This is a genomic window from Faecalispora jeddahensis (genome assembly GCF_000577335.1).
Classification (GTDB): domain Bacteria; phylum Bacillota; class Clostridia; order Oscillospirales; family Acutalibacteraceae; genus Faecalispora; species Faecalispora jeddahensis.
The window spans coordinates 1-57334 of record NZ_CBYL010000011.1 but is presented as its reverse complement, the minus strand read 5'-3'; the positions used below and the strand labels follow the sequence as shown (position 1 = coordinate 57334).

Genomic DNA, 57334 nt, shown 5'->3' with positions numbered 1-57334 from the left:
TTCTACTTCGCATTCGGCGATTCTGGTTTCCAGCGCCGCAATGTCGTCCTCTATGGTTTCAAATTCCCGCTGCTCGTTGAAAGAGAATTTCAGCTTTTGCGCCCTTTTGGGCATCTCTTTGGGGGCGGGAGAATCTTTTTTAGCGGCAGGCTGCTGTATTTCTTTCCGCTTTTCGTCATAGTCGGTGTAATTCCCCGGGTACCGCAGAATGCTGCCGCCGTCGTTGACCTCGAAAATCATATCTGCAATTTTGTCCAGAAAATAGCGGTCATGCGATACCGCGAGTACAGGGCCGGAGAAGGATTCCAGATAATCCTCCAGAATGGTCAGGGTTTCAATATCCAGATCATTGGTAGGCTCGTCCAACAGCAGAATGTTCGGGGCCTCCATCAAAATGCTTAAAAGATACAGGCGCCTGCGCTCGCCGCCGCTCAGTCTGCCGATCAGGGAATACTGCAGGTCGGGTGAAAACAAAAAGCGCTCCAGCATCTGCGATGCGGTAAAAGTGCCCTCCGAGGTTTTGATCTCACCCGCAACCTCGCAGATAAAGTCGTATACCCTCTGCTTCGGGTCAAGCTCTCGGGATTCCTGTGAAAAATATCCGATTTTCACGGTGGGTCCGACGTCTACAGTGCCCTCATCCGGCAGAAGCTGCCCCGCGATCAGATTTAAGAGCGTGGATTTTCCGGCGCCGTTTTTGCCGACGATGCCGATCCGGTCCTCCCGTTCCATCAGGTAAGAAAAATCCTGGATCACCGTACGGCCATCGAAGGCTTTGGTGATGTGTGACAGCTCAATGATCTTTTTTCCCAGTCGGCTCGATAAATGGGACAGCTGAACCGTATCGTCCGTTTCCGGCGCGGTTTGGTCCCTGAGCGCTTCGTAGCGGTCGATCCGGCTGCGGCTTTTCGTGCTGCGGGCCCTTGCGCCCCGCATGATCCATTGGTACTCCTTGCGCAAAAGCGCCTGCCGCTTGCGTTCGCTGGCTGCTTCCATTTCAACTCGCTGGGCTTTGAGCTCCAGGTATTTTGAGTAATTCGCCTCAAATGTGTAGAGCTTGCTGTGAGACAGCTCGACAATGTGGTTGACGACTCTCTCCAGAAAATACCTGTCATGGGTGACCATGATGAGCCCGCCGTTAAAGCGGACGAGTCTTTGCTCCAGCCATGCAACCATTTCGCTGTCCAGATGGTTGGTCGGCTCGTCCAGAATCAGAATATCCGCGGGGTGGATCAGCGCGGTAGCCAGAGCCACGCGTTTTCTCTGCCCGCCGGATAACGTGCCCATTTTCGCATCAAAGTCCGTGATGCCAAGACGCGTCAGCATGGATTTTGCCTCATATTCCTTCAGCTCGCGGAACTGTGCGGGGAACTCTGCAAACACCTGCTCCAACACGGTGTAGTCATCCTGAAAGGGCGGATTCTGCGGGAGATAAGACAACTGTATGTTGGGGTTCATGGCGATGGAGCCTTCATCCGGCGGCTCGACACCGGCCAGAATTTTCAGCAGGGTGCTTTTCCCGGTACCGTTGATCCCGATGATTCCGACCCGGTTCCCCTCGTTCAGGTACAGCGAAACATCCTGCAGCAGCTGCTTCATCCCATAATTTTTTGAAATTTTCTCTGCGGACAGTAGCATGGATTGCTCCTTTTTCATTGACTATTCTATTGATAACAGCAAGATGATAACCCGGAATGATCTTTCTCAGCGGGCATCCCGGAACGGGTTCATCATGCTTTCCTATTTTTCAATATTATAACAGGATGGAATCTCAAAGCCATTGTTATTGCAAAATGGTTGAAGCTACACGAGGCTTATCCTGTTTCAATGCTCTCTCAGGTATCGAAAGCTCTGCTTTCGCTTATGCCGTGAAGTTATTATAACATCAAACTGGAAGACATGAAAAAGAGGATATACTCCAAGCTGTTTTTTTCTTCAGACTGATGTTTCAATGCTCTCTCAGGCATCGAAAGCTCTGCTTTCGCTTATGCCGTGAGGTTATTATAACATCAAACTAGCAGACGTAAAAAGAGAGTACTGCTAAGCGTTTTTTCTTTAGGCTGATGTTTCAATGCTCTCTCAGGCATCGAAAGCTTTGCTTTCGCTTATGCCGTGAGGTTATTATAGCACAGATTCGAACGCGTATCTACCGTGCACCGATCGCCGGTTTTCAATCATCAACAGATGGTTGGAGCAGCAGCTGTCCTGTTCTGCTCCTCTTAGCGATAAAAAGACTGCAATAAAAAAAGAGCGCGAAAGCGCTCTCCTGTTCATACAGTTCAATCTGTTGGGGCGTAAAAAAATGTGTTGTTGTCCACAATCCGGCACCATTTTTGGTGTTCCAACACATGGATGATATCACTGCGCTTTGCACCCTTGCCAATCGCTTTGGTGATATCCGAAATGCGGATCAGCTGATTTGCATTTTGCTGAAAAACAACGAGCAGTCGGTCTCTTAAATCTTCCATAGAGGAAGCCGTTTTGGCTTTTACCTGCTTTACGCCGGCAAGACACTCCGGGTGTTTCTTCATATAAAGAACATACACGGCTTTGATACGGCTGAGCAATGCGGGGGAAATATGGATTAACTCCGGCAGTTCTTCAAACCGACAGTTCACAAGGTCGCGCATCCATTTATAGCTGTGAAGATCGCAATAGCGAAGAAAATCAGAATAACTATCGCTAAAATAAATTTGCTTGATTTCGTCCATTACGTTCATCCTTCCGTTTTTATGACACAAAAAATAATTATACTCGGTATTTTTATCAGATACAAGGCTTGACTTTTCCAGGAGATGAATGATTGCGAAACACTCTCCTGGAAAAAGTAAGAAAATAAATGGTGTTTTCCTTCAACTGATCGCGTTTGGAAGCAGTATCAAAATAAAAATCCACCGGCGCAAGCGGTGGATTTTTATTTTTTGCATGAGATTTTTTCCTTGCAAAAAATGCCTGATACGAACAGCGATAAACCGCATGTTTTGACCGCATACTAACAGAAAACAGAGGATGTAGGGGGTATCTCTTTTGGACAGAGATTTATTAATTCAGCAAGTAAAAAGTGAATACGCTCGCTTGGCGCAGTTGGAAAACCGCGAATATGTTACAAATCAGTCTTACAGCGGCGTTTCACCGGAAGCGTATTATGAAAAAACGTTGGAAAAAGCGATTCGCGATATTTCTGCAGGAAAGTATGACGACTGCATTTCCGGTCAGCAGGTAGTGGAACGGATTGCAAACCGCAGTACAAAAGCCCGGCGGATTCAGAACACCATCGAATCCACACTGCACAATATGGAAATTGCCGAAGAAATCATGGCATTAAAATCGGACGACAAAAATACACAGGACTTGAAGGAGAAAAACGAGCGACGAGCCGAGGCAATTCCTCAGATGATCCGCGAAATGAAAGAGGAACTGGCCCGGGAGGAGCTGGATGCCGAAAGTCCTAATGTGATAGGAGGCGGCGGGAATGGATAACGATCCCGGTACCATCAAAGAAATGCACGAGGAAGAGGGACGCGAAAAGATCAAGAAGCTTCAGAAGAAGATCGACATCACCAAATATAATATGGAGGTATCTTCAGAGATTCTCTCCGAAACGCCCTCGGACACACAGAAAGAAAAACTGATAGAAAAAAATAGACGGCGCCAGCACGGAATCGCGGGCCTGGAAAAGGAAATTCGCGACATTGAAGAGGTGCTGGAAAAATAAGAACAGAGAAAGCGGAGTCACGTTGGTGCCTCCGCTTTTCTGTGGCTATTTGTCATTGCCCGGCTTGTGTCTGTTGGCGGACTGCTTTTTGTGGTTGCGTCCCTCTCCGTCATTGGCGCTCTGAGCCATTGTCTGGCCGCCTTTCGCTTTTTGCTCACGGATTTCTTTGGGGTCGATTTGACTGTCTTTCGCCATGATATCACCTCTTCCATAGAATTCGCTGTGGATAGCGCATTATTCCGGGTCGAAAACAAATACTAAATTCGGGGTGATGATTTGGCAAGAGGCAGCACATTTTTTGAAGAAATAGAGCAGCATCTGCTTTTGGATGAAAAGCCGTCCCGCTTCTTATCAGAACTTACCGATTTCCACGCCCTCAGCGAGTATCCGTTCAACCTGCTTGAGCAGCTGCAGAACACGCCGCAATCCCCCGAGTACCACCCGGAGGGCAGCGCATGGAACCATACTTTGTTGGTAGTGGACGAGGCTGCAAAGGTCAAAGCGAAAAGCAGCGATCCCCGCGCTTTCATGTGGGCCGCGCTGCTGCACGATATCGGCAAGCCCTCTACTACCGCGCGCAGAAAAAGTAAAATCACATCCTATGACCACGACAAAGTGGGCGCGAAGCTCTCAAAGGAGTTCCTCAGCTTTTTCACAGCGGACACGGAATTCATTGAGCGGGTGACTCAGCTGGTTCGGTATCACATGCAGATCCTGTTTGTGGTGAAGAGTTTGCCCTTTGCTGATGTGGAGGGAATGAAGCGGAATACGGACATCCGGGAGATCGCCCTGCTGGGCCTTTGTGACAGACTGGGAAGAAAAGGGGCCGATCGGCGCCGTGAAGAGGAAAATATCCGTACTTTTTTGAAAAAAGCAAATTGTATTCAGGAGGGAAACCATATGAAACCGAATCCAGACAATCGCGCGGATAATGTGGAGAAAATCCAGCATAACATTGATATGACCATCGAAAATATCCACCGCGCCAACGAAATGATAGAGAAAACATCCGACGAGAAAATGAAGAAGGATCTGAAAGCCAAAAATGAACGCCGGGTAGAGGCTCTCGGCGACATGCGGCATGAGATCAAGGATGAAGCAAATGCTGCGAAAAACGACAGGCTCCAGTAAGTCTGATATATTTGTAAAGAACAGCAGCGGGCGACAACAAAAATCGCTTGGGAAATCATCTAAAAAGCAACGCAGGGCTGCGAAAAATGCAGCCCAAAGCCAACGCTGATGTTGGAATTGATGATGGATGCAAAATTAGTGTTCATGAAAACCGGCATGAAAAATCCGATTAGTATACCATAATAGAAACAATAGAAACCAGCGAAAAAGCCGCCTTTCGGGCTGTCCTTCGTAAAACAGTATTATCTTGGAAGTGTGGCGTAGCGTAAAAGCTACGCCATTTCTTCCTGTATCGGGTTATTCAGTTCTGGCAGAATCCCACTAAATCATAGCTGATGTGAATATTCTGCCTGCGTTTCCTATCCGATTTATCCGGTGATTCCACAAAGACTTTGCTCACCAAATCATTCACTATAGCAGGCGTTAGCTCCGTAGTGAAAAGTGCCTAATCGTAACGTCAGAGTGCCGGTAAACAGATTGCTGCGCCTATCCGACCAGTCAAGGGCCGGGTAATATTTTCCCGCAAAGAACAGCAGGAAAATCTCCACCCTTAACCCCATTGACAGGCCGGATTTTTGCCGTACCATTTCGCCGCCGAAAACGAGGAGCAGGAACAAATTCCCGCCCCTCGTTTCTGTCTGCTTCATTCTGCGGCAAAACCGGCTTCGCTATGTTGGTGTTATCCATCAGTTGTTGCGGGGCCAGCCCCGTACCCCGGCTTCTTTCAGAGAGAAGAAAGGGCAAAAGGCGTTGTCAATGGAAATATGGAATAGCGGACGGAACTGAGCATAAGGCGCAAAAGCCCATTGTCATAAGTCGTGCCCCACACTAACCCGGCGAATTGCCGTTGCTTTGAATGGCAACCCCTGCCACACGGTGAGTGGGAGGAGTGCAAGAGGAGGAACACCCTCTTGATGCCTTGCACCACTTCAGGTCAATTTCCGGGCTGTTGACAAAGTAGCATAATTTCAATAACTTATCGTACTCCTATCAACTTCTCTACTTCCCATTTATGTTGAAGCAAAGTACAGCCGCCTTGCTTATTTTCTGCCTCATGTTTTCCTATTAGCCGTATTTTTTCAAAGAAAGGTGACTGCAACACTTCAATAATTGAAGTAGTCTTTAGATTCAATTCTGAATATGGGGAGAATGGGCAAGGCTCCGCATTGCCCAACGGGTTAATATGAAAAAATCCCCGGCCGGCGGCCAAACATCCACCCATATATTTTTCATCACCGGGAAAAGAAATGAAGCTCATATTTTTAAGGTCACATTTCAACTTATGTATATTTTCATCTAACATAACAGCGTCATTCTTGGACAGAACAAGATTTTCAGTGCCTTTTTCTACCGGTGCATACTCCACATAAAACAGAATGCCACAGCCCTTTTGCTGTAAGGTGGAAACATACTCCCTGCTTATAACGGTATCTAAATTGTTCTTTGTGACTGTTATAGATGTACCAAAAAGAATATTCCTCTGTCTTAGTTCTTCCATGACTTTCTCAATCTTCGTGGAAATACCGAGTCCGCGCCGTAAATCCGTTTCTTTGGAGTTGCCCTCACTGCTTAAAATAGGGATTATGTTTCTCCGTTGGTCAAATAGATTGATGTATTCTGCGTCAATTAAAGTTCCGTTTGTAAAAACAGGAAATGCAATGTTTGTAAAATTTGAGGCCATTTCTACAATCTCTCGGCGTAACAATGGTTCGCCGCCAGCAAGCAGAATAAAAGAAATACCTAAATCGGCCGCTTCACAAAAAATCCTGTTCCAATCCTCGGTGTTCATTTCCATTTTGGCCATTGTAGTGTCGCATATACCGCCAGCCCTCGCGTAACATCCTGTACAATACAGGTTGCATTGTGAAGCGACGCTTGCAATGAGAAAGGGCGGGATATGAACCCCTGCTTGCTCATAGTCATTCCTTATCTTTGTGCTTGCTTGCATGGTGGGAATAAACTTTGTTATGAAGCGCCGCCCATTTTTATCTTTTAAATAAAATCGAGCCGCCGTTTGTAAAATTGTTGCAATACCTCGTTCCATGTGAACATTTATATCCATAATCACACATCCTTTCTGTTCATCAATGACACTTCGGGCCTACTTGGCCCGAAGTGTCATTGATGAACAGACTATTGCACTTGCTAACTATTCTAGTATCGACCTTGTAAACTGTTCGGCTTTTTTAATATCCTCAGCATTAGGGTGGCCTGTACGCAAAATCATATAGTGGCCTGGACAATGATACTCCTTATCTGATACATGAAGTCCTTGGTCTTGAAGATATTTTTTTGTCTTTTCATAAGCAGACTGAACAATAGCCGCTGTGCTAAATACTACAACCATTTTGATATTCGCCGGATTTAGGGTCGAGATATATCCCTTTAGTTCCGGGTCAATGTCAAAAGCATATATGCCTGTTCCTAAAAATAATAGATCGACTTCGCCTTGTATTGGCTCATGGATTGACTTTGCGGATACCCCTGCTTGTTTAGCGATAGCATTTGCAATTTTCTTTGTATTGCCTGATTTTGAATAATAACGCACTTCAATATTCATAAAACGCCCTCTTTTCAGCTGTTTATTTAACGATCAATGGTGCGAACCTGCCAATAATCGACTTTATGACAATGCAGCCGGCAACTACGAAAAGCGCAATTTGGGGGTCATAAAGGATGGGGATTTTCCATTTGAATATTTGTGTTGCTGTTGTAAGTAATGCGATTGTCCCAAAGAGGTGCCCCATGATGGTGAGAGGGTGAGCAGGCGCATTGCTGATAAATTTGCCGATTGTCGGCATAATCATGCACATTGCAAATCCGATTGTGCCCAAAGTAATAACAGCCGATCTTGGCCCATGGATGAATAATATTTGCTTGCCAGATAGTCCTGCATAAACAATCAGGCCGGTTATAAACCACTCTGCTGCCAATACCCCAATTCCTTTCATTGTTTATCGCTCCTTAAATAGATTTTATTGAACATCGTAATATGTCTTTCTAGAAAAGATAAAGCTTCTTCATATTTTTCGGGCTGATTGTCGTATTTTGATAACAACAAATACAAAGGTGAATAAAACTGCAAGGCCATTACCATTGGATCAGCATCAACATAAACCCCATCATTTATTAAATGAGTGAACACGCCTGATATATAATCTAAGCCTTTGTCTATTATCAATTCCCTAAAAAACTTGCCTGCCTCCGAAGTTCTATACTGTTCCATTGTCAACATTCTACGCAATTGCGAACCATACTCTGTTTTGAGATAGAACTGAAACATTGTAACGCTAATACGGAATAATTCCTCTCTTACATCACTTTCTTCTGAGAGAATATTGGCCATGCTTTCAGGGGGGATAAAAGTAGAAACTTCCTCTTGATAACGGCGCTCAATGTCTTTGAGAATGGAGTCAAAAATGTCTTGCTTTCCGCTATAATGCTTGTAAAGGGCGCTCTCCCGTATTCCGATTTCTTTTGATATGTCACGGATACCAACCCCATCATAACCTCTTTCGGAAAACAATTTTAGTGCAACTGTCAAAATAACTTCCTTTGTATCCCGTATTTCGTTTTTTGGCATAATAACCTCCATCAATAAACGTGGTGATCAGTTGTTCACTATAATTATAGTGAACAACTGATCACTTGTCAAGAAGAGAACTAATTTATATTCTCACGCTGTTATTTATGAGCATTTCAAGCCTTTCTGTTAACCAGCAAGCAGGGCAAGTGTACACACCTGCACATTTTGAGGATTTTCCCGCAAGGGAAAATCCTCAAAACTGCTTGTTGGGGAGCTTCCCAAAACCCGGCTATGTTGCGTCATTTTGCTGTCGCTCATTCCTCATAGAACTTCGGGACAACTTGGCCCGAAGTTCTAAAGTGCAACCAGTTTTGCAAGATGTTCCAAGAGCCTTGCATGCTGCTTCCATAGTTCGTCATAGCCTTTTTGCAGTTCTTCAATTTCAGATGGATAGGCAGTATGAACTTATGACGAACTACCTTCAGGCGGCTTTTTCTTTTGTACAAATAGGGAAAATAGTTTTATATGTTTTCTGTGTGTAAGAGTCGCTTTAAAATATCAAATATCTAGCCCAAAATCAGTTATACCGGCACCTGTCGAGATGTTTTCCTAGCCTGATCGACTGCGCCTAAACCATAGCCGTAACAAAAAAGACTCACAAAGCAATGAAGCTTTGTGAGTCTTTTGGTGCCGGTGATCGGACTTGAACCGATACCCTGTCGCCAGGACTGGATTTTGAGTCCAGCGCGTCTGCCAATTTCACCACACCGGCAAGAACAACGTGGCTTATTATAAACTATTTTCGACTAAAAATCAAGCGCCTACACAAAAAATGTTTTGCAGGGGCCGCTGCTCCATAAAAAACGGCGGCCCCGCTTAAAAAACCGATTTTTAGTTTTACTTTTCCTGCTTGTGAATGCCGCTGTATACGATTCCGCGCATAGCATCTACTGTTACGGTGGTTCCGCTTTTCAGCAGCTGCGTGGCGTTTTCCGCATTGACGATCACCGGCTTGTTCAGGGCCATCCCGGCAATCGCCGCGTGGGAATTGAGCCCGTCCTGCTCGGTGACGATCGCAGCACTCAGGCGGATCAGCTCCATCAGCTTGTTTGTCGTGTGGGGCAGCACCAGAACATCGCCGGGCTTAAAGCGCTGCCAGGCTTCTTCCTCCGTCTGGCAAACACACAGGTTGCCGCAGGCATAGCTCTGGTTGACGCCGCGCCCCGAAACGAGGATGTCTCCCACCATCTGCACCTTCAGCAGATTGGTGGTGCCCGAAAAGCCCACGGGTACGCCGGCCGTAATGACGACCACGTCGCCGTCTTTGACCAGGCCGCGGTCTCTCGAAACCTTTACCACGTGGTCAAACAGCTTGTCGGTGTTTACCTGTTCCTCTACCATAATCGGGATAACGCCCCAGGAGAGGTTCATCTGGCGGCGCACCGTTTCGCTGGTGGTACCGGAAATAATGGGGCAGGCCGGGCGGTATTTCGAAACCATCCGGGCGGTTCTGCCGGATTTCGAAACCGTGATGATCGCCACAGCGCCCAGATCGTGCGCCGTGGTGCAGGTAGCGTGAGAAATCGCGGAGGTAACGTTCGGCGATTCCTTACCGACCAGCTGTGCAAAGCGGGATTTATAGTTGATATCGCGTTCGGTACGCTCAGCGATGATGGACATCGTCTTGAGGGACTCAATGGGGTATTTGCCGGCAGCCGTTTCGCCCGAAAGCATGATCGCGCTGGTGCCGTCGTAGATGGCGTTTGCCACGTCGGTGGCCTCCGCGCGGGTAGGGCGTGGATTCTTCATCATCGAATCCAGCATCTGGGTGGCGGTGATGACCTGCATGCCGCCGCTGTAGCCCTTCTTGATCAGACGCTTCTGCACGACGGGGATTTCCTCCAGAGGAATCTCTACGCCCAGATCGCCGCGGGCGATCATGATGCCGTCGGCCACACGGATGATCTCGTCAATATTGTCCACGCCCTCGCGGTTTTCAATTTTGGCGATGATGCGCATGCTGTGGCAGTTCAGCTTTTCCAGCTCGCTGCGCAGCTCGAGGATGTCGCGGGCGCTTCGTGTGAAGGATGCGGCAATAAAATCAAAATCCTCCTGCACGGCAAAGGCGATGTCGCTTTGATCCCGCTCGCTGATGAACGGCAGGGAAAGCTGTACGCCGGGCACGTTCACACCCTTGTTCGCGGAAAGGGTGCCGCCGTTTAATACGGTGCAGAGAATATCGGTATCAGTACAGGATTCCACTCTCAGCTCGATCAGTCCGTCGTCGATCAGAATGTGAGAACCGTGGTCTACGTCCTTCGGCAGATTGGCAAAGGTGACGCTGACGATTTCATCTGTTCCGTCAACCTCTCTTGTGGTCAAAGTGAATTTCTGGCCCTGCTTCAGCGTGACCTGCGGGGTCGAAAAGGCTCTGATGCGCACTTCGGGGCCTTTTGTATCAAGCAGCAGCGCGATGGGAAGATCCAGCTCCTGACGCAGCTTTTTCACCATATCGGAGCGAACCTTCTGCTCTGCATGGGATTGGTGGGAAAAGTTCAGACGGGCCACATCCATGCCGGACAGCATCAGCTGACGAAGAACAGCTTCTTTATCGGTTGATGGGCCAAGCGTACAGATGATTTTCGTTTTTCTCACGGTAATTCCTCCATTCGAACGGGCGGGTTTTATGGTTGAGCGCACAGCGCAAATCCTGATTTTCTTCACGCTAATACTACATCATATTTCGTGAAAAATCAAACAAATATTAATGAGGTAAAAGAAAATAGGTACCTTCTCTGGATTACAAACAGATATTGAAAAATTTTATGATAACATATACAATAAGAAAAGAGAAAATGAAACGGCATTCGGCCGCGATCATGCGGTGCGGTGCCATAAAGGGAGGAGTGCGCAGCGTGGGGCTGTGGAAAAGGAACGGCCGGTCCGGCCGTCGCGGGGAAAGAGTACTCAAAAGCCAGCCCGGCTGGCGCGGTGTAAATCAGGTAAGGCGGCTGCGGATTCTGATGACGGTGATCGCGGTGGTCATTCTGATTTCGGTAACGGCGGGTCTGCTGCTTGTTTGGTATCAGCTGCATCCGTCTTTGGAGAAGGAGCTGTTCGCGTCCTCGGCGCCGGAATATTCCGAGCCGGTGCAGTCGTCGGCGGCCAGCAGTGCGCCGGATCTTCTGGTACTGGTCGGCAGCGGGCGGGGGCTCATGGAGGGCGTTGTGCCCGATCTGACGGAACAGGACGGAGTCCAGGTGGACAAGCGCCTGGCTGCGGCGTATGAAGAGATGAAGAAAGCCGCGGCAGATAGCGGCGTTGAGCTGAAGATCACGCGGGGCTATGTCACGGCGGAGCAGCAGGAAGTGCTGTACAAACAAAAGGTGCAGGAGCTGGTGGCGGCGGGCTACACACAGGTGCGCGCCGAGGATACGGCGCAGTCTCTGGTGGAACGCGGCGGCTACAGTGAATACCAGACCGGTCTCGCGGTGGATTTTGAGCTGACCGGCGGAACCGGCGGGGCGCAGTCGGAATGGCTTTTGGTCAACGGTCCTCAGTACGGCTTTGTGCTGCGGTATCCAGAGAACAAAGCGAGCGTCACCCAAAAAAATGCGGAGCCGCAGCATTTTCGCTACGTAGGGCAGGAAAATGCCCAGCGCATGCGCCAAATGGGCTTTTGTTTAGAGGAGTATGTCTCTTATCTTTCCAAACAATCGAAAAAATAAAGATTTTGCTGGAAATACTACTTGATTTTTGAATCGCATTGTGTTAAAATTCCTTTGTTATACTTATATTGATAAGTTGTACTTTCGTTGAAAGAGGTGACAGGAATGAAGGAAGCAATCCATCCGAAGTACCAGAAGACGACCATTAAATGCGCTTGCGGAAATGAGATCGAGACACGGTCTACCAAAGACAACATCCGCGTTGAAATATGCTCCAAGTGCCATCCGTTCTTCACCGGCAAGCAGAAGCTGATTGATACCAGCGGTCGCGTGGACACATTTAAAAAGCGTTACGGTCTTCAGGGCAAATAATCATCCTGAAGCATCCTGCGGAAGTTTTAGCTGGAATTATGGGGGGCGGCGCGATGCGCCGCCCGTCTTTTTATCCTTACTTGTGAAAAGGCGGGGCGGGCTTATGACAGAATACAAAACCATCAGTCAAAATGCCTGTGCGGAATTTACGGAGCGTCGTTCCCGGTTTATCGGCTATGCAAGGCCGGTTTCTACCGAGGAGGACGCGATTTCTTTCCTGAACGAAATCCGCCAGAAGCATTGGGATGCTTCCCATAACGTATACGCTTATTCGCTGCGCGGCGGCCAGCTGCGCCGGTACTCCGACGACGGCGAGCCGCAGGGCACGGCAGGGATGCCGGTGCTGGAGGTTCTGCAGAAACCAGGCATTGTCGATGCGGCCATTGTGGTGACTCGTTATTTCGGCGGTGTGCTGCTGGGCGCGGGCGGTCTTGTGCGCGCGTATTCCCATGCGGCCTCGCTCGGTATTCAGGCGGCAAAGCCCATTGTCATGCGCCTTTGCTGGCTGCTGGAGCTTTCGTGCGATTATTCGCAGTACGGGATTCTGGCGGCGCTGATTCCGGAGTGCGGCGGTGTGGTGGATGATTCGGATTTTACCGAAATCGTCACGCTGCGCTTCCATATGGCGCAGGATGACGTGCCTTTGTTCCGCAAACGGCTGGCGGATGCCACCGGCGGAACGGTGGAGGCAGAACAAGCAGGAGAAAAATATTTTGAGTGGAAGCAGGAGTTTTAGGCCATCTTTGCGTATATCCTTATGAGAGGATTGCGGGTGATCATTATGACCGTAAGAGAGAGAACTCAACTGCTCGAAGAGCAAATTTTGTCGCCTTATGCGACATTATCGAAAAAGACCCAGGGCCGGGACCGGCCTGAAGAGGAATGCGAGATGCGCACGCCGTTTCAGCGTGACCGCGACCGCATCATTCACTGCAAGGCGTTTCGCCGGTTAAAGCACAAAACGCAGGTGTTTTTGTCGCCCGAAGGCGACCACTACCGTACCCGGCTGACCCACACGCTCGAGGTTTCGCAAATCGCGCGAACCATCGCGCGCGGATTGCTGCTCAATGAAGATCTGACCGAAGCGATCTCGCTCGGGCACGATCTGGGACATACCCCGTTCGGCCACGCGGGCGAGCGGGTGCTGGGTGAGCTTTGCGAGCACGGCTTTCGGCATAATGAGCAGAGCGTGCGTGTGGTGGAGAAGCTCGAAAACGAGGGCCGGGGCCTGAACCTGACCAAAGAAGTGCGAGACGGGATTCTGTGCCATACCAGCGGAACCCAGGCGCAGACGCCGGAGGGACGCATCGTCCGCCTGGCGGATAAGATCGCTTACATCAATCATGATATTGACGACGCAGTGCGCGCGGGCGTTTTGTCCGAGCGGGATATCCCCGAGCACATCACGAGTGTGCTCGGCACCCGAAGATCAGTGCGTATCGGTACGCTCGTCAAATCCGTGATCCGCGCAAGCGACGGGGCAGAGATCCGCATGGAAGAGCACATCTTCCCGCTGTTTTTGGAGCTGCGCCAGTTTATGTTCGAAAAGGTCTATTTCAATCCTTATGCCAAAAAGGAGGAGGAAAAGGTTCCGTTCCTGATCAAAACGCTGTTTGAGTACGCGAAGAATCCCGCGCATTTGCCGCCGGATCTGCGCGAAACAGCGGAACTGGAGGGAACCGAACGGGCCGCCGCGGATTTTATTGCCGGTATGACCGACCGGTATGCCGTGGTGCTGTTTCAGGACATCAGCGTCCCAAGATCCTGGGACCATTGAGCACCGGGGATAGGAGGGGGATCAGTTGGCGCTGCCGGACGATTTTTTACAGGAGCTGAAAAGCCGAAGTGATATTGCCGACGTGGTTTCATCCTATATCAATCTGCGGCACAGCGGCAGAACCTTTTCCGGGCTCTGTCCGTTTCACAGTGAAAAGACGCCGTCGTTTCATGTGTACCCCGAAAACGGTTCATTTTACTGCTTCGGGTGCGGCGCGGGCGGCGATGTGATCACGTTTATCCGCCGGATTGAAAATCTGGATTATATGGAGGCCATCCGGCATCTGGCGCAGCGGGCCGGGATTTCCGTGCCGGAAAGCGACGCGGATCAGGGCCTTGCCAGAGCCAAGGGGCGCATCCTCGAAATCAACCGCGAAACCGCGCGGTTTTACCACACCCAGCTGATGAGCGAGCAGGGCACGCCGGGGCGGGAGTACCTGTTGGGCCGCAGTTTGACCCCGCAGACGATCCGCCATTTCGGGCTGGGTTACGCGCCCGATTCGCGCTTTACGCTCGTCAATTTCCTCAGTAGCAAGGGCTATACGCCCGAAGAGCTGCTGCAGGCCAATGTCGCGGTCCGGGCTTCTACCGGCCGGGTGATGGATCGTTTCTTCGCCCGCGTAATGTACCCGATCATCGACCTGCGCGGGAATGTGATCGCGTTCGGCGGGCGGACGCTGGGGGACAACAAGCCGAAATATCTCAACACGTCCGATACGCTCGTTTTCCATAAAAGTACGGGGCTGTTCGCGATGAACTTCGCGAAAAACAACGCGAAGGACGGCCTAATTCTGGCCGAGGGCTACATGGATGTGATCGCGCTGCATCAGGCGGGGTTTCAGAATGCCATCGCCACGCTTGGCACGGCGCTTACAACAGAGCAGGCACGGCTTTTGGCGCGCTACACAGGAGAAGTTTTTCTGTGCTACGATTCGGATGAAGCCGGGCAGAAGGCCAGCTCCCGCGCGATTCCGCTTTTGCGGGACGCGGGGCTTACGGTGCGGGTGCTCAGTCTGAGCGCGGGGAAAGACCCGGACGAATTCATGCGCTCCTACGGCGAGCAGGGACCGGCGCGATTCCGCCAGCTGATGGAAAGCAGCGGCAACGACGTGGAATACCGCCTGCAAAAGCTGCGGGCCGGGCACAACCTGCAAACGTCCGACGGAAAAGTGGCGTACCTCACTGGTGCGGCAGAGCTTCTTGCTACGCTCGACAACCGCATGGAGCAGGAAATTTATGCAGGCCGCCTGGCGGAGGAAATCGGGATCGAGCGGTCCTCGATTCTGATGCAGGTGGATAAAAACATGAAAAAGCGGCGAAAGGATCAGCAGCGGAAAGAGTTCCGTGCATTTCAGCAGCAGACGGCGGGAATCCGCGATACCGTGAATCCGGAAAAAAGCCGGCATTTGCGTGCGGCTAATGCGGAGGAAGCGCTGATCGTTTACCTGATGCAGCATCCGGACGCGGCAAAGACGCTGGAAGCGGCTCTGCCGCCCGAAAATTTCGTTACCGCATTCAATCGTCGATTATATACGGTCATTCTGGGGAAGATTAAGGATGGCAAGGCATGCGGCCTTACAGACCTTGCGGGAGAATTCTCCGTGGAAGAGATTTCTTCTGTTGCGAAAATGCTGGCAGATTACCATCAGGTCAATGTGACTGCTCAGGACGCAAAGGAGTACCGGAATGTGATTTTACAGGAAAATGCAAAGCTGGAGCCGCAGGACGCAGCTGCCGCGGCGCCGCAGGACATTCGGGACTATCTGCAAAGACTAAGGGAGCAGAAAAAATAGGGGGAACTACCAATGGAAATGCCTGATAAGAAGACAGTCATCAGAGATCTGATCGAACTGGGAAAAAGCAAAGGACAGCTTTCGACGAAAGAAATTCTGGACGCTCTCGGCGAGCTGGATTTTGAGCCGGAGCAGATTGAAAAGTTTTACGATACACTCGAAAGCCAGGGCGTTGAGATCATAGAGGATTTTGCCAATATCCCGCTCGAAGGACTCGATATCCCCAGCGGCGAAGGCGAGGATGTGGAGGCTGCTCTGGCCACCGAAGGAATTGCCATCGACGACCCCGTTAAGGTATACCTCAAAGAGATTGGCCGCGTTCCGCTGCTCACCCCCGAAGAGGAAATCGATCTGGCCATCCGCATTTCAAACGGAGACGAAGCCGCAAAGAAGCGCCTTTCCGAAGCGAACCTTCGTCTGGTCGTCAGCATCGCCAAGCGTTACCTTGGCCGCGGAATGCAGTTCCTCGACCTGATTCAGGAGGGAAACCTCGGCCTCATTAAGGCGGTCGAAAAATTCGATTACACCAAGGGTTTTAAATTTTCTACCTATGCAACGTGGTGGATTCGCCAGGCCATCACCCGTGCGATTGCCGACCAGGCAAGAACCATCCGCATTCCCGTGCACATGGTGGAAACGATCAATAAAGTGAAGAAGGTATCGAGCCAGCTTCTGCACACGAACGGCCACGAGCCGACAGCCGACGAGGTATCTCTGGAGCTGGACATGCCGGTCGATAAGGTTCGCGAGATCATGCGGGTCGCGCAGGAGCCGGTATCGCTCGAAACCCCGATCGGTGAGGAGGAAGACAGCCACCTCGGCGACTTCATCCCCGACGATGAAGCGCCCGCCCCGGCAGATGCCGCCTCTCACACGCTTCTGCGTGAGCAGCTCGGCGAGGTGCTCGACACCCTCACCCCCAGGGAAGAAAAGGTGCTTCGCCTGCGTTTTGGCTTGGAAGACGGCCGTTCCCGCACACTGGAGGAAGTGGGTAAGGAGTTTAACGTTACCCGTGAGCGCATTCGCCAGATTGAGGCAAAGGCGCTGCGCAAGCTCCGTCATCCCAGCCGCAGCAAAAAGCTGAAAGACTTCCTGGATTAATGGAAGGAGCCTCGTCATGCACATGACATTAGAAACGGACTATGCGGTCAGGATCGTGGATTTTCTGGCGGCGTCCAATCAAAAGGCAGATGCGCGCAGCATTTCTGAGGGAACCTGTGTTCCGCCGCGATTTGCGCTGAAGATTCTGCGCAAGCTGGTTTCCGACGGGATCGTGCAGTCCTATAAAGGGGCGCACGGCGGTTATACGCTGGCCCGCCCCGGCAGCCGGATCACTCTGCGCGAGGTCATTGAATCGGTGGAAGGCCCGTACATGATCAGCCGGTGTCAGCAGGATGAATATGCCTGTACGCATCAGGCTTGCCGGTATCACCGCATCTATGCCGAAATTTCGGAATCGGTGCGCAGGCAGCTGGATTCCTACACCTTTTCTCAGGTAGAGCCGTGCGGAGCGGCCTGCCGTTCCGTAAAGGAGCAAGAGAAAGGGAAAGCGGAGGGCTGCCCCGGAGTGGATAAGCAGTTGCCCTGATGCAGACGGGAAAAATAAAATTATTATGGCTTCGTTTTACCGGCGCTGCCATATAGAAAAGGGAAAGGAACTGTTGGACACAGTTCCTTTCCCTTTTTTTGTAGAACAACCACCGGCTGTGCCGGCGAATCGAAAAAGTGTCTGGCTGGTAGAAATCTGAAAGAAAACGCTCTCAAAAGCTTTTTAATACCCTGTTCACCGTGTGTTGTAATCTGTATTGAAAAGCAGGACCGGCGAAAACAGAAGGAAAGATAAAATCAAACAGCCCGTAAAGCAAATGGAATTCTCTTGAAATATCAGGCTAATGGCCGCGGGCGGCTGTTGGTTATACCAGTGTGTGAAAAGCATCAGTTACATCAGCGGTTTGTGCTTTTAAATTGCGATAATAAAATTACTCAAATGAAATATTGTTATTTATTTATATAACTTTGACAATAAAACAACGATTATTGACAGATGTTTTTATTATAGTTAATATAAATATTGGTAGCACCAATAGATGCAGCTGGCGATCTTCCAGCCTGTTATTTGCGGTGCTCCGCAGACAAACACGGCGCCCCGGCAGCGGAGCCTTGGACCCCGGCGCAAATGGGGAGTCATATGGGAAAAGGAGAGAGAAAATGAATCTGTTAGTATGTGTCAAGCAAGTACCCGATACAGCGGAAATTCGTATCGATCCTAAAACAAATACGCTGATCCGCTCGGGCGTACCCAGTATCGTTAATCCGTTCGACTCTTATGCAATGGAAATGGCAGCCCGGCTGAAGGACGCAGTGCCGGGCAGCAGGATCGTAGTGCTGTCCATGGGGCCGGAGCAGGCCAAGGCGGCGCTCAAACAATGTTTAGCGGTGGGGGCGGACAAAGCATATCTGATCAGCGACCGCGCGTTTGGCGGTTCCGATACGCTGGCAACCAGCTATATTCTTTCGCGCGCCGTCGTTCGGGTAGAGGAGCTGGAGGGCAAATTCGATTTGATCTTCTGCGGCAAGCAGGCGATCGACGGCGATACGGCCCAGGTGGGCCCAGAGATCGCGGAGCATCTGGATTACCCGCAGGTGACCTGTGCAGTTGGGCTTTCTGTGGAAGGAGACACTGCAAAAGTCAAGCGCGAGTCGGAAGATGATTTTGAATTGCTGGGCGTAAAAATGCCGTGTGTGATTACGGTGACGAAGCTTCCCTACGAGCCGCGGTACCCCACCATCCGAACCAAACTGGCCGCGAATAAGGTCGAGATTCCCACTCTGACCTCCGCGGACCTGACGATCGACCTCAGCCGCGCGGGGCTGAAGGGTTCGCCGACAAAAGTGAAAAAAACCTATACGGCGCCGCAGAAGTCCGGCGGGGTCAGAATTCAGGAAGAAAGCGGGACAGATTCAGGTAAAAGGCTGTTTGAGTCGCTCTGCGAAACCTGTGTGATATAAGAGGGAGGGAAAAATAATGGAAGCAAAGACAAAGGATTTGTGGGTGTTGATCGAGACCGATCGGAACGGCAGGGCAAAAAATGTTGGCTTGGAACTGCTGAATCCGGGCCGCCGACTGGCGGACGGGCAACAGGGAAAGCTGGTGGCCGTTGTGATCGGCTCTCAGGTGGATGAGGCGGTCAGGACTGTGCAGGCGCACGGGGCGGATCAAATCATTGTGGTGGACGGCCCCGAATTTGCTCGGTACACGACCGACGCCTATACCGACGCACTGCATGCGCTGGTGGAGAAATATGGTCCTACCACTCTGCTGATCGGAGCGACCGGCAACGGGCGCGACATGGCCCCCCGTTTGTCCTGCCGCCTGAAAACGGGTCTTACGGCAGACTGCACCGCGTTGGACATCGATGAGCAAAGCGGCAATGTAGCGTGGACCCGCCCGGCCTTTGGCGGAAACCTGATGGCTACCATTTTGTGCCCCGACCACCGCCCGCAGATCGGCACGGTGCGCCCCGGTGTTTTTAAGAAAGAAGAACCTGACGACAGCCGCTCTGCAGAGGTGATCAAAGAAGACATTCACATTCCGGAAGAACGTCTGCGCACCAAGGTTCTGGATGTGATCAGCGAACTGAGCAAAGAGCTGGTCGATTTGGAGGGAGCAGAGATCATTGTTTCCGGCGGGCGCGGCGTAGGCGGCCCCGAGGGCTTCCGCACGATTCGGGAACTGGCGGACGCGCTTGGCGCAACGGTCGGCGCATCCCGCGCGGCGGTGGATTCCGGTTGGATTTCACGTTCTCATCAGGTAGGGCAAAGCGGAAAGACCGTAGGACCAAAGCTTTACATTGCGGCCGGTATCTCAGGTGCGATTCAGCATCTGGTGGGCATGAACAGCTCCGACGTGGTGGTCGCCATCAATAAGGATCCCGACGCCCCCATTTTTGGAGTAGCCGATTATGGCGTGGTAGGCGACCTGTTTCAGGTGCTGCCGGCGTTGACCGAGTCCGTTAAAAAGAGAAAGGGGCTTTCGTAAGCGACAGAATCCCATTCTCGCTCCCTTTTTTAAAAGAAAAGAAACCAAGCTGACTTTTAGATTACTTATAGGATATAATTTCGAGAATATACAATTGGTATTATTTCTGCTGAAGATTAGGATAAAAAGATGCAGGGCTGCGGTTGCTGGTTATGAGGAAGTTCGCAGAACCAGAAATTATTCCTCCACAATGTAACTCATATCACCCAAATGGTATATCTCGATGATGCATTCTTTGACAGACCCTTCCGCTGAAAGGTATCCGCTGAATTTTGACATATTGTAGCCATAGGTTTCATCCATGATGTCAAACCCGGCATTGCGATACTGACCGATGAATTCGTGCAAATCCATTTTTTTACCGGTAAAGCTGCCACAGTTACCGCACGGAACATCTTCATATTCCAGCAGATACACATAGCTGAAATCCCAATCTGTTTTCTCAAACTCGATACAGCCGGCTGCTTGTTCAAAGGGCTCGATGGTTTCTATGAATCCGCTCTGCAGCTGCATTTGAAGGGTGTCGTTTGTTACCTGAAAGCCAATCACTTTCCCATCGTGCAAGCTGTAGGGCAGATCGATCTGATTCCTGCGAATGACCCGGTTCATGAGATCGCCTCTATTCCTGTTTCTTTTCCTGACATTGTAGCAGACCCAAACGGGAAATTCAACCGAAAGCGGCCGGGAGACAATATTATCGGTCAAAGCGTCTGTCGATACGGGTTCATAGAAAAAGGCGGTATCCTGCGGGCATTGCAGGTACCGCCTTTTTCTGTTTGATTGGACGAAAGGATTTTACAGGAACAGATCGCGTTCCCCGGCGCGCATGCGCTCAATGTTCCGGCGGACGATTCTCTGCACATTCGGGTTTTCGATTTTGTTCAGCTCGTTCTCCAGCAGATGCCCTCCCATTTCGGTCAGCTCGGGGTCGCCGTAATCGAGCATGTACTCCAGCAGCGTCATCAATGCGTTTGGGGTACAGGTATTTTGGATGGTTCCGCTTTTCGCCAGCTGCATAAAGCGGTCGCCGGTGCGGCCCTGCCGATAGCAGGCGGTACAGTAGCTGGGGATGTATCCGTTTTCGATCAGGGTCTTGATCACCTCAAGCGGGCGGCGCTCATCCGAAAGCTGGAACTGCCCGGATACCGTCTCATGCGGGGAATCCTCCTCCTGCTTGTAGCCGCCGATTTCCGTGTTGGAACCGGCGCTGATCTGCGATACCCCGTAGTGCAGCACCTCGTCGCGCATCTGGGCCGATTCGCGCGTAGACATGATGATGCCAGTGTAGGGCACCGCAATCCGCAGAATGGCCACCAGATGCTTAAAGGTCTCGTCATCCACCAGATGCGGGAAATCCTTCAGGCTCATGCCCTCGGCCTGCTTTAAGCGCGGCATAGAGATCGTGTGGAAGCCCACGCCGAAGCGTTCTTCCAGGTGTGCGTTGTGCATCATCAGGCCGAGTACCTCGAACTTCGGGTCGTACAGGCCGAACAGCACGCCTGCGCCCACATCCTCGATCCCGGCTTCCATCGCGCGGTCAAACGCGGTCAGGTGATAGTCGTAATTGCTCTTTCGACAGTGGGGATGCATAGCTTCATAAGTAGGTTTGTGGTAAGTCTCCTGGAACAGAATGTAGGTGCCGATGCCCTTTTCGTGGAGCATGCGGTATTCCTCCACCGTGGTGGCGGCAATATTGACGTTGACGCGGCGGATGCTGCCGTTGTCAAGCTTCGTGTCGTAGATGGCGTCGAGCGCATCCAGAATGTACTGAATGTCGCAGTTGACGGGGTCCTCTCCGGCCTCAAGAGCAAGGCGCTTGTGGCCCATGCGTTCCAGCACGCGAACCTCCTGCTGAATTTCCTCGCGGGTCAGGCGGCGGCGCGGCATCTCGTTGCAGCGCTGAAAGCCGCAGTAAACGCAGTTGTTCACACAGTGATTCGAAACATACAGCGGTGCAAACAGCACCACGCGGTTGCCGTAGATTTTCTTCTTGATGTTCCCGGCAACACGGTAAATGCGCGCCAAAAGCTCCGGTTCGGTGATTTCAAGCAGCAGCGCGATATCCAGATAATCCAGCGTTTCTCCGTTTTCCGCACGCCGAACGGCGACTTCACGCTGTTCGGATGTACTGTTTTTTGCCTGCTCCAGTAATTGATAGATTAAGTCATGATCCAATTGCATCATGCTGCATCCTCCATTCTTTATGGTCGCCCCGGCTCACCGTCAGGCGGAATCCGGCCCGCTCCACGCGGCCCTGGATGCAGAAGCGGCATTCCGCCGCTTCGTCGCCGGTACAGATTTTGTTGTCGTACAGCAAATACTTTTTCCGAACATCGGTGGGGGAAAGGTTCGGCATCACCACGTTCGCCCCGGCCTTCAGGGCCTTTTCCCGCCCGAGCGGGTCAAGTGTGCCCACTGCTGTGGTGGCGGGCAGCAGTGCCGTAGGCAGCAGCACCCGCAGCATCGCGAGCAGCAAGAGCGTCTGCTCCACCGTGCCGGAGGGGAAAGTGCCGAACGGCGTGTCCTTCTGCGGAATAAACGGCCCGATCCCCACCATGTGGGGCTGTAGCTCCTGCAAAAACAGAAGGTCGTCCGCAAGGTATTCCGGCGTCTGGAACGGGGAGCCCACCATGAATCCCGCCCCTACCTGGTAGCCGATGTCGCGCAAATCCCAAAGACATCGCTTGCGGTTCTCGGGAGACATGACGGCGGGGTGCAGCTTGCGGTAATGCTCGTCGTTTGCGGTTTCGTGGCGCAGCAGATAGCGCTGTGCGCCCGCATTGTAAAAACGCTGGTACGATTCACGGCTGCGCTCGCCGATGGAAAGGGTTACGGCGCAGTCCGGGTGCGTACTGCGAATGGAATACACAATGCGTTCGATCCGCTCGTCGGTAAAGTATGGGTCTTCGCCGCCCTGCAGCACAAAGGTGCGGTAGCCAAGCTCCCAGCCCAGCGAGCAGCACTCCAGTATCTGGCGCTGGGTCAGGCGGTAGCGCTCGGCGTACGGGTTGCTGCGGCGGATACCGCAGTACAGGCAGTCGTTCTTGCAGAAGTTGGTAAATTCAATCAGGCCGCGGGTGTAAACCTCGTTGTCGTAAGAAAGGCGGCGAAGCCGGTCGGCTTCCCGCATCAGCTCTGCATAGTCGGCGCCTCCGCCGTCGCGGATGAATTCCGCAAGCTCCGCGCGGGTCATACGGGCAAGGTCACGCATAGCTTCCCTCCTTTTTGTGGGTTTCAGGGATCGGCTGAAGCACGCGGTCGAGAATACCGGTCACATAGGCGATCAGCACGCCGTAGTTTACGATCGGCACTTCGGCCTCCCGCGCCTGTTGGATGCGGCTGAGCATTTCGGCGCGGTTGATCATGCACGCGCCGCAGTGAACGACGAGCGCGTATTCCGGCAGCTGCTTGGTGTAGCCAAGTCCGGAAGAAAACTCAAAGTGCAGTTCCTTTCCGGTTTTCTGCCGCAGCCAGCGCGGGATTTTCACCTTGCCGATGTCGTCCTCCTGCCGATGGTGCGTGCAGGCTTCGGCAATCAGAACCCGGTCGCCGTCTTTCAGCGCGGCGATCGCCCGGGCGCCCGCGGCCAGCTCTGAAAGGTCGCCCTTGGCGCGGGCAAACAGAATAGAGAACGAGGTCAGCGGCATGTCCGGCGGCAAAAGCTCCGCCACGCGCGCAAACGCCTGCGAATCAGTGATCACCAATGCGGGCGGGGCCGCAAGCGCGGCAAGCGCCGCGGGGATTTCTTCCGGCTGCACCACCAGAGCGGGGGCAGGCAGCTCCAAAAGGGCGCGCAGCACCTGCTGTTGTGGCAAAATCAGCCGCCCCTTGGGCGCGGAGGAATCGATGGGAGTCACCAGCAGCACCAGCTCACCGGGCGAAACAAGGCCGTCCAGCAGGCCCGGTGCTTTTTGCTGCGGCTTTGCGTTCGATAACACCGCAATCAGCTGCTGCATTCCCTGTCCGGTTTGAGCAGAAACCGCAATTGCGCCCTCCGGCGCGGGAAGACACTCCAGATCGCTTTTGTTCCATACCAGAATCACCGGTAGGCCGCGCTGCCGAAGCTGCTGCAGAAAATCCTCTTCTTCGGCGGCAAGGCCGTTTTCGGCGTCCGCTACATACACGGCGATGTCGGTTCTGCCCAAAACCTCCAGCGATTTTTCACGCCGCAGCGCGCCCAGCTCGCCGGTGTCGTCGAGTCCGGCGGTGTCGATCAGCACACATGGCCCCAGCGGGAACAGCTCAATGCTTTTGTAGACCGGGTCGGTCGTTGTGCCGCGCTGGTCGGAAACAATGGCGATGTTCTGGCCGGTCAGCGCGTTGATCAAGCTGGACTTTCCGGCGTTTCGCCTGCCGAACAGCGCAATGTGCGTGCTCACGGAACGCGGGGCCTGATTTTGCTCCATTCAGGAAACCTCCTTTTTCGAAATCGAAGTCTTGACGGTCACGTGCTCCAGCCTGCCGAGGCGCCCGGTCAGGCTGTTGATCTCGTCGGTACTGCTGACCACTACCAGAGAAATCACGGCCATGTTCTCCTCCGGCATGGGGATTCCCATGCGGCCCTTGACGATGCCCTGAAAGGAAGAGATCACCTGATTGAATTCCTGCTGACACAAATTCGGCTGCTCTAAAATGGCGCTGATCACAGCGACTCGGTTCATAACGCATTCCTCCTGAAATAAATAAAAGCCCTTCCGAGAATTCGGAAAGGCTTTGGGGTCTGATCAAAACGCAGCAAAACAGACGGCCCGCTTGTAAAAGAGGACTATCGATCCGTTTCTTTCAGATCAGCAGTGCTTTTCCGTCAGATTCGTTTTTTGTGGGATTCGGTCCGGCAGATCTGCGAAGAAAATACTTGGCAGAAATGGCGGGTTAGGTCTCGTTATCATACAAATCTTCAATGAAAGAAGCGAGAAACGCTTTTTTAACGCTGTGGACAGCGGTGCGCAAAAATATGAAATGTTCGCGGGGTTCGTATGATAAGGCTCTCGTAGCGGCACATACCGCCGGCCGCTTCACGACAGTTATTAAGTTGCGAATTTTATCTGCAATTTAATTAGAGTATAAAAGGAATTGGCCAGATTGTCAACTAATTGACAGACAAAAACCACGCTGGATTTTTGTCTCTGCTTCCAAACTGTTCCGCGGATTTTGTCAGTTCCTTCTGCTTTTGCAGCATCTGTAAACGGTACTTGCAAAATACGGAAAAATTCTCTACAATAAGTCTAAAAGGAGGCGCTTTATGAATAAGACAAGGATTGCAATTGTAGGATACGGAAATATCGGCAAGTATGCGCTGGAGGCGGTTCTTGCCGCGCCGGATATGGAGCTGTCCGGGGTCGTCAGAAGAAACGCCGGGGAGCCGGTGCCAAAGGAACTGGCAGGCATCAAAGTGGCACAGGATGTAAGCGAGCTTGAGCCGGTGGATGTTGCGCTGCTGTGCGTACCGACGCGCAGTGTGCAGGAATATGCGCAAACATTTCTTGCAATGGGCATTCATACGGTAGACAGCTTCGATATTCATACTTCTATTCCCGAGCTGCGGGCGGTTTTGGGCCAAAAAGCGAAAGAAAGCGGCCGGGTGGCGGTTCTTGCCGCCGGGTGGGACCCGGGCAGTGATTCCGTGGTGCGTGCGCTGATGCAGGCCTGCGCGCCCAGAGGCATCACCTACACGAATTTCGGCCCCGGCATGAGCATGGGCCACACGGTTGCGGCCAAGGCGGTGAAGGGCGTAAAGGGCGCGCTTTCCATGACGATTCCGCTGGGCACGGGCGTACACAGACGAATGGTTTATGTGCAGCTGGAGGACGATGCAGATCTTGCGCAGGTCACCGCGGCGATCCGGAGCGACGATTATTTCGCCCATGATGAAACACATGTGATTCAGGTGCCCGATATCAGTGCCGTTATCGATAGGGGGCATGGCGTACGGATGGAGAGAAAGGGCGTATCCGGCGAAACGGACAACCAGCGGTTTGAGTTTCGTATGGAGATCAACAACCCTGCTCTGACATCGCAGATTATGGTTGCGTGCGCCAGAGCCGCAATGCGCCAGCAGCCCGGCGCTTATACCATGATCGAGATTCCGGTGGTTGATCTGCTGCCCGGCAGCCGAGAAAGTGCGATTGCCGCTTTGGTCTAAAAAGTCCGGAACCCAATCGCCGGGTGGCTGTTTTAGGGCTGGCCCGGTTCGGCACTCTCCCAGAATGGGGATCATATAAAGATAATATAGCTTTAAGCAAATACAGCGATTTCTTCCCCCGCCGCAGACGGGGGAAGAAATCGCTCACTTTATTAGTGACTTATTAATTTATAATGCCAATTCCCCTTCGGCACTCTCCCCAAAGCAGGGTCATATACTATCAGAAGGAGATGATCTTGAATAAGGGGGAGAATGCGATTGGGCCAATATAAGATTTGTGTATACGCGATCAGTAAAAACGAGGAAAAGTTTGTCGACCGCTGGATGGATTCCGTCAGCGAAGCCGATCTGGTGATTGTGGTCGATACCGGCTCCATAGACCGTACGGTCGAAAAGCTTCGGGAGCGCGGCGCGACGGTCTATGAAGAGAAAATTATTCCATGGCGGTTTGATGAGGCGCGAAACCGCGCGCTCAGCCATGTCCCTGACGACGTAGACATCTGTGTATCGATCGATCTGGATGAGATCCACGAACCCGGGTGGACAGCGGTTCTGGAATCCGCCTGGAGCCCGGAGTATACCCGCGCAAAATACCCGTATATCTGGAATCATCGTTCCGACGGTATGCCCGATCAAAAATACCAGAGAGAAAAGATTCACCGGCGGCATGATTTCCACTGGATTCGCCCTGTACATGAGATTTTGGAATACACCGGGGAAGGCGGAGAAAACGAGATATGGATCGAGGAGCTCGTTCTTCATCATTACCCGGATGTTTCAAAGCCCAGAAGCCAGTACCTGCCCTTGCTGGAGCTTTCAGTAAAGGAAGACCCGTCTGACGACAGGGCCACGTTCTGGCTTGGCCGAGAGTATCTGTATTACCAGAAATACGATTCTGCGATTGAAACGCTGAAACAGTATCTAAAGCTTCCGGCGGCAAGATGGGGCGAAGAGAGAAGCGCCGCCATGCGGTTTATCGCGCAGAGCTATGAAAAATTACAGGATGGCAAGGCGGCCATGACATGGCTGTTCCGCGCGATTGAGGAATGCCCGACGGTGCGCGAGCCGTATCTGGCTTTCGCCAGACTGGCCTATGAGGAAAAAAACTGGCCGCTGGTGTACACTATGGTGCGGTCGGCGCTTTCGATCACGCAAAAGAGCGGCAGCTACCTGATGGAGCCGGAATGCTGGGGAGCGGAGCTGTACGATCTGGGGGCGGTTTCCGCCTATTATCTGGGCCTGTATGGGAAGGCGGAGGACCACGCGGAAAAGGCCTGCAAAATGCGGCCTGCGGATGAACGCCTGAAATCCAATCTGGAACTGATCCGCCAAAGGGTACAGGAGCAGGCCGATTAGATTCCCTGAAAATCTTTTTGAAATGATTGCGTAGCCTGGTTGCGGGAATGCCTCAGGTGTGATATAAAGAAAGAAATGAAATCACTGTTCCGCGCGGACTGCCAAACGGGCGGGCCCGCTTTTCCCATAAAACAGATGCCGTCCATGTTGTTTCCGGGCAGCATCAGAGGCTTTTTGAAGAATGATCTGTAAGCATAACAGAACGGCAGGGCAGTGAAAAGGAGTGATTCAGGCATGAACAGCACGCAGCAGGTTACGGTCAAAATGATCGACTATTACGCCGGTGACCCAAAACGGATTCAGCATTTCATTAAGGTGTATCATTTTGCCAAACTCATTGGAGAAATGGAGCACATTGACCCCGATATGCAGGAAATTCTTGAGGTTGCGGCTCTGGTGCATGATATTGGGATCAAAAACAGCGAAGAAAAATACCACAGCAGCTCAGGAAAGTATCAGGAGCTTGAGGGCCCGCCGGAGGCCGAGGCGCTTTTAAAGCCGCTCGGTTATCCGGAGCCGTTTGTAGACCGTGTGTGCTGGCTGGTAGGCCATCATCATACTTACGGCAATATTCAGCAGATGGATCACCAGATTCTGGTGGAGGCGGATTTTCTGGTAAACGCCTATGAGGATGCGCTGAGCGAGCAGGCGATTCGCAACGTTCTGTCGACCCTGTTCCGCACGGAAACCGGGAAGCATTTGCTGAAAACAATGTTTTTGAAGGATGAATAACGTGTTTCCATAAAGCGCTGTGGCGGCCATATGGCCGCCACAGCGCTTTCAGAAAACTTAATCTACTGTGATAACGGAAACAGGACACCCTTCCTGTGCTTCAACGGCTGTTGCCTCTGCGCTCTCCGGAACATCCTCCTGATAAACCTCTGCTACGCCGTCGTCTGCCATGCGAAATACTTCTGGACAGGTTTCTGCACAGAGTCCGCAGGAAATACAACCCGATCTGTCAAGCATTGCCTTCATAAAGTACATCCTTTCTTTTGTGATATCACTTGAAATTCTTTCCTTTTCAGCCTCAATAAATACTAGGCTTCCTTTATTTTACTGCCAAGTTGTTAAATTTACCAGATACTCTGCAAATATTTTCTCTTTCTATGGAAAAATCATACGATAAAGGCTTTCTCTAAAACATAAAAGAAGAGTGCGTGAAGCTAAAATACATCATAATAACCTTACGGTGCAATCCAAAGCTTTAGGCGCCTGAGAGCGTTGAACCATCGGCCGAGTGATTCTGCTATTGATGATCTATGTCAATCTCTTCCTGCAAATTTGTGGTATAATAGCGATAATAGAAGTTCGCTCATCGCTTACGGGAAAGAGCAAGATTCAAAAACGGGATCGCAGTTCGAAAGAGTAAATCCATTCGCAGTACGACGAACAGGGCAGAATAAAGTAAGAGTGAGCATATAAGAAGAATGAAAACAGGAGGAATTTGTTCCAATGGAGCGGAAAAAAAGCTTGGGAGAACCCGAAGAATGGCCGTCGATCGAGATTTTTGATTACAGTACAGATGTCTGTGATATTTTCCTTTGGGATTTTTCATCCTCGCAGCGGCTGGATTCGCTGGCCGATATTGCTGAAAAACATGTGCGGTGGATCAATGTGGACGGCCCCTGCAGCGAAGAGCTATTGAATGAGATCGGGACTGTGTTTCATATTCATCCGCTGGTCATTCACAATCTGCGCAATCAATTTCAGCGCGCCAAGGTAGAGGAGTACGACGGGTTTCTTTCCGTCGTGACGAAAATGATTTATTTTACCGGCGACGCTCTGACGGTAGAGCACACCAATATTCTGCTTGGGCACAATTATGTCCTTACCTTTGGGGATACCAAAGGGGATGTGTTCGAGAGCATCCGCAGGCGCATTCAGGCCGATGCGCGTGTGCGCTCCATGGGGGCGGATCATTTGGTCTATCTGCTGCTGGATGCCATTGTTGACGGTTATTTCGATGTGCTCGAAACGATCGGCGGGCAGATCGACGATCTGGAAGACAGTATCATGGAACAAACCACAAAGCAGCATCTGCTGCAAATCCGCGCGATCAAGAAAAACCTGCTGCGGGTCAACCGGCATATCTGGCCGCTGCGCAACGTGGCCTCGCTGATGGACAAGGAATCGAGCGAGCTGATTCATCCCGAAACGGAGCCGTACCTGCGGGATGTTTACAATCATATCGTGCAGGCCATCGATTCTACCGAAACTTACCGCGATCTGCTGTCCGGCCTGGCCGATCTGCATTTTTCGAACATCAGCTACCGGATGAACGAAATCATGAAGGTGCTGACCATCATCTCCACCATCTTTATCCCGCTTACTTTTATTGTGGGAGTGTACGGGATGAATTTTAAATATATGCCCGAACTGAACCAGACGTGGGGATATCCTGTTGTTTGGGCAGTGATGGTCGCTGTCAGTATTGTGATGATCCTGTTTTTCAAGAAGAAAAAATGGTTTTAAATTTGAGTTGGTCGTGCTTTGCAGATGCCGTTCTTTCAGCTTGAAAAAAAGCCGGCTGGTATGAAAGTAAATCCAGAAAACTTCTTTCGCTTATCCGGCAATTTCCTCTTTGTGAGATGCGTATTATCAGTTTCAGATAAAAAAAAAGCCGCATGATCTTTTTGATCATGCGGCTTTTTTCTGGGGAGAGCAAGAGATGCATCTGAAAACAGAAACGCAGGTTCCGTGCGGCAAAGCGGAAACCTGCCGCTGCAAAAAGGCCCGGAGAATGGAATCGCCCCGCCAAAGACAAAGGTTCATATCGAGTGTCGTTGTAAGCGATTCTTTAGTCGGCAAATTTCACGTGAACGAACTTCATCATTCCCGCCTTGTCCATAACCGCCATCTGCGCGCGTATTTTCAAGCCATCGGTATAGGCGAGCCCCTTAAAGTACGGCTCAATGCTTACTTCACGAATCGCCGTGGACCAGCTTTGTATGGCTGTGGCATCGTTCACATAGAAGTACATCTGCGCGCCTTTGTTCCCGGTTTTCTGTACCATTTCATTGGACTTTTCCACGGCGGTTTTCGATTCCGCGTCAAAGTATACCTCGCCCCCGGGAAATCGGCGTGCCATGGAGGAGAAGATGGCTTTCAGCTGTTCTTCCTTGAAATAGTAGAAGACGCCGCCCGAAATAAACAGAATTCCGTTGTCCTTATCGAAGTGGATATCATCAAACCACGACTCATCAAAGAACGATTTGGGAATGCAGGTGCTTCGCTCTGTGTCGGGCAGCAGCGTTTTACGGTATGCAATCGAATCGGGCAGATCAAGGTTGTACCAATGTATGCTGCCGTTATCCACACGAGAAAACCCGGTATCCAGCCCTGCCCCTATGTTGACGATGGTGCCCTTTGGGTGCTTTTCCATAAAGCGGCGAACGGCATCATCCATTTTCCGCGCGCGAACGATATAGCAAAGTCCGCTGAAATCACCGAAGGTTTTTTCAATGCCGGAAAAATCAAATGAATGCTTCCGGATGATTTCCATGGCGTCTTTGTCCTGAAGAATGTTCCGGTATTTTGCGCTGTATTTGGCGCGGCCCCATAGGGGAATCAGCATGGTTCCCTGTACAGACTGCAAATCCAGAGGCGTGGGATGGCTCATAAACTCACTCCTTTAGGTATATTTATGTGTTAGAATAGACTAACTCAAGTATATCACAAGATGGAAAGAAAGACTACAAAAAACCGCATGAACTTTATATTCATACGGATTGAAAAGTCAGGTGATAAAAGATGCAGGCTTTCAGTGCAGATACAAAGTAAAACGCACCCACAAATGTGAGTGCGCTATTCGCACGCAGGTTCAACCTGCTGGCGGAGAAAAAGGGATTTGAACCCTTGCGCCGGTTACCCGACCTACTCCCTTAGCAGGGGAGCCCCTTCACCACTTGGGTATTTCTCCGAATCTATTTTATTGATAAGCTTGTCAGCTTTATTTACGAATGGCGGAGGGGAAGAGATTCGAACTCTTGGTCCCTTGCGAGATCACTAGTTTTCAAGACTAGCTCCTTAAACCACTCGGACACCCCTCCAACACAAGGTGCGAGAGTTATGATACCATAAGTTGTATGCTATGTCAATGGATTTTGCTCATTTTTCGTACAAAAAAATGATTGCTTCCAACATTTTGCCTTCAAAACAACATCATTCCTTCAGCAGCTGCCAGCGCTCCCGATAATCCGGCAAAATGGATTGTACCAGTGCATAAAAATCCCTGCTGTGGTTTTTATGGCGGATATGAGCCAGCTCGTGTACCACAACGTAATCCACAGCGCGCATCGGGTATTGCATCAGCCGCCAGGAAAAGCAAAGCCGGTTTTTGGGGCTGCAGCTGCCAAAGCGGGAAACGGCCCCCGTGATCGTAATGCCGGTGGGGTGCAGCTCCATCAGGCCGGAATAATAGGCGACCCGTTCCGGCAGGATTTCCTTTGCGCGGCGAATAAGCTGTTCGCGCTGTTCGTCGCTCGGCTCCGGGTGCTGCTCTATGCGGCTGCGCTGCCGTTCCAGAGCGGATTGAATCCAGCTTTCCCGCTGGGTGACGAACAGGTCGATTTCTCTCTGCGGGCAGCGCTTGGGGGCGCGCACCACTACGGCGGCATCACGCGTAATCTCCAGCGAAAGGGTCTTGCGGCTGGAGCGGATCAGGGTATATTCCGGTTTCATAAGGTATCCTTTCCTGTTTTGGGGCATTTAGTCAATCAGGTGATGCGCATACCATTTGTTGCCCTTCACCCGGAATAGGAAGATTCCGGACCGGACCGTCCATTCGAGGATCATCGCCACATAAATGCCGATGAGTCCCAAGCCGAACGGAATAGCCAGCAGCCAGCCGCCGGCAACACGCAGGGTCCACATGCAGCACAAAGAAACAACCGAGCTGAATTTGGCGTCGCCCGCCGCGCGGATGGAGGCGGGAATGATGAAGCTGAGTGACCACACGAAGGGCATGGCGATCGCGGTCACGATCACGATGCGCCGGATTTCGGGAATGATCTGCTCCGGCGGGTTGAAAACGCCGATCAGGCCGGGCAGCAGCGGCTGTACGACCAGCAGCATAATCAAATAGCATATGCTCGAGAGGATCACAAATGTCCGGATGAATTTGCGGGAATCGTCGACCTGCCGCCGTCCCATGCATTGGCCGATAATCGTCACCGCAACCTGGCTGATGGTGTTGCTGGGAATTTGCAACACCATAATGATCGACCAGACAATGGCGTTCGCCGTGATTGCCAGAGTGCCCAGAGCGACAATATAGGTCTGCGTCAGCAGCTTGCCGCCGTTAAAGAACACCTGTTCCGCCGCGAAGGGAAGGCCGATGTACATGATTCGTCTCAGAATATCCTTATTAAGACGTAAAGCGCCCCGGTACTCAAAATGGAGAGTATCGTCCAGGCGGGTGAGGAAGAGGAGGGAACAGGCCGCACCCAGACCGCGTGCGATATTCACCGCAACGGCCATCCCGACCACGCCCCAGTGGAATACAGAGATAAACAGAAGATTCAAAAGCACATAAGACACATTGGTGATCAAAGTCAGCGCCAGAGCGGGCCGGGTGCGCCCTACACCGCGCAGACAGCAGACGCAGCCCTGGTACAGGCCAAACGCGGGGTAAGAAAGAACACTGCCCAAAAGATAGAGACGTGAGTTTGAAAAAACGTCCGCGTCGGCGCTGCCGAACAGCAGCCACAAAATCGGGTCGCGGAACAGAATCAGGACGAGACCCAGGCCCAGTGCCAGAAGAGGAACCGCCGCTACCGTTTGTTCGGTCGAGCGCGACACCATCTCTTGATTGCGGCTGCCCTGATACTGCGCCACTACTACCGTGCCGCCGGTGGCTACCGCTACCAGAATCGTCGTCATCAGCAGATTCAGCGAATCCACCATGTTCACGGCGCTGATTGCCGCAACGCCCGCGGTGCTGATGAGGGCTGTGTTAAAAAAGTTGATGCCCAGAATAAAGGCCTGCTCCAAAAAGATGGGCAAAGCCAGCGCAAGAACCTGCTGGTAGTGGATGCTTTTTCCGGAGAGATACTTCTCCAGTAAGTAAGAGGTTCGCTGTTTTATGATGAGAAGCGTTTTGCTGTGCAACAAGATCACACCAATTCCTTTAAAGCTGTATTTGGGCAAGGGTACGAGGCCGTACCGGCGAAGAAAGCGCCGTTGTCCATTAGACTGGGATGCAAAGCGCCGACCAGATTTTTCAGAAACAAGGTGCTGAAATAACGAAAAATAAAAAATCTGTTAATGTGTATTACTATACAACGAAAACGGTGGTTTGTCACGGGATAACGGCCCCAAAAGAAAAAGAAAAATAGGGCGTTTTTCTGTCAATATTCCCTTTCCGAAATTTCTGAATGAAAATATCCTGCAATTGGCTGATAGCCTTTTGCAGAAACACGTGAAGAATTTCACAGGTTGCGAGAAACAGATGCTTCTTCCAGCCTGAAAAATCACGGCGGTTTGTGGGGAATGGTTTGGGAATGGATGGAATTTGTGTTATAATAACCTCGCGGCACAAACCGAAGCAAAGCTTCGGGTGTATGTGCCAGCAGACAGGCTGATCCTGCATTCACATCGCGAAAAAAATCCGCAAAGAAAACGGTCTGATCTGTCGCGAACGAAAGCCTTCTACGGTGCTAAACAAGTCCGCCCCAGCATAAGACACAGGTTAAGACATCCTAAGAAGAATAAATCTAGAAGAGAATCTTTTTTGAAAATAAAAGGAGTATCAAACCCATGGATGGAAAGCAAAGAAAAAATATAACGGTTGGGTCATTGGTAGACGTCGTCCAAAAGCAGGATCAGCCAACGGGACGGCTGACGCGGGGGCGGGTTGCACGCCTGCTTACAAAAAGCCCGAATCATCCGCATGGCATTAAGGTAATGCTGGAATCCGGTATTGTTGGCCGGGTACAGTATGTAATAGAAGAACAGGAGGAATCATAATGGAGCGCTTATTTGTATGTTACCCCAAATGCACCACCTGCCAAAAGGCCGAACGCTGGCTGAAAGAGCATGGGATTTCCGCCGAGGTGCGGAATATTAAAGAGCAGAATCCGTCGCAGGAGGAGCTGACGCAATGGTACCGTGCATCCGGGCTGCCGCTGCGAAAATTCTTTAACACCAGCGGCATAGCCTACCGGGAGCAGGAGCTTTCCAAAAAGCTGCCGGATATGAGTGAGGAACAGCAGCTGGCGCTTCTTTCCACCGACGGAATGCTGGTCAAGCGGCCGATTCTGACAGACGGGAAAACCGTGCTGGTTGGCTTCCGCGAGAAAGAATGGGAAGAGGCTCTGCTGAAATAAAGCAAAAAGAAAAAGATTCAAAACGGCGGAACTCTTCATCCACTCCCTTTTGAATCTTTTTTCGATTATAGGCTTTGCCGTTCGGCGTTTTTCTGGTTACGGGATTCAGGCTGCCCCAACCGGCGCGCTTTTGCAGATCCAGCTTTCTGCGCTGTGATTTGCTCATTTTGTCCCGCGGAATCATTTTTTCCATCAGCACTCATCCTTTCTGGTTTTAGTATACCACAAAGTAAGAGAAAAGTCATCTTCCGGCAGTGGAAAGTAAGGTCTGGCAAAATTCGGAACAGTGTGTTATGATATAATAACATGAGAATGATTATCAAAATTAATCAAAAAACAAAGAGGACGGAAAGGGGAATACAGCATGAGAAGAACCATTCGTAATACAGTTACCGGAAGTACACAATATGACGGCGCGGGGGTGCGTCTGGTACGCGTGATCAGCCGCCCGGACGTAGAGGATTTCGACCCGTTTCTGATGCTGGACGCATTCGATTCTACCGATTCGGCTGATTATGTGAAAGGGTTTCCGTGGCATCCGCACCGGGGGATCGAAACTGTCACTTATCTGATTGAGGGAACGATCGAGCACGGTGACAGCCTCGGCAATAAGGGCAGTATTGATAACGGCTGCTGTCAGTGGATGACGGCGGGCGGCGGCATTCTGCATCAGGAGATGCCGAAGGAAAGCCCCCGTATGCTCGGTGTCCAGCTTTGGCTGAACCTGCCGGCCAAAGATAAAATGACAGCCCCGAAATATCATGATATTCGTGCCGAGCAGGTACCTGCGGTGGAAACCGAGGCAGGCACCACCCGCGTGATTGCCGGCAGCTACCAGGGCACAGCAGGCCCCGGGCAGGGCGAATTTGTTCCGATGACGATGCTGGACGTTGCGCTGAACTCCGGCTGCGAATGGAATCTGACCGTTCCCGCTGCGGATACGGTGTTTGTGTATGTAGTGTGCGGAGAAGGCAGCTTTGCAGAGCAGGATGGAGAGATTCAGGAAAAGCATGCGGTTTTGTTCCGTGAGGGAGAAGAGCTGTCGGTCACAGCGGGCGCACAGGGCGTACGCTTTCTGCTGTTCAGCGGCCCTCCGCTGAAAGAACCGATTGCCTGGGGCGGTCCGATCGTGATGAATACCCGTCAGGAGCTGCAGCAGGCTTTTCTGGAGCTGGAACAAGGCACCTTCGTAAAAGACTGATTCCTTTTTCATAATCATAAAGAGAAAGCGGGAGCGTGCCCCTGAAAAGGGCTCGCTCCCGCTTTGTATGGTCGGATTTGTTTTGATAGGGGCAAATCCTTTCCCTGTTATCACTCGGTGCCGTTAGTTCAAAGTGTCGGCATAGTGCTTCATGGCCTGTGCCAGAAAAGCCGAAAGACCCTCGCCGTATTTATCGATATTTTCGGTAAAGCGTGAGTCGTCCACATACATTTGACCCAGTCCTGCGAAAGCTTCCGGCGAATAGTGATAGCCGAAATTGTCATTCAGAAAATGATAGAACTGTCCGACTTTCTCCAGCACCTCGGGGGAATCCGGCGGAAGCTGGCGGAACTGTGCAAGCGTGCGGAAGATGTCTTCCATCTGCTGCGCGATCTTCTCCTGCCCCTCTTTTCCCAGATCGGAAAGCGTGTCGTTGCTTTTCTGAACCGTTTCGTCGCCCCAGCGGCGCCGCGCTTCTTCTTCATAAGGATTCTTCGAGAAATCGAAGCCTTCAAATTTTTCTTTCGGTGTCATGGTGATTTCTCCTTTCCATGTTTTGTGTGTTTTGAGTAGGGTGTCCAGCATGGTGTCGATCCGACGGCGCTCGTGCACCAGGTAAGCTTTTTGTATCTGAAATGCCTGCTCCCGGTCAAATTCGGGGTTTTCCATCAGCTCGCGGATGACAGAAAGGGGAAAACCGCATTCCCTGAAGAACAGGATCTGCTGCAGACGATCCAGATTCTCTTCGGAATACTCTCGGTACCCGTTTTCGGGGTTCCGCTGCGGGCACAGCAAACCGATTGCATCGTAATGATGCAGCGTGCGCACGCTCAGGCCGGTCAGGCCCGCAACCTCGTTGGTGTTCATATGGGAATTCCTCCTTTCAAAGAGTATCATAAGCTATGACGCCGCGTCAGAGTCAATAGGTATTTTATCATTTTTTCAAATTTTTTATTAATGCGTGATGTATTTGTTCAAAGCGCCGTTCAATTTTCCCCCGTAGAAGTGGGGAAGGCTTGCTGTTTTCCCATTAATTGATATAAAAAAACAGTCCGGAGAAAACCGGACTGTTTTTTTAAAGGAATGCTTATTTTGCAGGGACAACAGCGCCCGCGTAGGTGTCTTCGATATACTTTTTGATGTCGTCGCTTCTCAGAACTTCTACCAGAGCCTTGATGCCCGGGTTGTTCTCATCGCCGTCACGTACCGCGATCACGTTCACGTAAGCGGTGGCAGCCAAAGAGGTATCAGCCTCAGCGGCAAGCGCATCGGCAACCTTCAGGCCGCCGGCGATGGCATAGTTGCCGTTGATGACAGCAAGGTCAACATCGGGCAGGGAACGGGCGGTCTGGGCCGCTTCGATTTCCTGAATCTTCAGGTTCTTCTTGTTCTCGGTGATGTCGTTCTTGGTGGCGGTGATGCCTGCGCCATCCTTGAGCTTAATGAGGCCCTGATCCTGCAGCAGCAGAAGCGCGCGGGCTTCGTTCGTGGTGTCGTTTGGAACCGAGATGGTCGCGCCGTCCTTCAGCGCATCCAAAGATTTGGTTTTGCCGGCATAGATGCCGAAGGGCTCATAGTGAATATCTCCTGCGGAAACAAGGTGAGTACCCTTTTCCTTGTTGAAGTCATTCAGATAGGTAATATGCTGGAAGTAGTTTGCGTCCAGCTCTTTGTTTTCCAGTGCAAGGTTCGGCTGCACATAGTCGTTGAATTCCTGAATGTCGAGCTGGTAGCCTTTGTCCTTAAGCAGCTCGTTGGCCTTCTTCAGAATATCCGCGTGGGGCGTGGGGGATGCACCGATCTTAATGGTCTGCAGCTCTGCTGTGGAAGAAGCGGGTTCCGAAGCCGTCGCCGCACTGCTGGCGGAGGAACCGTTGGAGCAGCCTGCCAGAGCAGAAACAGAAAGGGCCGCAACCAATAATAGAGAAAGAATTTTTTTCATTGTCAATATACCTCCATACAATTTTCACACCGATTTTATGTTTAAGACTTACGCTTATCACTTTTCCCGGCGGAGCGCATTCCAATTTCCTGGAAAATCTGCACCACAATGACCAGAAGGGCAACCGTGACGAGCATAATATCGGTTTGATAGCGATAGTAACCGTAATTGACCGCAATTGCGCCAAGTCCGCCGCCGCCGACAAAACCGGCTGTTGCGGAATACCCCAGAATCGTGGCAATGGCGATGGTCGCTCCGTTGATCAGGGAAGGAACCGCCTCCGGCAGCAGCACCTTAAAAATGATCTGCTGATCAGATGCGCCCATGGAATGAGCGGCCTCGATCACGCCCTTGTCGACCTCCATCAGGGAGGACTCCACCATACGCGCGATGAACGGCGCGGCTGAGAGTGTCAGCGGAACAATGGTCGCGGTGGAACCGAGGGAAGTACCCACGATCAGCCGGGTCAGCGGAATCACCATGACCATCAGAATCAGGAAGGGAATCGAACGTGTGATGTTGACGATCACGTCGAGCACCTTGTAAAGCGGAGCGTTGGGGCGAATTCCGTCCCTTGCGCTGATGACCAGCAGAATGCCGAGCGGCAGGCCGATCACATAGCCGAACAGAGCGGAAAACACGGTCATATATAAGGATTCCCCAATGCCGACCAGCAGCATCTGGATCGTGGTGTTATCCCACATAGCCGCTCACCTCCTCCACCGTCAACCCGCGTCGCTGCAGATAACGCAGCATATTTTCCCGCAGGGATTCCTGCTGAGGAACCTGAATGACAATCTGGCCGAATGCCTTGCCGTCAATATTTTTCGTATCCGCATAGATGATATTCACGGGGATTTTGAATTCCAGCACCATGTCCGCAATCACGGGTTCAAACGAAGAGTTGCCGTCGAATACGATCCGGTAGCAGGTAGCGCCGGCGTCCTGCGCCGAGAAGGGCTCGCTCTTGCGGCCGTCCGGGTAAACAAGCTTCTGTGCCGCGGCGGTTTTGGGACGGAAGAAGATTTCCTCCACGCTGCCGACCTCGGCAATATGGCTCTTGTCGATGATGGCCACCCGGTTGCAGATCTGCTCGATGACGCTCATCTCGTGCGTGATAATGATAATGGTGATGCCCAGCCGCTGATTGATGTCCTTGAGCAAAGACAGAATCGAAGCGGTTGTGGTGGGGTCCAGCGCACTGGTGGCTTCATCGCACAAAAGCACCTTCGGGTTCGGGGCCAGAGCACGGGCAATCGCCACGCGCTGCTTCTGCCCGCCCGAAAGCTGCGACGGGTACGATTTTGCGCGGTCGGAAAGGCCCACCAGCTCCAAAAGCTCTTTGGCTCGTGCCTTTGCGGTCTTTTTGTCCACCCCGGCAATTTCCAGCGGGAAGCAGATATTGCTTTCTGCGGTGCGCTGCATCAGCAGGTTGAACTGCTGAAAGATCATTCCCATGGAACGGCGTACCGTGCGAAGCTGCAGATCATTCAGCTTCGCGATGTCTTTGCCGTCGAACAACACGCGGCCGGCCGTGGGGCGCTCCAGCAGATTCATGCACCGCACCAGAGTGCTTTTTCCGGCGCCGCTCATGCCGATGATCCCGAATATATCCCCTTGCCGAATTTGCAGATTAATATCTTTTAAGGCGTGAACAGTGCCATTTTTGGTTTGGAATGTCTTTTCCAGCTCCTGAATCTCAATCAAAGTTTGAGATGCCACAAAATTCCCTCCTTTTCTACAATAACCCTCTTAGTATATACCAAAACGCTCGGATAGTAAATGGGGAGCATAGCGCCAGAAACGGGGTTTTGTAAAAAAAGAAATCCTTTTTCTCTGGGGAATACACTCATTATAGAGAGCGTCTTTCTATTTGTCAACGAAAAAACCCTATAAATCATATAGGGTTTATCTATTTAAAGGTATAGTTAAAATTTATTGCTCTCGTATTTTTGGCTGTGCGAGGAATAACTCCGCCGGATTCTGGCGGAAAGGCTGCGCTTTCCCTCCGCTTTCTCTTTCTGGCGGCACTTGGCCAGATAGTTAGTGGTTTCGTCGAGCACTTCGCCGCTGAGCAGGAACAGGGCGATCAGGTTCGGGAATGCCATCAGGCTGTTGAAAATATCGCTGATTCCCCAAACGAGATGCAGGTCGAGCGTACAGCCCGCAATTGCCGAGAGGGCAAACAGAATCCGGTAGGCGGGTACCGCCCGGTTGCCCACAAGGTAGCGCACCCCGCACTCGCCGTAATAAGACCACCCCAAAAGGGTCGCAAACGCAAACAGTGAGATGCACACAGAGATCAGCGCGCCTCCATAGTTCCCGAATACCGAAGAAAAGGCCGCGGCCGAGAGCGCTGCACCGTCTTTTCCGCTCGAAAGCGTGCCGCTGCATAAAATGACGAGCGCCGTTACCGTACACATGATAATCGTGTCCAGAAACACCTGAAAAATGCCCCACATCCCCTGCTCCACCGGCTCCTTCAGTGTGGTGCCGGAATGCGCCATGACCGAGCTGCCTAGCCCGGCCTCATTCGTGAACACGCCGCGCGAAACGCCGGTCTTCATCGCGTTCGCCATCGCCGCCCCGCCGATTCCTCCGGCCGCCTGCCGCAGGCCGAAAGCCTCCTCCATAATCTGCCGGAACACCTCTGGCAGTGCCTGACGGTGGCAGTACAGAACGATCCCCGCCGCAAGCAGGTAACTGATCGCCATAAAGGGAACCAGACGTTCCGCAACACGGGCGATCCGGCGAATGCCGCCAAAGGTCATGATTGCCAGCAGAACGGCCAGCACCAGCCCGGTAACGGGGAGGGCGACGCCGAAGGTGTCCTGCAGTGCACCGGCGATGGAATTCGACTGCGCCATGTTCCCCATCCCGAACGAGGCCAGCACGCAGCCGATGGAAAACAGCACAGCCAGCCCCTTGCTGTGAACGCCGCGCTCAAGGTAATACATCGCGCCGCCCAGCCAGGTGCCGTCTGAATTCTTGATCCGGTATTTCATGCCCAGCACGTTTTCAGAGAAGATCGTCATCATACCCAGAAGCGCCGAGACCCACATCCAGAAGATCGCGCCCGCGCCGCCGAGAGTCAAAGCGGTGGCGACCCCCACAATATTGCCGGTGCCGATCGAACCGGCCAGCGCGGTAGAAACCGCCTGAAAGGGGGAAATCCCGTCCCGACCACGTGAATTCTGGCTGAAAAGTTTACCGAAAGTATTTTTGAACCAGAGTTTACAATGTGTAAACTGGAAAAAGCCCGAACGGAAGGTGAAATTTGCCCCCGCCAGCAGAATGGCGGCCAGAACGGGCCAGCCCCACAGCAGAGGATGCAGAACATCGTTCAGCTGCTGAATCACCGCAGAAATTTTCAAAAGAAAGCGCCTCCTCCTACAACCTGTACTATCAGGTGTATTCCAGAGGCGCGCTTTTCATTCGCACGTATCGTCAAAAAACAACAGGCCCCCTTCGCCGTTGGCGAGAGAGACCTAAGATGTTTTCAACTGGTGTATTCCAAAGCCGTCCTTTTCATTTGCGTATACTGCCAATCAAGCAGAGGCCCCTATGCCGTTGGTGAGAGAAGTCCAATCTATTTTCAACTGGTGTATTCTAAAAGCGCGCTTTTTCACTCGCGCGTATTGTCAATCAAACAGCAGACCCCTACGCCGTAGGCGAGAGAAACTCTAAGTTGTTTTAACAGAGGCATTCCAAAAACGCTTTTCATTCGTGCATATCGTCAATTAATGGCAGTTTCCTCCGCCGTAGGAGAAGAGAACCTCAAAGCGCTTTTAACAGATGCGTCAGAAACACTTTTTCATTCGCTCTTACTGGTTGGGCTGTTTGCTTTCAAAGCAACTGATAAAAAGTTCTACCCCGCCGTAGGCGGGGTAGAACAAAAACGTCTTTGATTACAAGGACTCGATTTCGTCCAGCCACAAACGGGAGCTTGCGTCGCTTGGCATGCGGAAGTCGCCGCGGGGCGACAGCGTTACGGTACCCACCTTGGGGCCGTCCGGCAGGCAGGAGCGTTTGAACTGCTGAGCAAAGAAGCGGCGGTAGAAGATCAGCAGCCACTTTTTGATCGTTTCGTCGTCATAGGCGCCGGCAAATGCCATGCGCGCCATGCGGTAGATTTTTTTCGGGCGGAAGCCGAAGCGAAGCATGTAGAACAGGAAGAAGTCGTGCAGCTCATACGGCCCGACCAAATCCTCTGTTTTCTGAGAAATTTCGCCGTTGACCGGCGGCAAAAGCTCGGGACTGACGGGGGTATCGAGAATGTCGAGCAGCAGCTCGCGCACCCCGGGCTGGCTGTTTTCCGCCGCATGGCGAACCAGGTGGCGCACCAGCGTTTTGGGGATGGAGGCGTTCACGCCGTACATCGACATGTGGTCGCCGTTGTAGGTGGCCCAGCCGAGCGCAAGCTCCGACAGGTCGCCCGTGCCGATGACGATTCCCCCCGTCTGGTTGGCGAGGTCCATCAGTACCTGCGTGCGCTCGCGCGCCTGCGAATTCTCGTAGGTGACGTCGTGTATCTGCGGGTCGTGGCCGATGTCCTTAAAATGCTGTTCGACCGCGGCGGCGATGGAAATTTCGCGGAAGCTGACCCCCAGGCTCTCCGCAAGGCCGGAAGCGTTGTTTTTTGTCCGGCTGGTGGTGCCGAAGCCCGGCATCGAAACCGCTGTGATTCCCGTACGGGGAAGATGCAGGGAATCGAAGGCGCGTACCGTGACCAGCAGCGCCAAAGTGGAATCCAGCCCGCCGGAAAGACCGATCACGGCGGATTTTCCGCCGGTGTGGCGCAGGCGGGTCTTCAAGCCCTCGGCCTGCATCGTCAGAATCAGCTCGCAGCGGTCGTACAGATCGGAGGAATCGGACGGCACAAACGGCAGGCAGGGGAAGGTACGCCGAAGCTCCAGCGGAGCAGGGGTCAGATCAAACGGGATCGTCGTGCAGCAGCAGCCGCTCTGCCAGGTGGTCATGCGGCGGCGTTCCTGGATAAGGCGCTGCAGGTCGATGTCCGCGCAGGTCAGGCCGGTGGTAAACAGCGGCGCCTCCGCTAAAAGAGTGCCGTTCTCGGCAATCAGGTTATGTCCGGAAAATACCATGTCGGTTGAGGATTCCCCTTCGCCCGCGTCCGCGTAGGCATAGGCGGCAATCAGCCGGGCCGACTGCCCGGTGACGAGCGCGCGGCGGTAAGAGGGCTTGCCGATCACCTCGTCGCTTGCGGAGGGATTCAGAATGACTGTTGCCCCGCAGGAAGCCAGATTGGCCGAAGGTGGTGCCGGCATCCACAAATCCTCGCAGATTTCCACACCCAGCACCAGCTCGGGGATGGAAAGGCAGCGGAAAATCAAATCGCCGCCCATCGGCACAGCTTGTCCGCAGAACGGGACTTCGCGGGTCTCGGAAGCGGGGGAAAAGTGACGCGCTTCATAGAACTCCGAATAATTCGGAATGCTGCGCTTGGTGGCCAGCCCCAGAATCCGGCCCTGATGGACTACGGCGGCGGTGTTGTACAGCTCGGCGTTCAGCGCAACGGGAACGCCGATCACGGCGATGATGCGCATATCGCGCGTTTCACGCAGGATGCGTGATAAGGCCGCTTCCGCACCCGCGATCAGGGTGCTGTCGCGAAATAAGTCGCCGCAGGTGTAGCCCGTCAGGCACAGCTCGGGGAATACCACAACCCCCACCTGCTGCTGTTCTGCCTCGCGCATCAGGTCAATCACGGCGGATCCGTTGTGCTGGCAGTCCGCTACCCGAATCACCGGGGTAGCGGCGGCGATTCTGAAAAATCCGTCTTTCATAGGAATGTTCCTCCATTTGGAATGAATCGGCGCCGGTTTGCGCAGCCGGCGGATTACTTCCGTTTTTCTGATCTTAGTGAGTTTTTCGGCGCGCAGCCGGGCAGAGTCAGTTTGTCAGAGCCAGCATAAGGAGCTGCCGCCGGGCTTGCTGAACATATGAACAGGCCGCCGAAGCTTGCAGGGCGGCAAATGCTGCAAAGCAAGGAACCTGCCTAACATTTGCAGGCGCAGCTGCCCTATGAATACACGGCAATGGCGTAAGTAAAATTGAGAAATGATTTTACGGCCGCGTGATGCTTCAACGGTCAGAAGGGCGCGCTAATCGCGCGCCCTCTTTATCGAGTGGAATAATTTTCTTTTAGTGCAGGCGGACAAACGGTGACGTCCGGCATATGGCGGCGCAGGTTTTCCAGTGTGAACTGCTTGCTGCCGCAGTAATGGACGCCGCGGCGCACCCTGTTCAGATTGCTCAGACAGTTGGCGCCCTTTCTCTCCCGCAGGTGCATCTTCAGCACATAATAAAGACAGCACATGCCGGTCTTGCGGCAAAGAGCCCGATAAGCCTTTTCGTAATCAGAGTAAACGCCCACGCTTTCCAGCGTGGCGCGAACCATGGCCGTGGCACGGATAAAGTCGTTGATCTTGTCCGCATTGATCGTAGCCAAGGTGCTGGTACTCTGCTGATTATAATAATACAGCGCTTTGTCCACAACTACAACCTTATTTGCATGTGAAAATAATTTATTTGCTGTGGCCAGATCCTCAAACGCCATGGTGGGGAAGGTGATACCGTAATCGGTAAACAGGCTTCTTTTATAAATTTTGTTCCATACAAGGCTCTGAATCTGGGTGTCGTGCAGCAGCTTGTTCATGGCTACATCGCGGCTGAAAACGCCGTGGCAACGGAAGGGGTACTTGTACAATACATCCGAGCGGACAAAGTGGTAATAATAATAGCAGCAGGCAATGTCGGCGCCGTTTTCGGTAACTGCGCGGTACAGCTCCTCCAAAAAGTAGGGGGAAACATAGTCGTCGCTGTCTACAAAACAGAGGTATTCGCCCCGGGCGGCCTCCATTCCGCGGTTGCGCGCCATAGACATGCCGGCATTGGGCTGATCGATCACGACCATATTGACATAATTCCGCTCGAATTCGCGAAGAATAGCGAGAGAACCATCTTTTGAACCGTCGTTGACGGCGATGATTTCAAAATCCTGAAATGTTTGGTGAACCAGAGTGGAAAGACACTTGCCGACAAAAGGCTCCACATTGTAGACGGGAATTACCACGCTGATTTTGGGGTCTTTGAGTTTTGTTTGATTCGGCAAAGCTCATTTCTCCTTTCATTCGAAACTAGTATCCCGCTTTTTGCGCAGGTTGATACATGCCCGGGTGCAGGAGCAGGCAAAATGCTCTTTGCGGGGCTGTTATTGTCCCGATTCCGTTTGTCCGGAGGAGTCGGAAGATGCCGTATTCGGCTGAGAAGAAGCAGGCTGAGACGATGCGTGGGAAGAAGACGAAGCCTGTGAGGAGGAAGCCGCAGAGGAAGACGGTGCGCTCGACGCCGGCTTCGAAGAGGCAGCGGCAGAAGAGGAAGAGGCCGGGGTCGAAGAAGTGGTTCCTTCGGTCCCGGGACCTACCTTGTAGATGTTCGCAATGGCGCGGTAATAGCTGCTCGGCAGAGTTTCTGTTTTGACCACCTTGCCGTTCAGGTAGAAAATGCGTTTGGCAGACGCGCGGATACCGGCGTTGCCCTTGCGGTCAAGAACCTTCTCGCCTTTTTTCAGGGAGGAATCCACCACGAACTGATCCTCAGGCTGCGCGACAGTACCGGTCTGCTGCGAGACGACCTCGATATTATCATAATCGGGAGGCTGGTAGCCGTAAAGCGTTACCGTCACTTTTGTGCCGGTCATGCCGGCCACAATGTATACCGGGTATTCGGTAGGATTTTTAAATTGAAAATCCAAGTATGGATAGCTGACGGTTGCGTCGAGGCCAAGAGGGACGTAAGAGGACTGCCACATGTGATTGGCGCGGCTGGTGATCTCCATGTTGGAGCGGATGGCCGCCCCGTATAATGTGGAGGATACCTGGCATACGCCGCCGCCATACTCCAGCACTTTCTTTCCGCCGGAAATGGCCACGGCCTTGCGGTAGCCGTTTTCGGGAAGATTCGAGTCACCTGTGGCGTTGTTAAACGAGAATACGGCGCCGGGTTCGATCACCTTGCCGTTGATGGCTGCCGAGGCAACCTTCATGTTGTGGTTGCCGTCCGCGGTGTTGGTGGAAACGGTCGTGTAAGTGCCGAGCTTCTGCATATGGCTCTTCAGATGGGCCTGTGTCACATCAAAGGGAACCGTTTTAACGGGAATCTCAATCGTTCCCGTTCCGCTGCCGCCCACCAGGGCATTCACCTGAGAAAGCAGCGAGTCGCTTTCCACGGCAAGGCCGTCTTTTCCGTCCTTGTACTGGAACGTGGCCGTGGCGGTATCGAAAGAAGCAACCGTTGCGTTGACCGGCGAAACATTGACAGCCTGCTCAATTTCAGAAAGCTTCTGTTTTAACACCGCTTCGTCAGAAGTTGCCGTCAGACTGTAGGTTTTCGGGGTCGTTTTCAGCTCTTCGATCAGCTTCAGGCGTTCCTCGTTATTTCCCATGCGGGCATAGCCGTAGGCTTCGTCCAGAACCTCCTGCGTGTTGAAGCTGTATCCCAAATCCTGTGCGGTGAGGGTCCAGTTTTTATCGCCATAGGTCAGCTTGATGTCGATTTTCGGCAAAAGACCGGGTTCGGCGGCTTCCAGAGCCTTCTGGGCCTCTTCCTTGGTCTTTCCGCCCAGGTCGATTCCCTCTACCACCGTTCCGGTGTAGTAGGTATCCGCCTGTAAAAGATTGGCATCGTTCTTCGCCTTCTCCTGCTGCTGGTAGTAAGAGACGCCCGCAAATACAGCCGCGCCCAGAATGAGGACGCCGGCCGCCGCTGCCGCGATCTTCTTCCACCGGCCAGAGCCGTTTTTGCTGTGTTTCGGGGAAGAAGAATACAGATCCGTCAGGGAGTCTTCCTGGTGGAGATGAGTCAGCTGATTCATGCAAAATCCTTCCTTCCTGAAACAAAATTTGTCCTGCGCACTCCCGGGGGAAAGCCGAAAACGCGGCAAAACAATAACAATAAGGCTTTTCGCGAGTCTATTTTATCGCCTTTTCAAAGGAATGTAAAGTTACAGCTTTTACATAAGTTTCGAAAGGCCGTTTTTTCCGTAAAATATTTACATATCAAGGCTTGAAACTTAGTGGGAAATACTATATTGTATAGATACGCGGCCCTGCGGCAAGAAATGCAGACTTTTCCATTTCTGCACTGCCGGGCCGGGACTGTATTTTGAAAATATGCAGAACGGAACCGTTCCGTTCTCACAGGAGGAACCTTCAGGTGAAAATTCTTATTTTATCTGCGGCAACCGGAGGCGGCCATTTACGTGCATCCCATGCAATTGAGTCGTATCTTTTGGAGAACACCACAGATGTTGAAGTGAGAGTGGTGGATGCGCTGAAAACCATTCATCCGATCTTAGATAAAACAATTTGCGAGGGATATCATTTTTTGGCCACGAAAACCCCGAAAATGTTTGGTCTGCTGTACCAGAAATCCAACGAGGAAAATCCCCTGGCCCAGATGGTGCCAAAATTTAACAGCCTGTTCAGTCAGCGGCTGCTGCCCTTATTTGAGGAATACCAGCCCGATGTGATCATTGCAACACACCCCTTTGTAACGGAAATGGTTTCCCATTTAAAGGAAAAAGGGCAGGTCAGAGTACCGCTGATCTGCATCATGACGGACTACGGCCCGCATAAGGCGTGGATTTCGGACAATGTGGACGCCTATGTGGTGTCAAGCGAAGACATGGTGCCGGACATGGAGGCCATGGGCGTGCGCCGCGAAATCGTGTACCCATTCGGCATTCCGGTTTACAATGTGTTTTTCGACAAGACCGACAAGGCCGCGCTGCTGGAAGAACTTGGAATGAAGCGCGACCAGCTTACCATTCTGATCATGGCGGGAAGCTTCGGCGTTTCGAACATCCTCCAGATTTATGAGGATATTGTTTGTCTGGACCTGCCGTTCCAGATCATCGTCATCACCGGCCGGAACGAAAAGTTGTTCCAGGCCTTTGAGGATAAGATCGAAGAGTGCCGTCTGAGCCCTCAAATGTGCTGCAAGCACACCCGGCTGGTCTTTTTTACAAACGAAGTGGAAAAGTACATGCACGCGTCCGACCTGATCATCACAAAGCCCGGCGGCCTGACGGTGTCGGAGGCACTGGCCTGCAACGTTCCTCTGGCGGTGTTCGACGCGATCCCCGGTCAGGAGGAGGATAACGCCAATTTCCTGATGAGCCACGATATGGCGGTCAGGATCCGCAAGGGTGACGACTGCGCGGGCACGATCTCTGAACTGCTGAGCAACCGCGAAAAACTTGAGAAGATGCGGCAGTCCTGCCAGAGCTTCGATAAATCACAGTCATCCAAAAACATTCTGTCCCTGATTTACGAGCTGGTGGAAGAGCAAAAGGAAGATACCGCCGCATTCGGCAAATAGCACGCCGGCGTAAAAAGCCGGGAAGGATGATCCTTTATAAAACAGAATTGATTCAATTTGAAAAATGGGGCAGCGTAAAAGCTGCTCCATTTTTTGTTCGTTAAGGATGTTTTATTCCTGAAAAACGCCGCAGCGGATCAAGCGATGGGAATCCTCTGCCTGTATTTACCAACGAATTTATCTTTCATTCCGTTTCGGTTTGCGATGCTTCGGAATTTTGATATTCCAAGATATCTCCGGGCTGACAGTCCAAAGCCTTACAAATCCCTTCTAAGGTTGAAAAACGAATCGCCTTTGCCTTGCCATTTTTTAATATAGAAAGGTTTGCCAGCGTTATGCCGACTTTTTCAGCCAGTTCTGTCACACTCATTTTCCTTTTTGCGAGCATCACATCAATATTGATTATCATTGCCATGTGCTCACCTCAAATTGTAAAATCATTTTCAGATTTGATGATGATCGCTTCCTGCAGCAATCTTTGAAGAACAGCCACGAAGGTTGCAACGATAAGCGGCATGGAAGCCATGCCAAAGCCGATGATGACAAGACCGGGTGCATCCTCCATTTGTGCCACGAGATATACGGCCGGCATACCGGCCAAATAGAAAAGCGCAGTCATCAGCGCTCCCGCTATTTTCATATTTTTCAGCGTCTTGATGGATGCATCGGAAAACACTTTCCCATTGTCGATATAGTGCAGCAGTCTGATTGCCTGATACAGCGCAAAGAAAAAAATGATCATTGCCGCATACATACAAATCAGGAATGGAAGTTTGAAAAATGCCGCCGTCGGCACCAATACAGACATGGCGTTTGCAAATTTGGGCAGAAGAAAAACGCCGAAAATGAGCGAGGTAATTCCGATCAGGACGATGACGATTTTTAAAAAGATGGTTGTGACACGCTGCTTCATAAAATCACCCTCTGTTTTTTATTGGTAACTCGATTATAGCATTGATTTATCGTTTGTCAATAAATGAATATTGATATTAAGATAAAATTATCTGTATTGTAATATATGATCAAGTTTTGGATTACAGGGGGCAGTCCGTTTTTCGGCAAAGAAAAACAAGGTATCATTCCACATGGAAAATACCTTGTTTTCAAACATTCAATTTGGCGGTACAGGATGTGTTCCAGACTCTGTTTGATAAAGGGAAACGGAATCAAATCCTTTTTGTATCACACACCCGCGCCCAGAATCTTTTCCATATTCTCCAGCTGGTCGATATGGACGATCGTCACGACCTTGTCGCCGCCCTGCAACATAGTTTCGCCACGGGGAATCAGCAGGTCGGAGTTGCGGATGACCGCGACGAGCACGCATTCGGTGGGCAGCTCAATATCGCGCAGCAGCTTGCCCTGTACAGAAGAGCCGGGGCTTACGATGCGCTCGACCAGCGAATACTTGCCGCCGTGGAGCTTCAGCAGCGTCATCATGTCGCCCATCGACATTTCCTCCGCTACCAGGCGCGCCATCAGATCGGCCTGGTTCACGGCGGCGTCAACGCCCATTAAGGGGGTGAACAGCCATGCGTTTTTCGGGTTGTTTACACGGCCAATCACTCTGCGCACGCCGTATTCCAGGCGGGCCAGCGTGCCGACCACCAGATTGTTTTCGTCCGAGCCGGTCACGGCGGCCACAACGTCTGCCTGGCGGATACCGGCGGCCTCCAGTACCTTCGGCTCCGCGCCGTTGCCCTGCAGAATCGTATCGTGCGGCAGGGATCTTTTCAGAACCTCTATCCGGTTATCCTTTGCTTCAATAATTGTGACCTTGTGCCCGCGTTCAATCAGAAGCGATGCAAGGTAGCAGCCCACCTGGCCGCCGCCGACAATAATTACCTTCATGATTTTATCCCCCTCACATCGTTTTGCCGAGCAGTTTACGCAGCTGACCGCCGGAAGCGGAGGTTGCTGCGATATACACGACGTCGCCCTTTTGAAAAACCGTTCCGGTCGTCGGCAGCAGGGTCTTATTGTCGCGCTCGATCGCGATAACGTGAATATCGCCGACCACCGTCAGTTCATTCACCCGGTGCCCTGCCAGAAGGGTGGGCAGCTCCACGCGCACCAGCTCCGCCTCGCCGCTGCCAAAGCTGTAAACCTGGTTCAGAGTGGAGTACGAAAGCAAATCCGATGCACGCTTGATGCCCCATATGGTGGAGGAGAGGGTCTGTACGCCAAGACGCTTGTAAATCTCGGCCTTTTCGCGGTCGTACAGGCGCGCGACCACTTTCGGTACATGGTAAATCTCTTTGGCGATGCGGGCGATCACGGCGTTCGATTCGTCGCTGGAGGTAAAGGCCGCCAGCGCGTCGGTGCGCTCGATCTGCGCCTTCTGCAAAACATCTTTATCAAAGCCGATGCCTTCTACTGTTTTTCCCTGAAAGTGTTTGCCGAGCTGTTCAAACGCTGCCGGGTCAGAGTCAATGACGGTAACGGAGTGACCGGCTTTGCTCATGGCCTGCGCAAGGCCGGAGCCGTTGCGTCCGCACCCTACAATAATGATTTTCATCGAATAGCCTCCCTTTTTGCGTCTTTGGGCATGTTAGTATGGGGTTGGTCGTTATTATGATTCTTTCTGCGGTCCGACCAGCGCAGGAACCATTTGCGCGCCTCATCCAGCAACAACATGGCGAACGGGATGAACAGCAGCATTCCCAGGTGATTCAGCGGCAGGGGTGCCGTGTTGAACAGACTGTGCAGGAACGGCAGCGGCAGGAAAACAAGGCACGCAAGGAGCGTGAATTCCACCGCGATACCCACCAGAATCAGGCGGTTGCTGAACAAACCGATCTTGAATACAGACGTACGATCTGTACGGCAGGCGAATACCGCGCCCACCTGCGAAAGCACGATGGCGGCAAAGGTAATAGAAGTGGTCATCCGGTATGCGATCCCCTCGGAAGCCAGCGGAATCGCGGGCCAGCCCATCAGGAAGTTCAGGAAGAAGTATGCGGCGATACCGAAGATTGCTTCAAGCATACCGTACCACAGAAAAGCCCTGAAAATCAAGGGGCGATTGAGGAGAACATCTTTTCTGGAACGCGGGGGCGCATCCATCACGCCCGCCTCCGGCGCTTCAGAGCCAAGGCCCATGGCGGGCACCATATCGGTACCGAGGTCGATGGCCAGAACCTGCATGATCGTCAGGGGCAGCGGGATCAGTCCGCCGGAGAACAGGTACAAAACCATCGGCACGGCGCAGGACATGTTGCTGTTGAAAATATAAAGAACAAATTTGCGGATGTTGCTGTATACCGCGCGGCCTTCCTCGATCGCGTTGACGATGGAGGCAAAGTTGTCGTCGGTCAGAATCATGTCGGCGGCTTCCTTGGCCACGTCCGTTCCGGAGCGGCCCATCGCAACGCCGATATCCGCCTTCTTCAGCGCGGGGGAGTCGTTAACGCCGTCGCCGGTTACGGCAACGATCTGTTTCATATCCTGCAAGGCGCTGACGACCTGAAGCTTCTGCTCCGGGGCAACACGCGCGAAGATGACTTCATCCTTGAGCGCTTCCTCCAGGGCATTCTGGCTCATGTTTTCGAGCTCCAGACCGGTGATGATGCGGGGGTGGCTGCCGGAAACAATTCCGATGCGGCGGGCGATGCTTTCCGCGGTCAGGCCGTAGTCGCCGGTGATCATGATGATCCGGATGCCGGCCTTGTGGCATTTCTTCACGGCGGCGGCAACCTCCGGGCGGGGCGGGTCGACCATGGCGATCAGGCCGAGAAAGGTCAGATCCTGCTCGATCAGCTCGGGGGTGTATTCGCTCAGGCTGGTCGGCAGCGCGACTTCGCCGGCCAGCTCGCGGCAGGCCACTGCCAGGACGCGCAGACCTTTTTTGGCGTATTCGTCGTTCACCGTCATGATGTGGCGGCGTTCGTCGTCGCTCATGGCAGAAACCACTCCGTTTCTGCGCTGGCGGGTGCACAGGTCCAGCACCTCTTTCGGCGCGCCTTTTACATACGCCAGGCGGCTGCCGCTCAGGGGCTGGTGAATGGTGCTCATGCGCTTGCGGCCCGAGTCAAAGGGCAGCTCGCGCAGGCGGGGAATCGTGGTGGAAAGCTCATCCAGATTCAGTCCGTTCTTCTTTGCAACAACCAGCAAAGCGGCTTCCGTGGGGTCGCCGAGAACGGTATAATGGTTATTTTCTTCATTGGGGGGCAGCAGTCTGGCGTCGCAGCACAGCCCGGCGCCGGTCAGCAGCTGGCACAGGTCGCTGTTGTCCTTGTCGGCGGGTCGGCCGTTTTCTTCCAGAATCTGTCCGCCCTCAGCGTTGTAGCCGACCCCGGTCACTTCGAGGTTGCGGCCGTCGAGCCAGACATTGCTGACGGTCATTTCGTTCTGGGTCAGTGTTCCGGTTTTATCCGTGCAAATCACCGTGGTGCAGCCGAGCGTCTCGACAGCGGACAGGCGCTTGATCAGCGCGTTGCGCTTGGCCATGCGCTGCACGCCCATGGCGAGAGATAAAGTAACGGTGGGGAGAAGACCCTCTGGAATAAAGGCGACGATCATGCCCAGGGCGAAAATAAATGCCGCCACAGGCTCTGATTTTGCGAGGAAAATCGCCAGAATAAAGAACACTACGCCGATCGAAACGGCGATGGCGGAAACTTTTTTTGTCAGGTTGCCCATTTCTTTCTGCAGGGGGCTGGATTCGTCCTTAAGGCTCTGGGTCAAACCCGCGATACGGCCGAACTCGGTGTCCATTCCGGTAGAGCAGACGATTGCCTTGCCGGTACCGGAGGAAACCGTTGTTCCGGCGAAAATCAGGTTCGGCGACTCCACAGTGGAAATGTCGGTGCGAAGCACCTGATCGCGCGCCTTATGCACGGGGTTCGATTCGCCCGTCAGTGTGGACTGGTTGACGCGCAGGTCGTTGTCCTCGACAAGACGTGCGTCGGCAGAGATCATATCGCCCTCCGACAGCAGCATAATGTCGCCGGGGACGAGATCCTCCGCCAAAAGGCGAAGCTCCTCGCCGCCGCGCAGCACGCGGACGTAATCCGGCAGCAGCTTTTTCAGAGCTTCGGTCGCCTTGCCGGCGCGGAATTCCTGCCAGAAGCTGAATACGCCGTTAATGACGTTGACCATCCAGACGGCAATGGCCAGCTCCGGCATTCCCGCGATCAGCGCGACGATACCGGCGACCCAAAGCAGGATCGCCATCAGGTGTGTAAAGTTGGAAAGAAATTTCCAGATCAGCGGTTGACCTTTCTTTTCCTGAATCGTATTTTTGCCGTATTTTTTCAGGCGCACCTGCGCCTCTTCGGGGGAGATGCCCTGCTCTGCGGTGTCCAGCGCTCCGTATACTTCCGATACGGGCAGCTGCCGGATTTTACGCGGCAGATCGTTGACCGGCGGTGCAGCCGGCTGTTGAGTGGTCGTTTGTACGTTTGATTCTTTCATCGTTCTGCTCTCCGTTCCATAACATGTATAATTCCATTTGGATCCCGCCGGGTACAAAACGCGAGATGAAGGGGTTCGCCGCAGTCTGATTCTTCATAGGCACATTTTCTGTCGGGAGTCAGGCTGCCAAGCCGGTTTAAATTGTATCGAGCCGGCAGGTAAGTCGGATCCAGCGCCCAGGCGGACCGAAAATGCCGCATCGCTCCGAGGACGTCGTTTTCCTGCTCCAGAAGGATTCCCATTAAGTTGTGGGGCTGCGGTGCATGGGGAAAAGTACCCATGGCGTTTGAAATCAGCCGTTTGCATTCTTCGTATTTCTCTTCCTCAATCAGCAGCTTTGCATCTCTGCAAAGCTTGGTCAGTTCCTGTTGTTGAATGGGAGCTGCAGATTTCATACTGTATCACCTTGCCTGTCTGCCTTTCTCGATTTCCGTTCTTATTTTAGCGAAGAGCCTGTGAGTTGGGTGTGAAAAGACAGACATTGGTGTGAGAATCCTGTGAGAATTAGAACGGATTCGTTTGTTTCAGGGAATATTCGTTTTTTTGCGGCGTTTGCCGCCTTGTTTTTCGGGATTTTTCGGCGGCTCTCGTGTTTTCGGCAAACAAAAAAGACCCGATGCAGATATTGTTCCGCATCGGGTCTTTTTCATTAATAATAGAAAAGAATCCTTTTTCCAGTAAGATTTTTACATGGTAAAAACAGAAAAATTATTCGTCTACCAGCCGGTATCCTACGCCGATTTCCGTTACGATGTAGCGCGGCTTTGCCGGGTTTTTTTCAATTTTGCGGCGCAGTGCAGCCATCAGTGCGCGCAGGGCCTGGGTATCGCTGCCGTAGCCGACTCCCCATACCTCGCGAATGATATATTGGGTCGTCAGCACCTTGCCGCAGTTTTTGAACAGCAAAGCCAGCAGATTGTATTCCATGGGGGTCAGGTGAAGCTCTTCTCCCTGAAGATAGGTCAGACGCTTCTCGATATCGATTTTCAGTTCCCCCACCTGATACACCGCCTGGGGCTTTTCGCCGCTCTGCCTGCGCAGATGCCGGATGGCTACGCGGATACGCGCCAAAAGCTCGGTGGCGGAAAACGGTTTCGTCAGGTAATCGTCCGCGCCGGCGTCGAGCGCCGCCGCCTTTTCTCTGTCCTGATCCCGGGCGGAAACGACGATGATGGGCATGTCCGACCACTCGCGCACCCGTTTGATGATCTCCATGCCGTCGCAGTCCGGCAGGCCCAGATCCAGCAGCAAAAGCTCGATCGGCTCAGAAATCAAAAAGCTCATGGCGTTGTGCCCGGAGTTTGCGCTCAGGTACGAAAAACCGTCCTGCTCAAGCGCATAGCCGATAAAGCTTTGAATTTGCCTGTCGTCTTCCACGACCAGAATTTTATGAGTGGATTCACCCATGGTTTTCCTCCTCCAATGGTAGGCTGAATACAAATTCTGCACCGGGGCCGTCGGTGCGGTTGCGCGCCCAGATGGTTCCGCCGTGAGCCTTTACGATCGTATCGCAGATCGCGAGGCCCAGCCCGACCCCCTTGCGCGAATCGGATTCTTTTGCGTGAGAGGTATAGAACAGCTCGAAAATATGGGGAAGATCAGCTCCCCCGATCCCGCTGCCGCGATCCCGAACGGAAAAGACCGCGCTGCGGCTTTCCCTGTCCTCTTCGACAGAAACGCAGATTTCACCGGGCGGATCGGTATGCTTTACTGCATTTTCTAGCAAATTGATCAGCGCCTGGCTGATCAGCTTTGCGTCCATCGGAACAAGAAACAGCTCCTCCGGCGCGTGAACCTCAATGTCATATCCAAGATGGTGGCGCATAACGTAGCGTGCGGCGCCGCCCAGAATTTCTTCAGCGGCTTCCATTTGCTTGCTGATGGCGAGCATGCCGTCCTGCAGGCGTGTCAGGCTGAGGATGTTCTCTACCAGTGAATGCAGCCAGCCCGCGTCATGATGGATTCCTTCCATCAGCGAGTAGCGGGGGTCAGAGCTGTCAGTCATCCCGAGCAGCATTTCAGAGGTTCCCATCATTCCCGCCAAGGGCGTGCGGAGATCGTGGGAGATCGCGCGCAGCAGGTTGACCCGGTAGCGCTCCTGTACGGTTTCTTCATGCAGGCGAATCCGCTGCAGAGAGGCCCGAAAGCGGTCCATCGCAAGGGCGGTGCTTTCAATCATGGAGCGCAGAATCCGGACCTGCGCCGGAGACAGGCGCTGCGCCTTCTCTTTCGGCAGCCGGATCAGCCCCAGAATCGAATCCTTTGCGTAAATCGGCCAGTCGTAAAATACAGGGCCGGCGACAAAACCCGCGTCCAAATCAGAGAGGCGCTGTAAGATGTCTGATGCATCCTCGGTACGGCGCCGTACCGCTTGCCCCGGCAGGCATTGAATGTAGGAATCCTCCGGCTTGCCGTTCTCGTCAAAGCATAAACAGGCCGCGCCCGCGCATACCGATTTGCTGATGGTGTCGGCCGCCAGCTCCGCAATTTCGGGAAAGGTTTTCGCGTCTGTCAGCAGATTGGTCAAAGCGTAAAGGGCCCGCGATTCGAGTTCGCGCTCTTTTGCGCTGCGTTCGTTCCGTCTGGCATGAAACGTCACCGTGCTGGTCAGCAGGGCCGCAATGCTCATGATGAACAGGGTGATCATATAGCTGGGCGCGTTTACCGCAAAGCTGAAATATGGTTCGGTAAACAGAAAATTAAACAGAAAAGCCGCAAGCACAGATGCCAGAATGGCAAAGGCGTAGCTTGAAATCAGAAGTGGGGTCAATAAAACGGCCAGGAAGAAGACGATCACGATGTTGGCTTCCGGCAGTCCGAGGCCGCGCAGCAGGTATCCGATTCCCGCTGCTGACAGCAGCAGAGCAAGTACGATAACTAGATGCAGAAGTGCGGTTTTGATTTGGTTTTTATGCGCCATGGTGACTTTCATTCCTTCTCTGCGAACCCACAAAAAGAGTGCAGGCCGCTTTCTATCGGACGAATTTCCGGCAGTAACAGTCAAATGGAAATTTCGCCGTTTCTTCCTAGTGTATTTCCATCCTGACCGAAATGCAAGACAATTTATAAAATTATATTTGTGTTTTCAAAATGAATGAGAGCAGTTACATCACGCAGATATTGTGCACAGGTGGAAAATCCCAAATATATGCCGTCAAATGGTTTGAAATAGCTAACAAGTTGATTAGATGATTTCCAAAATAAAACACTTACAATTGCCAGTTTGTGACCATATAAATCAGCATAACGGAGAAAATGCAAATCATTATTGTATTATTGCTTTCCATTCGATAAAATGGATGAAAGAGTAGTGAGAAAGTGTTTTTATATCTGATTGATCATATGTTTAAAATTCAGGCGAAGCATACTTGAGGAGGTTATACCATGAAAAAAGGGATAGGAAAAAAAGTGCTTGCGGCCATTATGTGTCTGCTGGTTTCGCTGCAGATGCTGCCGTTTGTGGCGGGAGCAGAGGACGGCAAGGCCAATGAGATTGATTTAACAACGAAAGCTACTCCGACAGAAG

The 57334-nt window shown here is 52.3% G+C and carries 55 protein-coding genes, 3 tRNA genes and 1 pseudogene (1 of these 59 cut by a window edge); 21 read left to right on the top strand and 38 right to left on the bottom strand.

The genetic code is table 11. The features are described 5' to 3' along the window. A protein-coding gene (locus tag TY09_RS06265; protein ID WP_042432054.1) for an ABC-F family ATP-binding cassette domain-containing protein crosses the window boundary here: on the bottom strand, positions 1–1638 show its 5' portion. Its footprint begins 141 nt before the window's first position; only the first 1638 of its 1779 coding nucleotides appear in the window; it begins with the start codon at positions 1636–1638; its stop codon lies beyond the left edge, outside the window. Positions 1639–2279: 641 nt separating this feature from the next. Further along, positions 2280–2711, bottom strand: coding sequence for a hypothetical protein (locus TY09_RS06260; RefSeq protein ID WP_009061219.1), 432 nt, complete (start codon positions 2709–2711; stop codon positions 2280–2282). A gap of 316 nt (positions 2712–3027) precedes the next feature. On the opposite strand from TY09_RS06260, the gene TY09_RS06250 reads away from it, so the two are divergent. Then, positions 3028–3480: a small, acid-soluble spore protein tlp gene (locus TY09_RS06250; protein WP_009061195.1), complete on the top strand. Its 453-nt coding sequence runs from the start codon at positions 3028–3030 to the stop codon at positions 3478–3480. Next, complete coding sequence (locus TY09_RS06245; RefSeq protein ID WP_009061218.1) at positions 3473–3715, top strand: small, acid-soluble spore protein tlp; 243 nt, start codon at positions 3473–3475, stop codon at positions 3713–3715. Before TY09_RS06250 ends, TY09_RS06245 begins: the two co-directional genes overlap by 8 nt. A 45-nt stretch (positions 3716–3760) precedes the next feature. Here TY09_RS06245 and TY09_RS18585 read toward each other — a convergent pair whose 3' ends face one another. Continuing rightward, positions 3761–3910 (bottom strand): hypothetical protein, encoded by a 150-nt coding sequence (locus TY09_RS18585; RefSeq protein WP_009061230.1) that lies wholly within the window; start codon positions 3908–3910, stop codon positions 3761–3763. Positions 3911–4192: 282 nt separating this feature from the next. Here TY09_RS18585 and TY09_RS18980 point away from each other — a divergent pair. Then, positions 4193–4363 (top strand): annotated as a pseudogene (locus TY09_RS18980) (HDIG domain-containing metalloprotein); the annotation flags it as partial. A gap of 252 nt (positions 4364–4615) precedes the next feature. Beyond that, on the top strand, positions 4616–4846 hold the full coding sequence (gene tlp / locus TY09_RS18975) for a small acid-soluble spore protein Tlp (RefSeq protein WP_326520097.1): 231 nt from the start codon (positions 4616–4618) through the stop codon (positions 4844–4846). 301 nt (positions 4847–5147) lie between these two features. Here tlp and TY09_RS17870 read toward each other — a convergent pair whose 3' ends face one another. The 8 genes from TY09_RS17870 to pyk all read right to left on the bottom strand — a co-directional run bounded on the left by TY09_RS17870 (position 5148) and on the right by pyk (position 11027). Next, complete coding sequence (locus TY09_RS17870) at positions 5148–5231, bottom strand: hypothetical protein (protein WP_242841446.1); 84 nt, start codon at positions 5229–5231, stop codon at positions 5148–5150. A 19-nt stretch (positions 5232–5250) separates the two neighbouring features. After that, entirely contained in the window at positions 5251–5493 is a 243-nt protein-coding gene (locus TY09_RS18580; RefSeq protein WP_042432046.1) for a hypothetical protein, read from the bottom strand. Between the two features lie 329 nt (positions 5494–5822). Continuing rightward, positions 5823–6908, bottom strand: coding sequence for a radical SAM/SPASM domain-containing protein (locus TY09_RS06230; RefSeq protein ID WP_042432043.1), 1086 nt, complete (start codon positions 6906–6908; stop codon positions 5823–5825). An 87-nt stretch (positions 6909–6995) separates the two neighbouring features. After that, on the bottom strand, positions 6996–7406 hold the full coding sequence (locus TY09_RS06225; RefSeq protein WP_042432039.1) for a flavodoxin domain-containing protein: 411 nt from the start codon (positions 7404–7406) through the stop codon (positions 6996–6998). A gap of 22 nt (positions 7407–7428) precedes the next feature. After that, positions 7429–7797: a hypothetical protein gene (locus TY09_RS06220; protein ID WP_042432036.1), complete on the bottom strand. Its 369-nt coding sequence runs from the start codon at positions 7795–7797 to the stop codon at positions 7429–7431. Further along, positions 7794–8429, bottom strand: coding sequence for a TetR/AcrR family transcriptional regulator (locus TY09_RS06215; protein WP_042432032.1), 636 nt, complete (start codon positions 8427–8429; stop codon positions 7794–7796). The genes TY09_RS06220 and TY09_RS06215 overlap by 4 nt, the downstream gene beginning before the upstream one ends. A 628-nt stretch (positions 8430–9057) precedes the next feature. Further along, a tRNA-Leu gene (locus tag TY09_RS06210) sits at positions 9058–9144 on the bottom strand. A gap of 125 nt (positions 9145–9269) precedes the next feature. Beyond that, positions 9270–11027, bottom strand: a complete 1758-nt coding sequence (gene pyk, locus TY09_RS06205; protein ID WP_042432028.1) for a pyruvate kinase — start codon at positions 11025–11027, stop codon at positions 9270–9272. A 200-nt stretch (positions 11028–11227) separates the two neighbouring features. Here pyk and TY09_RS06200 point away from each other — a divergent pair, with 200 nt between their 5' ends. The 9 genes from TY09_RS06200 to TY09_RS06160 all read left to right on the top strand — a co-directional run bounded on the left by TY09_RS06200 (position 11228) and on the right by TY09_RS06160 (position 20020). Beyond that, on the top strand, positions 11228–12100 hold the full coding sequence (locus tag TY09_RS06200) for a M15 family metallopeptidase (protein ID WP_242841445.1): 873 nt from the start codon (positions 11228–11230) through the stop codon (positions 12098–12100). Positions 12101–12205: 105 nt separating this feature from the next. Next, positions 12206–12412, top strand: a complete 207-nt coding sequence (gene rpmE / locus TY09_RS06195) for a 50S ribosomal protein L31 (RefSeq protein WP_009059810.1) — start codon at positions 12206–12208, stop codon at positions 12410–12412. Between the two features lie 103 nt (positions 12413–12515). Further along, a complete protein-coding gene (locus tag TY09_RS06190) occupies positions 12516–13148 on the top strand; it encodes an IMPACT family protein (protein WP_042432022.1) in 633 nt (210 codons plus the stop codon). Positions 13149–13193: 45 nt separating this feature from the next. After that, a complete protein-coding gene (locus tag TY09_RS06185; protein ID WP_042432126.1) occupies positions 13194–14189 on the top strand; it encodes a deoxyguanosinetriphosphate triphosphohydrolase in 996 nt (331 codons plus the stop codon). 25 nt (positions 14190–14214) lie between these two features. Beyond that, positions 14215–15981 carry a DNA primase gene (gene dnaG / locus TY09_RS06180; protein WP_042432019.1) on the top strand — a complete coding sequence of 589 codons (1767 nt, stop codon included), beginning with the start codon at positions 14215–14217 and terminating at the stop codon, positions 15979–15981. 18 nt (positions 15982–15999) lie between these two features. Further along, positions 16000–17082 carry an RNA polymerase sigma factor RpoD gene (gene rpoD, locus TY09_RS06175; RefSeq protein ID WP_187119584.1) on the top strand — a complete coding sequence of 361 codons (1083 nt, stop codon included), beginning with the start codon at positions 16000–16002 and terminating at the stop codon, positions 17080–17082. Positions 17083–17098: 16 nt separating this feature from the next. Continuing rightward, a complete protein-coding gene (locus tag TY09_RS06170; protein WP_009059785.1) occupies positions 17099–17569 on the top strand; it encodes an RrF2 family transcriptional regulator in 471 nt (156 codons plus the stop codon). A 620-nt stretch (positions 17570–18189) separates the two neighbouring features. Further along, entirely contained in the window at positions 18190–18990 is an 801-nt protein-coding gene (locus TY09_RS06165) for an electron transfer flavoprotein subunit beta/FixA family protein (RefSeq protein ID WP_042432016.1), read from the top strand. Positions 18991–19006: 16 nt separating this feature from the next. Further along, on the top strand, positions 19007–20020 hold the full coding sequence (locus tag TY09_RS06160; protein WP_042432013.1) for an electron transfer flavoprotein subunit alpha/FixB family protein: 1014 nt from the start codon (positions 19007–19009) through the stop codon (positions 20018–20020). Between the two features lie 177 nt (positions 20021–20197). On the opposite strand, the gene TY09_RS17575 is transcribed toward TY09_RS06160, so the two are convergent. The 5 genes from TY09_RS17575 to TY09_RS06135 form a co-directional block, all read right to left on the bottom strand. Further along, positions 20198–20629, bottom strand: a complete 432-nt coding sequence (locus TY09_RS17575) for a hypothetical protein (protein WP_052335564.1) — start codon at positions 20627–20629, stop codon at positions 20198–20200. 186 nt (positions 20630–20815) lie between these two features. Next, positions 20816–22201, bottom strand: coding sequence for a [FeFe] hydrogenase H-cluster radical SAM maturase HydG (gene hydG, locus TY09_RS06150; RefSeq protein ID WP_042432120.1), 1386 nt, complete (start codon positions 22199–22201; stop codon positions 20816–20818). Next, positions 22185–23231 (bottom strand): [FeFe] hydrogenase H-cluster radical SAM maturase HydE, encoded by a 1047-nt coding sequence (gene hydE, locus TY09_RS06145; protein WP_042432010.1) that lies wholly within the window; start codon positions 23229–23231, stop codon positions 22185–22187. Before hydE ends, hydG begins: the two co-directional genes overlap by 17 nt. Beyond that, positions 23224–24426, bottom strand: coding sequence for a [FeFe] hydrogenase H-cluster maturation GTPase HydF (hydF, locus tag TY09_RS06140; protein ID WP_042432007.1), 1203 nt, complete (start codon positions 24424–24426; stop codon positions 23224–23226). The genes hydE and hydF overlap by 8 nt, the downstream gene beginning before the upstream one ends. Continuing rightward, a complete protein-coding gene (locus TY09_RS06135; RefSeq protein ID WP_009059799.1) occupies positions 24427–24681 on the bottom strand; it encodes a TM1266 family iron-only hydrogenase system putative regulator in 255 nt (84 codons plus the stop codon). A gap of 581 nt (positions 24682–25262) precedes the next feature. Here TY09_RS06135 and TY09_RS06130 point away from each other — a divergent pair. From TY09_RS06130 to TY09_RS06120, 3 genes are all read left to right on the top strand, one after another. Then, on the top strand, positions 25263–26162 hold the full coding sequence (locus TY09_RS06130) for a diaminopimelate dehydrogenase (RefSeq protein WP_042432005.1): 900 nt from the start codon (positions 25263–25265) through the stop codon (positions 26160–26162). A 258-nt stretch (positions 26163–26420) separates the two neighbouring features. Beyond that, positions 26421–27518 (top strand): tetratricopeptide repeat-containing glycosyltransferase, encoded by a 1098-nt coding sequence (locus TY09_RS06125; protein WP_042432003.1) that lies wholly within the window; start codon positions 26421–26423, stop codon positions 27516–27518. 234 nt (positions 27519–27752) lie between these two features. After that, a complete protein-coding gene (locus TY09_RS06120) occupies positions 27753–28250 on the top strand; it encodes an HD domain-containing protein (protein ID WP_042432001.1) in 498 nt (165 codons plus the stop codon). A gap of 57 nt (positions 28251–28307) precedes the next feature. On the opposite strand, the gene TY09_RS17865 is transcribed toward TY09_RS06120, so the two are convergent. Then, a complete protein-coding gene (locus tag TY09_RS17865) occupies positions 28308–28487 on the bottom strand; it encodes a ferredoxin (RefSeq protein WP_313294210.1) in 180 nt (59 codons plus the stop codon). Between the two features lie 486 nt (positions 28488–28973). Here TY09_RS17865 and corA point away from each other — a divergent pair, with 486 nt between their 5' ends. Continuing rightward, on the top strand, positions 28974–29993 hold the full coding sequence (gene corA, locus TY09_RS06110) for a magnesium/cobalt transporter CorA (RefSeq protein WP_042431999.1): 1020 nt from the start codon (positions 28974–28976) through the stop codon (positions 29991–29993). 325 nt (positions 29994–30318) lie between these two features. Here the strand turns inward: corA and TY09_RS06100 are convergent, their stop codons facing one another. From TY09_RS06100 to TY09_RS06080, 5 genes are all read right to left on the bottom strand, one after another. Next, a complete protein-coding gene (locus tag TY09_RS06100) occupies positions 30319–31140 on the bottom strand; it encodes a class I SAM-dependent methyltransferase (protein WP_042431995.1) in 822 nt (273 codons plus the stop codon). Positions 31141–31350: 210 nt separating this feature from the next. Further along, positions 31351–31440: transfer RNA gene (locus tag TY09_RS06095), tRNA-Ser, on the bottom strand. 41 nt (positions 31441–31481) lie between these two features. Beyond that, positions 31482–31570 (bottom strand) — tRNA-Ser (locus TY09_RS06090). 112 nt (positions 31571–31682) lie between these two features. Then, entirely contained in the window at positions 31683–32201 is a 519-nt protein-coding gene (locus TY09_RS06085) for a M48 family metallopeptidase (protein WP_042431993.1), read from the bottom strand. A gap of 27 nt (positions 32202–32228) precedes the next feature. Continuing rightward, on the bottom strand, positions 32229–33638 hold the full coding sequence (locus TY09_RS06080) for an MATE family efflux transporter (RefSeq protein WP_242824533.1): 1410 nt from the start codon (positions 33636–33638) through the stop codon (positions 32229–32231). A gap of 639 nt (positions 33639–34277) precedes the next feature. On the opposite strand from TY09_RS06080, the gene TY09_RS06070 reads away from it, so the two are divergent. From TY09_RS06070 to TY09_RS06055, 3 genes are all read left to right on the top strand, one after another. Further along, positions 34278–34487: a YwbE family protein gene (locus TY09_RS06070; RefSeq protein ID WP_009059816.1), complete on the top strand. Its 210-nt coding sequence runs from the start codon at positions 34278–34280 to the stop codon at positions 34485–34487. Beyond that, entirely contained in the window at positions 34487–34846 is a 360-nt protein-coding gene (locus TY09_RS06065; protein WP_042431989.1) for an arsenate reductase family protein, read from the top strand. The genes TY09_RS06070 and TY09_RS06065 overlap by 1 nt, the downstream gene beginning before the upstream one ends. A 364-nt stretch (positions 34847–35210) precedes the next feature. Next, a complete protein-coding gene (locus TY09_RS06055) occupies positions 35211–36047 on the top strand; it encodes a pirin family protein (RefSeq protein WP_042431984.1) in 837 nt (278 codons plus the stop codon). 123 nt (positions 36048–36170) lie between these two features. Here the strand turns inward: TY09_RS06055 and TY09_RS06050 are convergent, their stop codons facing one another. The 8 genes from TY09_RS06050 to TY09_RS06015 all read right to left on the bottom strand — a co-directional run bounded on the left by TY09_RS06050 (position 36171) and on the right by TY09_RS06015 (position 46885). Next, a complete protein-coding gene (locus tag TY09_RS06050) occupies positions 36171–36914 on the bottom strand; it encodes a MerR family transcriptional regulator (RefSeq protein ID WP_042431982.1) in 744 nt (247 codons plus the stop codon). Between the two features lie 220 nt (positions 36915–37134). Further along, positions 37135–37989: a MetQ/NlpA family ABC transporter substrate-binding protein gene (locus TY09_RS06045; RefSeq protein WP_009059800.1), complete on the bottom strand. Its 855-nt coding sequence runs from the start codon at positions 37987–37989 to the stop codon at positions 37135–37137. A 41-nt stretch (positions 37990–38030) separates the two neighbouring features. Then, positions 38031–38693 carry a methionine ABC transporter permease gene (locus TY09_RS06040; RefSeq protein WP_009059790.1) on the bottom strand — a complete coding sequence of 221 codons (663 nt, stop codon included), beginning with the start codon at positions 38691–38693 and terminating at the stop codon, positions 38031–38033. Continuing rightward, positions 38683–39711 (bottom strand): methionine ABC transporter ATP-binding protein, encoded by a 1029-nt coding sequence (locus tag TY09_RS06035; protein ID WP_042431980.1) that lies wholly within the window; start codon positions 39709–39711, stop codon positions 38683–38685. Before TY09_RS06035 ends, TY09_RS06040 begins: the two co-directional genes overlap by 11 nt. A 206-nt stretch (positions 39712–39917) precedes the next feature. Next, positions 39918–41363, bottom strand: coding sequence for an alanine/glycine:cation symporter family protein (locus TY09_RS06030; protein ID WP_042431977.1), 1446 nt, complete (start codon positions 41361–41363; stop codon positions 39918–39920). Between the two features lie 534 nt (positions 41364–41897). Then, a complete protein-coding gene (locus TY09_RS06025) occupies positions 41898–43796 on the bottom strand; it encodes an NAD(+) synthase (protein ID WP_042431975.1) in 1899 nt (632 codons plus the stop codon). Between the two features lie 335 nt (positions 43797–44131). Beyond that, on the bottom strand, positions 44132–45124 hold the full coding sequence (locus tag TY09_RS06020) for a glycosyltransferase family 2 protein (protein WP_042431972.1): 993 nt from the start codon (positions 45122–45124) through the stop codon (positions 44132–44134). A gap of 99 nt (positions 45125–45223) precedes the next feature. After that, positions 45224–46885, bottom strand: coding sequence for a VanW family protein (locus tag TY09_RS06015; protein ID WP_042431971.1), 1662 nt, complete (start codon positions 46883–46885; stop codon positions 45224–45226). Between the two features lie 341 nt (positions 46886–47226). On the opposite strand from TY09_RS06015, the gene TY09_RS06010 reads away from it, so the two are divergent. Then, positions 47227–48393 carry an MGDG synthase family glycosyltransferase gene (locus TY09_RS06010; RefSeq protein ID WP_009059789.1) on the top strand — a complete coding sequence of 389 codons (1167 nt, stop codon included), beginning with the start codon at positions 47227–47229 and terminating at the stop codon, positions 48391–48393. A gap of 184 nt (positions 48394–48577) precedes the next feature. On the opposite strand, the gene TY09_RS06005 is transcribed toward TY09_RS06010, so the two are convergent. The 8 genes from TY09_RS06005 to TY09_RS05970 all read right to left on the bottom strand — a co-directional run bounded on the left by TY09_RS06005 (position 48578) and on the right by TY09_RS05970 (position 56728). Next, positions 48578–48808 (bottom strand): helix-turn-helix domain-containing protein, encoded by a 231-nt coding sequence (locus TY09_RS06005; RefSeq protein ID WP_009059817.1) that lies wholly within the window; start codon positions 48806–48808, stop codon positions 48578–48580. Between the two features lie 9 nt (positions 48809–48817). Beyond that, positions 48818–49306, bottom strand: coding sequence for a DUF2975 domain-containing protein (locus tag TY09_RS06000; protein ID WP_042431969.1), 489 nt, complete (start codon positions 49304–49306; stop codon positions 48818–48820). Between the two features lie 269 nt (positions 49307–49575). Continuing rightward, positions 49576–50244, bottom strand: coding sequence for a potassium channel family protein (locus tag TY09_RS05995; protein WP_042431967.1), 669 nt, complete (start codon positions 50242–50244; stop codon positions 49576–49578). A gap of 13 nt (positions 50245–50257) precedes the next feature. Continuing rightward, complete coding sequence (locus TY09_RS05990; protein WP_042431965.1) at positions 50258–50911, bottom strand: potassium channel family protein; 654 nt, start codon at positions 50909–50911, stop codon at positions 50258–50260. Then, a complete protein-coding gene (locus tag TY09_RS05985) occupies positions 50908–53808 on the bottom strand; it encodes a cation-translocating P-type ATPase (RefSeq protein ID WP_042431962.1) in 2901 nt (966 codons plus the stop codon). Before TY09_RS05985 ends, TY09_RS05990 begins: the two co-directional genes overlap by 4 nt. After that, positions 53805–54203, bottom strand: coding sequence for a hypothetical protein (locus tag TY09_RS05980; protein ID WP_042431960.1), 399 nt, complete (start codon positions 54201–54203; stop codon positions 53805–53807). The genes TY09_RS05985 and TY09_RS05980 overlap by 4 nt, the downstream gene beginning before the upstream one ends. Before the next feature lie 313 nt (positions 54204–54516). After that, positions 54517–55215, bottom strand: coding sequence for a response regulator (locus TY09_RS05975; protein ID WP_042431957.1), 699 nt, complete (start codon positions 55213–55215; stop codon positions 54517–54519). Next, on the bottom strand, positions 55208–56728 hold the full coding sequence (locus TY09_RS05970; protein WP_042431955.1) for an ATP-binding protein: 1521 nt from the start codon (positions 56726–56728) through the stop codon (positions 55208–55210). The genes TY09_RS05975 and TY09_RS05970 overlap by 8 nt, the downstream gene beginning before the upstream one ends. Between the last annotated feature and the right edge of the window lie 606 nt (positions 56729–57334).

Excerpts from the sequence above, each read along its gene's own strand:
- TY09_RS06260 (WP_009061219.1), bottom strand. The coding sequence starts at position 2,711 with ATGGACGAAATCAAGCAAATTTATTTTAGCGATAGTTATTCTGATTTT.
- TY09_RS06245 (WP_009061218.1), top strand. The coding sequence starts at position 3,473 with ATGGATAACGATCCCGGTACCATCAAAGAAATGCACGAGGAAGAGGGA.
- TY09_RS18585 (WP_009061230.1), bottom strand. The coding sequence starts at position 3,910 with ATGGCGAAAGACAGTCAAATCGACCCCAAAGAAATCCGTGAGCAAAAA.
- tlp (WP_326520097.1), top strand. The coding sequence starts at position 4,616 with ATGAAACCGAATCCAGACAATCGCGCGGATAATGTGGAGAAAATCCAG.
- TY09_RS18580 (WP_042432046.1), bottom strand. The coding sequence starts at position 5,493 with ATGAAGCAGACAGAAACGAGGGGCGGGAATTTGTTCCTGCTCCTCGTT.
- TY09_RS06230 (WP_042432043.1), bottom strand. The coding sequence starts at position 6,908 with ATGGATATAAATGTTCACATGGAACGAGGTATTGCAACAATTTTACAA.
- TY09_RS06225 (WP_042432039.1), bottom strand. The coding sequence starts at position 7,406 with ATGAATATTGAAGTGCGTTATTATTCAAAATCAGGCAATACAAAGAAA.
- TY09_RS06220 (WP_042432036.1), bottom strand. The coding sequence starts at position 7,797 with ATGAAAGGAATTGGGGTATTGGCAGCAGAGTGGTTTATAACCGGCCTG.
- TY09_RS06215 (WP_042432032.1), bottom strand. The coding sequence starts at position 8,429 with ATGCCAAAAAACGAAATACGGGATACAAAGGAAGTTATTTTGACAGTT.
- TY09_RS06200 (WP_242841445.1), top strand. The coding sequence starts at position 11,228 with ATGAAACGGCATTCGGCCGCGATCATGCGGTGCGGTGCCATAAAGGGA.
- rpmE (WP_009059810.1), top strand. The coding sequence starts at position 12,206 with ATGAAGGAAGCAATCCATCCGAAGTACCAGAAGACGACCATTAAATGC.
- TY09_RS06190 (WP_042432022.1), top strand. The coding sequence starts at position 12,516 with ATGACAGAATACAAAACCATCAGTCAAAATGCCTGTGCGGAATTTACG.
- TY09_RS06185 (WP_042432126.1), top strand. The coding sequence starts at position 13,194 with ATGACCGTAAGAGAGAGAACTCAACTGCTCGAAGAGCAAATTTTGTCG.
- rpoD (WP_187119584.1), top strand. The coding sequence starts at position 16,000 with ATGCCTGATAAGAAGACAGTCATCAGAGATCTGATCGAACTGGGAAAA.
- TY09_RS06170 (WP_009059785.1), top strand. The coding sequence starts at position 17,099 with ATGCACATGACATTAGAAACGGACTATGCGGTCAGGATCGTGGATTTT.
- TY09_RS06165 (WP_042432016.1), top strand. The coding sequence starts at position 18,190 with ATGAATCTGTTAGTATGTGTCAAGCAAGTACCCGATACAGCGGAAATT.
- TY09_RS06160 (WP_042432013.1), top strand. The coding sequence starts at position 19,007 with ATGGAAGCAAAGACAAAGGATTTGTGGGTGTTGATCGAGACCGATCGG.
- TY09_RS17575 (WP_052335564.1), bottom strand. The coding sequence starts at position 20,629 with ATGAACCGGGTCATTCGCAGGAATCAGATCGATCTGCCCTACAGCTTG.
- hydG (WP_042432120.1), bottom strand. The coding sequence starts at position 22,201 with ATGCAATTGGATCATGACTTAATCTATCAATTACTGGAGCAGGCAAAA.
- hydE (WP_042432010.1), bottom strand. The coding sequence starts at position 23,231 with ATGCGTGACCTTGCCCGTATGACCCGCGCGGAGCTTGCGGAATTCATC.
- hydF (WP_042432007.1), bottom strand. The coding sequence starts at position 24,426 with ATGGAGCAAAATCAGGCCCCGCGTTCCGTGAGCACGCACATTGCGCTG.
- TY09_RS06135 (WP_009059799.1), bottom strand. The coding sequence starts at position 24,681 with ATGAACCGAGTCGCTGTGATCAGCGCCATTTTAGAGCAGCCGAATTTG.
- TY09_RS06130 (WP_042432005.1), top strand. The coding sequence starts at position 25,263 with ATGAATAAGACAAGGATTGCAATTGTAGGATACGGAAATATCGGCAAG.
- TY09_RS06120 (WP_042432001.1), top strand. The coding sequence starts at position 27,753 with ATGAACAGCACGCAGCAGGTTACGGTCAAAATGATCGACTATTACGCC.
- TY09_RS17865 (WP_313294210.1), bottom strand. The coding sequence starts at position 28,487 with ATGCTTGACAGATCGGGTTGTATTTCCTGCGGACTCTGTGCAGAAACC.
- corA (WP_042431999.1), top strand. The coding sequence starts at position 28,974 with ATGGAGCGGAAAAAAAGCTTGGGAGAACCCGAAGAATGGCCGTCGATC.
- TY09_RS06100 (WP_042431995.1), bottom strand. The coding sequence starts at position 31,140 with ATGAGCCATCCCACGCCTCTGGATTTGCAGTCTGTACAGGGAACCATG.
- TY09_RS06085 (WP_042431993.1), bottom strand. The coding sequence starts at position 32,201 with ATGAAACCGGAATATACCCTGATCCGCTCCAGCCGCAAGACCCTTTCG.
- TY09_RS06070 (WP_009059816.1), top strand. The coding sequence starts at position 34,278 with ATGGATGGAAAGCAAAGAAAAAATATAACGGTTGGGTCATTGGTAGAC.
- TY09_RS06065 (WP_042431989.1), top strand. The coding sequence starts at position 34,487 with ATGGAGCGCTTATTTGTATGTTACCCCAAATGCACCACCTGCCAAAAG.
- TY09_RS06055 (WP_042431984.1), top strand. The coding sequence starts at position 35,211 with ATGAGAAGAACCATTCGTAATACAGTTACCGGAAGTACACAATATGAC.
- TY09_RS06050 (WP_042431982.1), bottom strand. The coding sequence starts at position 36,914 with ATGAACACCAACGAGGTTGCGGGCCTGACCGGCCTGAGCGTGCGCACG.
- TY09_RS06045 (WP_009059800.1), bottom strand. The coding sequence starts at position 37,989 with ATGAAAAAAATTCTTTCTCTATTATTGGTTGCGGCCCTTTCTGTTTCT.
- TY09_RS06040 (WP_009059790.1), bottom strand. The coding sequence starts at position 38,693 with ATGTGGGATAACACCACGATCCAGATGCTGCTGGTCGGCATTGGGGAA.
- TY09_RS06025 (WP_042431975.1), bottom strand. The coding sequence starts at position 43,796 with ATGAAAGACGGATTTTTCAGAATCGCCGCCGCTACCCCGGTGATTCGG.
- TY09_RS06015 (WP_042431971.1), bottom strand. The coding sequence starts at position 46,885 with ATGAATCAGCTGACTCATCTCCACCAGGAAGACTCCCTGACGGATCTG.
- TY09_RS06005 (WP_009059817.1), bottom strand. The coding sequence starts at position 48,808 with ATGGCAATGATAATCAATATTGATGTGATGCTCGCAAAAAGGAAAATG.
- TY09_RS06000 (WP_042431969.1), bottom strand. The coding sequence starts at position 49,306 with ATGAAGCAGCGTGTCACAACCATCTTTTTAAAAATCGTCATCGTCCTG.
- TY09_RS05995 (WP_042431967.1), bottom strand. The coding sequence starts at position 50,244 with ATGAAGGTAATTATTGTCGGCGGCGGCCAGGTGGGCTGCTACCTTGCA.
- TY09_RS05990 (WP_042431965.1), bottom strand. The coding sequence starts at position 50,911 with ATGAAAATCATTATTGTAGGGTGCGGACGCAACGGCTCCGGCCTTGCG.
- TY09_RS05985 (WP_042431962.1), bottom strand. The coding sequence starts at position 53,808 with ATGAAAGAATCAAACGTACAAACGACCACTCAACAGCCGGCTGCACCG.
- TY09_RS05980 (WP_042431960.1), bottom strand. The coding sequence starts at position 54,203 with ATGAAATCTGCAGCTCCCATTCAACAACAGGAACTGACCAAGCTTTGC.
- TY09_RS05975 (WP_042431957.1), bottom strand. The coding sequence starts at position 55,215 with ATGGGTGAATCCACTCATAAAATTCTGGTCGTGGAAGACGACAGGCAA.
- TY09_RS05970 (WP_042431955.1), bottom strand. The coding sequence starts at position 56,728 with ATGGCGCATAAAAACCAAATCAAAACCGCACTTCTGCATCTAGTTATC.